Raw genomic sequence first — 57,671 nt, 5'->3', positions numbered from 1 at the left:
GCGGTCGAGGACCTCCACGGAGGCGTACTCGCTGAACAGCCGGGGCCAGTTCTCGATGTCGTTGGTCATCTTCCAGACCAGCTCCATCGGGGCGGCGATGGTGATCTCGTTGTCGGTGTGCCCTGCCATGTCACACTCCCGTCTTGAGGGCGCCGTTGACCAGCGTGAGGAAATCGGCGGGCGTCTTGCAGCGCTCGGCCTGCTCGGGCAGGCCCAGGCCGTACCGCTTCTCCAGCTCGGCCACGATGCCCAGCAGGCCGAGGGAGTCCAGGCCGAAGGTGTCGAAACCGTCGTCGGCCTGCTGCTGGAGGGTGACCGGGTCGACGTGCACGCCGGCGGTCCGCTTCATCAGCGCCGACAGCTCCTCGACGGTCACCTGGTAGTCCAGCTGGTCGGTCATGGTGTCCTCCTTGACTCGGGTTGGCCGGTCACGGTGTGCTCCGTGACCGTCGGTGGTCGGTGGTCGGTGGTCGGTGGTCGGTGGTGGGGTGCCGGTGCGGGCCGCCGGTGGTCCGGGGCGGCCCGTCGGCCGGTGCGTCGGTCAGCCGCCGGTGGGCGGCACGGCGCCCAGGCGCAGGACGAGCGCCGAGTTGGACCCCATGAGCCCGCGCGCCAGCACCAGGGCCGTGCGCGGCTCGGCGGGGCGGGCCCGGCCGGTCACCACGTCCAGGTCGTGACACACGTCGGCCACGTGCGGGGTCGGCGGGATCAGCCCGTGCTCCATCGCGAGCACCGCCGTCGCCACGTCCAGCACCGGCGCGGCGCAGTACGCCCGCCCGGTCCCGGTCTTGGGCGCCGTGACCGGCACCCGCGCCAGGTGCGGGCCCAGCGCGTCGGCCAGGGCCAGCGCCTCGGCCCGGTCGGCCTCCGGGACCCCGAGGGCGTCCGCGAAGACCACGTCCACGTCCTCGGGCCGGCAGCCCGCCTCGGCCAGGGCACCCTCGATCGCGCGGGCCAGCCCCTCCCGGGACCGCTCCCAGCGGCCGGGGCCGGTGAAGGTCGCCGCGTGCCCGGCCACCGTCGCCCGCACGTCCGCGCCCCGCTCCCGGGCCGCGCCCTCCTCCTCCACGAGGAGTACGGCCCCGCCCTCGGCCGGTGCGAACCCGCAGGCCGCGTCGGTGAACGGACGGTAGGCACGGTCGGGTTCGGCGGCCGCGCTCAGCTCGGGGTACCCCAGCTGGCAGACGATCGAGTACGGGGCCAACGGCGCCTCCGTCGCGCCGCACACCACCGTGTCGGTGCCGCCCCGCACCGCCAGCGCCGCGTGCGCCAGGGCGTCCAGGCCGCCCGCCTCGTCGGCGGCCACGACCCCGCAGGGACCCTTGAAGTCGTTGCGGATGGAGACCTGGCCGGTGCTGGCCGCGTAGAACCAGGCGATCGACTGGTACGGGCCGACGTGGCGCGAGCCCTGGCCCCACAGGTTCTGCAGCTCCCGCTGCCCGAACTCGCCGCCGCCCGAACCGGCCGCGGTGACCACGCCGACCGAGAACGGCGAGTCGACGTCGGCCCGGCCGAACCGGGCGTCGGCCAGTGCGTGCTGGGTGGCGGCCAGCGCGAAGTGCGTGAACCGGTCGGTCTGGACGAGGAAGCGGTCCTCGACCGTGTCGGCCGCGTCGAAGCCGTGCACCTCGCCCGCGACCCGCAGCGGAAGGTGGTCGCAGCCCTCCCGGGTGACGGGCCCGAGGCTGCTCGTGCCGTCGGCGACCGCCTTCCAGTGCGCCTCGACACCGGTGCCGTGCGGCGACACCACGCCGAGACCGGTGACCACCGCGCGCCGGGGTCCGCCCTTGGTCCGTCCTGGTCCGCTCATCGCTGCCCTCCTTCACTGCCGCTCAGTACGACCGCGGACTGGAAGCCGCCGAAGCCGCTGCCCACCGACAGCACGTGCCGCAGCGTCCGCTCCCGTGCCTCGCGCGGCACGTAGTCCAGGTCGCACTCGGGGTCGGGGGTCGTGTAGTTGGCCGTGGGCGGCACCACCTGGTGGGCCATCGCCAGGACGCACGCGGCCAGTTCGATGGAGCCGATCGCGCCGAGCGAGTGGCCCACCATCGACTTGATCGAGCTCATGGGCGTCTTGTAGGCGTGCGCGCCCAGCGAGCGCTTGACGGCCGCGGTCTCGTGCCGGTCGTTCTGCTGGGTGCCGGAACCGTGCGCGTTGACGTAGTCGATCGCCGAGCCGTCGAGCCCGGCCATGTCCAGCGCCGTGTCGATGGCCCGCGCCATCTCCAGGCCCTCCTTGGTGAGCCCGGTCATGTGGTAGGCGTTGCCGAACGTGGCGTAGCCGGATATCTCGCAGTACACGTCCGCGCCCCGCGCCCGGGCGTGCTCCAGGTCCTCCAGGACCAGCACCGCCGCGCCCTCGCCCATCACGAAGCCGTTGCGGTCGGCGTCGAAGGGCCGGGAGGCGTGCTCCGGGTCGTCGTTGTTCGGCGAGGTCGCCTTGATGGCGTCGAAGCAGGCCATGGTGATCGGCGATATCGGCGAGTCCGCCGCGCCCGCCAGGCACACGTCGACCCGTCCCTCGGCGACCGCGTGATAGGCGTACCCGACCGCGTCGAGACCGGACGTGCACCCGGTGGAGACGGTCTGCACCGGCCCGCGCACCCCGAACTCCTCCGCGACCGCGGAGGAGAGGGTGGCGGGCGTGAACGCGCGTTCCAGGTGCGGCTCGGCCCGCCGGTCGTCGACGTCCCAGCGCGAGCCGCGCTCGCTGACCAGGACGTAGTCGTGTTCGAGCCGGGTGGTGCCGCCGACCGCCGTGCCGAGGGTGGCACCGGCCCGCCAGGGGTCCTCGCGGTCCATGTCCAGGTTCGCGTCCCGGACCGCCTCGGAGGCGGCGACGAGCGCGAACTGCACGTACCGGTCGCACCGTTGGACGGTGGCGAGGCCGAGCCCGTGGTCGGACGGCTCGAAGTCGCACTCGGCGGCGATCTGCGAGCGCAGGCCGGCCGGGTCGAAGAGGGAGATGCGGCGCGTCGCCGTACGGCCTTCGGACAGCAGCCCCCAGAACCGGGGCACGCCGATCCCGCCCGGGGCGACGACGCCTATGCCCGTGACGGCGACCCGTCGCCGGGTCATGACACCACCTCGGCCGCCGGGGCGGGCCGCTCGTGCCCGGCGCCGCCCGCGTGCGCGTGCGCCCCGTCGCACGGGAGCGCGTTGCCCTCCGCGTCCTCCGTGTCGACGTGGCCCAGCTCCGGCCGCGGGGCCAGCGGGCCCAGGTGGAACACGAGCCGCGCCTCGACGTCCCCCGCGTTGCGGAAGCGGTGGCGCATGTCCTGCGGGATCAGCAGCCCCTGCCCGGTGGCCAGCGAGTGCGGCACCCCGTTCAGGTCCACTTCGAGGGCGCCCTCCGTGACGTACACGAACTCCTCGGAGTACGGGTGGTAGTGCTCGGCGATGCGGTCGCCGGGCTGCACGATGGCCACGCCCATGAAGCCGCTGGTCGACCCGGCGGTGGTGGGCGTGAGAAGGGCGCGGAGGTCTCCGCCGCGGCGGCGGTTCGGCGCGATGTCGCCGAGGGAGACGATGCGTACCTGCTGGTCTGTCATGTCGTTCACTCCGGGGTGACGGGAGGAAGTGGGGGAGGAGAAGCCGGGCGAGGCCGGAAGGAGCCGGATCGGGGGGATCCGCGCGCACCGGGCGGGCACGCCGTCGGGCCCGCCGGCCGCGCGGTCGGGGGAGTGGTTCAGGAACCGGCGGAACGCCGGTCGGTCAGCGGCGTCATACGGACTCGCCCCAGCAACCGGGAGAGCGTGGCCGCCTCGCCCGGCGACCCGTCGACACCGACCGCGGCGGTGTCCAGCAGCCGCTCGGCGGCCGCGGCCCCCTCGGGCCCGTGCAGGCCCAGGACGGCGGCGGGCTCGGCCTGCGGGTCGCCGGCCACGTCGACGAGCCGTACGACGAGGTCGTCGCGGTGGAAGACGGTGGCCGCCAGCACGGGGCCGTCCGGGTCCTGTGCGGCGGACGCGTCCTGGCGGGCCAGCAGCCGGGCCAGCTCCCCGCCGGCACCGGCGCGCACCGGGTAGAGCAGCGCGAGCCGCTCGGTGCGCGCGCCGCTACGGTCGCCCGCAGCCGCGTGGTGGGCGGACGTCGCGTGGTGGACGGCCGGCATGGCGGCCCGGGTGAAGAACCGCCGGGCGGACTGCGGGTCGGCGAGGTCCCGGTCCTGCTCCAGATACGGGTTGAGGGCCTCCTCGACCGCCCGCACCCCGGGCTGCCGGGCGACATGGCGCAGCGCGGTCTGCAGGTCGCCCCGCACCTCCACCGCGCGCACGATCCGGTTGCCCTGCATGAAGAGCGAAGTGCGCAGCAGCCGCGTGGAACCGTCCACGTGGGCGTCGGGCGACACGTACTCGGACAGCAGCCGGGCGGTCTCCGCCTCGCTGCCGGGCCGTACGGTGAAGGTCAGCGCGTGCCGTACGACGTTGCCGCCGATCCGGGGCGCCGAGCGCGGCTCACCGGGCGCCGGCTGCCCGCCCTCGGTCTCCCGCAGGACGCTGTAGCGCAGCGAGTGGGTGTCCCGGACGCAGGTCGCCAGCGGCTCGACGGTGTCCAGGTGCTCGTCGCTGTTGACCCAGGCCAGGAAGGGCGCGGCGCTCTCCCACTCGCTGGTCAGCAGCCACTGCGTCGGGTTCTCCAGGGACTGGCAGAGCTGGTCGCTGACGTGTCCCGGAACGGCGGCGACCCGGTCGCGGATGCGCTCGTAGGCGTCCAGGAACTCCTGCTGCATGCCGTCGTGGACGTCCAGCATCAGGACGACCCGTACGCGGGAACCGTCGAACGCGGATATCGACACGCCGCCCGCGTCCGCCGCCACGGCCCTGGTGCCTATGGCGTGCGTCGTGTCCGTGGCATTCGTGGCATCCGCGGTCGGGGCATCCGTCGCAACGACGGGAGAGACCGTCATCCGGCCCACCTCTTCTCGGGGTCTTCCTCCTGGACTGGGGCGAACGTCGGCGGCGCCCACCGGGCGGGCGGGGCGCGACGGCCGCGTAAGCACGATCGTGAGCCGTGCCCGCGGGGTCCGCGAACCAGGAGGGTTAAGCGGGTGAAGCCTGCGCCGCGGCGGGCCCCGACGCGCCGTACGGGGCATGCATGAAGGCCCCGGCGCACACCTGTCGCGGGCCGCGCCCGTCACTCGCACGGGACTGTCGCGGGGCGCGCGTGTCACGGGATGCGTCCGTCACCCACGTCCCTCATCCACGTATGTCACTCACGTCTGTCGCAACGGAGGACGAGCAACCATGAACGAAAGAGCCGACCGGTCCGGCGGAGCCGCCCCTGGGGCCGGCCGGACCCACCGCGTCCCGGTCCTCGTCGTCGGCGGGTCCCTGGTGGGCCTGTCGATGTCGGTGTTCCTGGGACGGCTGGGCGTCCGGCACACCCTGGTCGAACGCCACGCCGGCACCTCCATCCACCCCCGGGGGCGCGGCAACAACGTCCGCACGATGGAGATCTTCCGGGTGGCCGGCACCGAGCCCGACATCCGCCGGGCCGCCGCCACCCTCGCCGACAACCACGGCATCCTCCAGACGCCCACCCTGGTCGGCGACGCGGGGGAGTGGCTGTTCAAGCAGATCGACCCCGGCAACGGACTGGCCCGCTTCAGCCCCAGCTCCTGGTGCCTGTGCAGCCAGAACGACCTGGAACCCGAACTCCTCACCCACGCCGTCAACCTGGGCGGCGACCTCCGCTTCGGCACGGAGCTGCTCTCCTTCGAGACGGACGCCGACGGCGTGACGGCGATCGTGAAGAGCCGGGAGACCGGCGAACACACCACCATCCGCGCCGACTACCTGGTCGCCGCCGACGGCCCCCGCAGCCCCGTCCGCGAACAGCTCGGCATCGGCCAGAGCGGCCCCGGCGACCTCTTCCACAACGTCAGCATCACCTTCCGCTCCCGCCGCCTCGCCGACGTCGTGGGCGACCGCCGCTTCATCGTCTGCTACCTGACCGACGAGAACGCCGACGGCGCCCTCCTGCCCGTCGACAACCGCGAGAACTGGGTCTTCCACGCCCCCTGGCACCCCGAACAGGGCGAAACGGTGGAGGACTTCACCGACGAGCGCTGCGCCGCCCACATCCGCCGCGCCATCGGCGACCCCGACCTCGACGTCGAGATCACCGGCAAGGCCCCCTGGCACGCCGCCCAGCGCGTCGCCCGCAGCTACCGCTCCGGCCGCGTCCTGCTCGCCGGCGACTCGGCCCACGAGATGTCCCCCACCGGCGCCTTCGGCTCCAACACCGGCATCCAGGACGCCCACAACCTCGCCTGGAAGCTGGCGGCGGTACTGGAGGGCTGGGCGGGCGAGCCCCTCCTGGACACCTACGACGCGGAACGCCGCCCGGTCGCGGAGGCCACCAGCGCCCGCGCCGCCCACCGCTCGGTCGAGCACAGCCACCCGGGCTTCGCACCGCCGCCGGGGATGGGGGGTGGCGGCCCGGGGGGCGGGGTGCCTGGCGGTGCGCCCCGTGGCGGTCCGGGGGGCGGGCCCGGGGGCGAGGGTCCCGGCGGTGCCCCTCGGGGTGGTCCGGGCGGTGCACCCGGGGGTGGCGGGCCCGCTGGTATGCCTGGCGGTGCTCCCGGGGGTGGTGGTCCCGTCGGTGCTCCTGGCGGTGTTCCGGGGGGTGGCGGTCCCGCCGGCACGCGTGGCGGTGCTCCCGGGGGTGGTGGTCCCGCCGGTGCTCCTGGCGGCGCCCCGGCCGGTCCTCCCGGCGGCCCGCAGCGCGGCATCCTCAACGTCGCCCTCGGCTACCGCTACCCCCAGGGCGCGGTGGTCGGCGCCGACCCGGCGACCCCGGTGGTCCCCGAGGGCCTCGACCTCACCGGCGCCCCCGGCAGCAGGGCACCCCACCTCTGGCTCCGCCGGGGCGAGGAGCGCCTGTCCACCCTGGACCTGTACGAGGACTCCCTCGTCCTGCTAAGCGACGCGGCCCAGCCCACCGGCTGGCACGAGGCGGCGACCGAGGTGGCCGCGGCGCTGCACGTCCCGCTGAAGCCGTACCGCGTGGGCGGCACCCCCGGCGCCGACCTGGTCCCGGACGACGAGGAGACCGACTGGGCCCGGGCCCACGGAGTGACCCGGGGCGGCGCGGTCCTGATCCGCCCCGACGGCTTCGTGGCCTGGCGCTCCCCGGGCCCCGCCCCCGACCCGGAGGCGATGCTGCGCCAGGTGGTGGGGACGGTACTGGCGCGCGCCTGAGGCCCGCACCGCTCGGACCCGCGACGGCCCGGCCGGCCGACGACTCGGCCGACCGGCGTCTCCACGGCATTCCCCACCGTCACCCCCGCGTCCGGTGGAAGGCGAGGTACGCGAACCCCTCGCCCTCCCGGGGCGCCCGCGTCCAGGACCGGGTGGTGAAGGTGGGGAGCCTGCCACGGGTGAGCGCGAAGCGGGGCAGGGAGAGCCCGAGTTCGCCGTGCAGGGCCTTCAGCGCCCGCAGATGCCCTTCCTGCCCGGAGTCCCCCGGGCGGAACAGCCGGTCCGGATCCAGGGCCTCGGGTATCGCACCGGACCGCTCGACCTCCGCGCCCCACAGGGTGAACGCGTACAGCTCCTCGCCCCCGTCGGCCACCGACAGATGGAACGCGTCCGGCCGGCCCCCGGCGGACGCCTGCCCCGGCTCGCACCACACCACCACGGCGCGCCCGCCGGCGGAGGCGTCCGCGACCGGCGACCGGAACAGCTGACTCATGTGGTGCAGGCCGTACCCGTCGAAGGCGAAGGACCACGCCCCGTCGGCCCGCCCGACGGCGACCACGGCCCGGTCCTCCCACAGTTCCACGCCCTCGTCCTCCCGCTCGTGCGGCCTGCGCGCCGACCGGGCCACGTCGGACGGCCGTACGGGACCGCTCACCGCCGCACCCTCCTCCCCGATCAGCTCGGGCAGCCGCTCGGGCCCGATGCCCTCGACCCAGACACAGCGGTAGGCACCACCGAACGACCTACGGAACCCCTCGGGCTCCGCCAGCCACGCGAGCCCCGGCGGATCGAGATCCGGCACCGGCTCCGGGGCCGGCCCCGGCTGCCCGCCCCGAGGCGTCGCCAGCACCTCCCGCCCCCGCTCCGGGGTGACCAGCGGCCCCAGCACCGGATCGGCGAGCAGCCCGAGCGGAACGACCAGCAGCGGCCCGGGCTGCTCCCACGCCGGAAGCGCGTCCCGCAGTACCCGCCACGCCGCGTCGCACGCGCCCCACCGGGCCGCCTCCCGAGCCTCGCCGACGGCCCGCCCCCAGGCACCGGCGGGCGCATAGCGGTAGGTCCCGTCCCGCACCGCGCCCAGCACCGCCTCGGCCGCCTCCCGCCCGGCGCCACGGGCGGCCATCATCCCCAGCCAGTGCTCGTCACCGCCCAGCCGCCACTGCTCCCGAGCCGGCCCCAGGGCCTCCACGGGCAGCACCTCCGGCAGGTAGCGCCGGTCGGCCACCAGACCGCCGTAGCTCCGGGAGTGGCCCGGAGCCAGGAAGTGCCGTATCTGGCCCAGCAGATCGGCACTGTGCGGCCGCCCGAACTCGGCCGCCTCCTCCAGCAGCGGTACGGCCTCCTCGTACCGACCGCGCAGGACCAGCACCCGCGCCCGCTCCACCCGGGCGTCCTGCTCACGCGTGGTCGCGTTCACGAAGTCGGACCGCTCGGCGCGGGTGGCGTGGAAGTGGCGGTACATGGCCTCCATGTACGCCCGGAACGACGGGTACCGGTCCGGGAACTCACCGCCCCAGCCCTGGTACACGTAGAGCGCCCACTCACCGTCCTCGTCCCGGTCCCCCGGATCGAGCAGCGCGTACGACGCGTCGGAGTCCGTCTCCAATTGCAGCGCCCGCCGCCACATCCCGGCCAGCAGGACCGCCTCGCGCGGCGGGTCGTCGTCCAGGAACCCCTCGTACACGGACGTCATGTCGTACGGATCCCCGAACCAGTCGATGTCCGCGACACCGCCGAGCCGGTACACGCCGGCCATCTGATCCACGTACCACCCGTCGCTCACGGCCAGGAACTCCCGGTACGACGGCGGCAACCGCCGTCCCAGCCGCTTCTCCGCCGCGACGATCGCCGCCTCACCGGCCGGGTCCCGCCCCAGGACGACGGACCCGGGCCCGCCGTCCTCCTCCTGGTCGGGCCGGGGCATCCACTCCTCCTGCCAACGCTGGAGGAATTGACGCCAGTTGAAAGACCCGTTGGTAGAAATACCGCTCATGCCCGCATGCTGCCACCGGCCACCGACAGCGGAGCCGTGAGTCACCCCTGGGACTCCGACAGACCGGACACCTCGTCGACGAGAGGCTGGACCCGGTACGGAACGACCGGACTCAGCGCAACGACCGTCGTACTGCGCCGCACACCTGGCACCGCGAGCACATGGTCGATCACTTGCTGGACGTGCTGGTTGCTGGTCCCGGCGATACGGCACCAGATGTCACCGGGCCCCGTCACGATATGGGCCTCGAGAATCTGCGGAACGGCCCGCAGCCGCGCCGCGATGGCCGCACGGGCCGGCTGGTCCACCTCGAACGTCGTGAACGCCTGCACCCCGTACCCGAGCGCGGCGACGTCCACGTCCGGCCCGTACCCGGTCACCACACCGACGCCGGCCAGCCGATCGAGCCGCGCCTGCAACGTACCGCGGGCGACCCCGAGTTGCCGCGCGATCTCCAGCAGCCCGTCCCGCGGACGCTCCCGCAGCAGCCGCAACATCCGCCCGTCGAGCAGATCGAGCCCGCGCCGTGCCACCACCGTAGAACCTGCCGATCTGCCACCGAAGAGGCACTCGAAAGCGTCTTCTCCTGCCAAATAAGCACCCGACCGAGGCCTCTGTTGCCTATCCGACACGCGCTGCCTCACCCTAAGTGCTCCCGTCCACGAGGAGACCCGTGAGCCCCATGAAACCGGTGAGACCCGTGAGGCAGCACACGCACCCGTTCATCCCGTACCGGCCGACGCGCTACGACGAAGCCGAAATGCTCCGCCGGGGCAGGGACTTCGTCTCCTTCGTCGACCGCCGACGCAGTGCGCGCTTCTTCAGCGACGAACCGGTCCCGCGCGAGTGCGTCGACCTGGCGATCGCCGCGGCCAACACCGCACCCTCCGGCGCCCACTTCCAGCCCTGGAAGTTCGCCGTGATCGGCGACGCCGAGACCAAACACCGCATCCGGATCGCCGCGGAGGCGGAGGAGCGGGTCAACTACGAGGGCGGCCGCATCCCGCCCGAGTGGCGTGCCGCACTCGCCCGCCTCGAAACGGACTCCGACAAGAGCTTCCTCGACGTCGTGCCGTGGATCGTGGTCTGCTTCGCCGAGAAGAGCACCGCGATGCCGGACGGCTCGCTGCGCAAGAACTACTACGTGAACGAGAGCGTCGGCATCGCCTGCGGCCTCTTCATCACGGCCCTGCACACGATGGGCCTGAGCACCCTCACCCACACCCCGAACCCGATGGCCTTCCTCACCAGAATCTGCGAACGCCCCACCAACGAACGCCCGTACATCCTCTTCCCCGTCGGCTACGCATCCCCCGACTGCGAGGTCCCGGACCTGACCCGAAAGCCCTTGACGGAGGCGATCGCCGAGGTCCCGCACCCCGGAGCGTGAGTTGCCTCGCAAGATGCCTGTCAGCGCGCCGCACCGGAGCCTTCCAGCTCGCGCAGGCAGGCCACTGCCTCGGCAATCCGATCCTCGCCGAAGACCCGTATCCCCGCTCGTCTCAGCAACGCCGTGGTGACACCCTGCCCCGGCACCCACGCCCCCACGAAGCGCCCGTCATAAACACGAAGCGACCCGCAGGACGGACTGGACTCCTTCAACAACGCCACACGAACCCCGGCTCCCCGGGCGGCCTCCAGCGCAAGACGAGCCCCCCGAACAAAGTGCCGGCTGACATCCTCCCCACCCTCGGTGAGCACCCGGGCAACACCGTCCAGCACGTCGGCCCCGTCCCCACCCACGATCTCCGCCGCCGGCCGAGGCACGGGCAACCCACCGGACACCTCGGGACAGAAGACAACGACCCGCCCCTCACTCCGCCACCGCCCGACGACCTCATCCCCGACCGGTTTGGCACCCCCGTCATAACGCACGGGCCTACCCAGCAAACAGGCACTCACCAAGATCCGCTCCACCACGCCAGGCTACGAGCCCGGCGCCCGTCCTCGCCCTGAGCGCAGTCAGAAGCCTTCGACAGCCACCGCACCCGACTGCTGTGCGCGGGTTCCGAAGGGATTGTCGATGACGTACCGCCACCGGCCGTCCGAACCGCGCCGCGCAACATCGGTGGCAGTGCCCTCGACGTGCACGGCCTGCCCCTCCCGGCCGATCCCGTCAATGACCCAGTCGACGATCAGAAGCGCCACGTCACCGCTGCGATACACGTGCCGCGGATGGACCGAGATGGGAACTCCGAGCCTCTGCAGGCGGCCGTTCGCGGCGTGCGACTCCGGCCCGGTCACCGGCGTTCCCGGCTGCGGAACCAGCACCGCCGCGTCCTCGTACACCTGCGCCAACGCAGTGGCGTCACCGCTGTTGAACCGCTCGGCGAACACGGCGGGCACCTCTTCAGGGCGATCGGCCAAAGCGCGCATGATCGACACACATCCTTCCAAGCCGGGAGAATCGAAGTGCCCCACACGCTAGGAGGCGATCTCGTGACTCACCCAACGGTTGGTCACCCCGCAGGACTCCCCGACGACCCACGTGCCGACGTCACCGCCCCCACGCCCGAGTGCCCGGTGGAGATCACGCTGGCGGCCCTGCACGGCCGTTGGACGACGCTGGTGATCCGCGAGTTGCTGCGCGGCGACCACTCCTACAGCGAACTCCGCGCGGCTCTGCCCGTCATGTCGGACAAGGTGCTGTCCGACCGGCTGGCCCACCTCACCCGGGCGGGAGTCGTCGACCGCGACCGCCGCCCGGGCTGGCCCCCACGCGTCCGCTACACCCTCACCCCGAACGGCCACCGCCTGGGCCCGGTCCTCCAGGCCCTGTGGGACTGGGGCGCGCACCCCCCGACCCCGGCCGGCGAAGCAGATCCGAGCCGCACGACCGGTTTTCCGAGCACCCGGCTGCGGACGTGCGAAGACGACCCCAGCCCCAGAGCTTCCGTTGGGGACGAGGTCTTCGGACAGTGACATATGAGGTTGCAGCGATGGCCTGAGCACGTTGCTCGACGGCGGATGGCGCGAGCGCAGGAGGGCAGCATGGCTCTTCGCCGGGACAGGCAGCCGTGAGGCCCTCGTGCCGCAGGGCCTCCGCCGGCGCACAGCACGAGGCCTCTCAGCCTGGGAAGCGGAACGCTCCATGAGCGGTGGGCGATCGGACCTCGGCCGCAACGGCCGCTGGATCAAGAAGACCTGCACTGTCAGTGCTGTCTCTTACGCTCCGTTCCTGAAATGCGGCGAATGGAGAGGAGACGCGGATGGGCGGCAACGCATGGACCCACACGGGCCCATATCAGCGTGATCTGGAGGTTGCCTTCCGGCAGGCCCAGGAAGACGAGCTGGCGCGGGACAACTACGGCTTCGAGGGGCGATCAGTCGAGGAACTGTGGCAGGACCGGGAATGGCAGGAGTACATCTTCACCGGCGGCACGGGCACCGTACTGGACTTCCCGGCCATGATCGAAGCTGCGGAACCCCACGATGGCCCGTTCCTGCGCCCGCTGACCGACGACGAGGTCCGAGCGTGGGCCCCTGACGGCAGGCCGACATACGAGCAGTGGGACGCCGCGCTCGACTCCGAGCACCTGGACTTCCCGGGCCGGGCCCAGGGCAACTGCACGGTGCTCTACCGCAACGGCAGGCCGGCTCAGATCGGCTACTGGGGAGTCACCGCCGACTGATGCCCCAAAACCTCCTGTGACGTGGGACCGTTCCGTATGGATGGAGTATCAGCGACACCGCGGCGTCAGGCGCCCGTGCGAGCCGCGAGTGCCGGGATCGCGGCGATCTTCTCTGCCGTGAGGGCAGACCAGTCGACTCCGGACGGTCGATGAGGGTTCGGGCAGATGATGGTTTCTTCGGGCGTCACGATCAGGTCGACGCCGACGTCGTGCTCAGTGGTGGGGATCAGGGTGCCAGTCACCTGGAGCCGGTGGACGGTGGTGACGACGACGGTCTCCGGTGTCACCAGGCCGGCCTCGGTGAGCAGGGCGAACTCGATGTCGGAGTAGCCGGCACCCTTGCCGATGCGGGCGCCGTCGCGATTGACGGCCACGCTGCCCAGGATGATCAGGTCCAGTGGACGGAGGGCGTCGACCTCGACTGTGGGGGCCACGGCGGCAGCGGTGCGGCTGGCCGCGGCGTCGACGGGTGGGACGGTGAGGGCTGCCGGGTCAAGGAGGTAGAAGGGCTTGAGGGTGGCCAATTTCGGGACCGCCATGTAGACGGTCTTGCCTTCCTCCAGGGCCCTTGCTCTAACCGGGAGTTGCGCCTTGTCCGGTACGGCTTTGACGATGGTCGCACGCTGCCAGGCGGGGAGTGCCGCGAGTCGGGCCGCAGCTTGCCCGGCGCCCTTGAAGTTGGGGATGCGGCCGTGAACGGACGCGTCGTGCACGGCGTCCGCGGTGGTCAGGGCATCCCAGACCTGTGCGCGTACCGCCTGCTTGGCGTGGTCCAGGGAGTTGGCTGCCACCGGCGTCTCCTTCTCTTCTCCGACCTACGCTGCCGTCATCAGGCCGAGCAGTCTGTCGTGGACCTCCGCGACGAGGGGCTCCTGTCGCCAGGGGCGCAGTTCGCGGGCGGCTGCGAAGACGATGTTCATGCCTCCACCACCCCGCGTGGTCTCCAGCTCGGCGATGGCTTCGGTGAGGCTGGCCACCCCCGCCTCGACGTCGCGTTGCCGGATACGGGCGAGCGTAAGGTTTCCCAGCACGATCGCGCGTGACTTTCGCCGGTCCCGAAGCTTATCCGCGGTGCTGGCCAACAGGCTCTCGGCCCGCCGGTGGTCACCGAGGGAGAGGTAGCAAGAACCCGCGAGGCGACCGAACTGCGTGGGCGACACGAGGTCGGCGGCGGCGTCGCCGGTGCCCACGCGACCGAGTCGGCGTTCAGCGGTGGAGAGCGCATGCTCACAGGCCGGGTTCGACCCCAGCATGGCGTGTGCCTCGGCGACGTGCAGGAGCGCCAGCCCAGAGAGGGCGGGACTCGTGCGGGCGGCGATTTCGGCAGCTTGCTCCGCGAGCGCGAGACCGGCACGGGCATTGTGTGCGCCGTACAGCGCGACGTAGCAGGTGCGCAGTAAGGCGTGGGCTTCCAGAGTGGAATCCCGCAGGTGGCGGGCGAGTCCGGCGCTCTGCTCGTAGTAGGTCGTCGCGGTGGCGTGATCGCGGCGCTGAGAGGCGTCCCAAATCAACTGCCCCATGAGAGTGCACGCGTCGGCGTGCAGAGCGTGCAGCTCCCTTTGAACGCGTCCGCGATAGGAAGCGGAGGCGAGTTGGTCGATGCGATTGAGCTGTGCTGCCGCCCCCGCAATGAGGCCGGCTGAAGGCACGCGGTCATAACGAGCCGCGTAGTCGTCGAAGCGCGTGCGAAGCGTCGCTACGGCGAGCAGATCAACGCGTTCGGGGTGAAGGGTCGCGTAAGCCAGGGCATCTTGTCCCTCCGCGCCATGCGACGTCCGGGGCGACAGCAGGTTGTTCAGGCCCTCGGCGTCGACGCGCAGAAGGCGGGCCAGCCGTGGACGCATCCAGGGCTGCGGGGCCGTGCGGCCCGATTCCCAGCGGGTGATGGTGGAGCGGTCCACCCGCATGTGTTCGGCGAGGGCTTCCTGGGTGAGGCCCACGGTTCGGCGACGCTCTGCCAGGCCGTTGCGGTGGTGCGCCAAGAGACTGCCTCCCGTTTCGCCTGCCCTGCCGAGGACTTACGGCTGCGCGAGACTCCCCAGGTGAGGCACAGGAGTGACGCACGGATGCCGCATCGATGCGTCCATTCTGCTCTGGGCGTTGTCCGTTGTGGGCGGTTGTGTGGAACTCCGACGCACACCGCCAGGAAGGTCCGTACTCCATGCCGTTCCGAACACCCGACTCGAAGTCCTTGTCGTTCCATGTTCCGTCCGACATCGGCGCCGTGCCGTCCACTCGTCACAGGGTTGTCGCGATCGTCAGTGACTGGGACTTGCCGCTCGCGGAGGAGACGGTTCACACGTTGGAGTTGCTGACCGGTGAGGTGGTCGCGAACGCCGTCGTGCACACGGGTGAGTGCTGCCAGGTCACGGTGAGCTGGGACGGGCTCCGTGTACGGCTGGAGGCCGAGGACACGAAGGGCGGTCAGCTTCTGAAGCGGATGCCGGCCGACCTGAATGGGGAGAGCGGGCGCGGACTGCAGTTGATCGAAGGCCTTGCCCAGGCGTGGGGCTGTCGGCCGACCAAGGACGGAAAGGCGGTCTGGTTCGAGATCGGCGGCTGTACACCCTTGACCTCCGGTCCACCGCCCGCCGCATCCGAAGGTGATTCCGAATTCCGCGGCGGAGCCGCACAGCGGCTGGTTGCCATGGCCGAACCAGGGAGCCGCACGCCCAGTGGCCCCCGCACCACCGTCGCCGTTATCACCTGACCACTCGACCACCTGGCTCGGGAGGCGCAAGTCCCGAGCCAGGTCCTGGTGCCCCTGACCTGCCTTACACCTGGTGCGGCAACTAGGGGCGCCGCAGCAAGGGAGCGGGCAACCGGCTCGCTTCCGGCCAACCCAAAGGAGATACATCCATGCCCGAGCAGAACACGACCACGATCGATGGTCAGGAGGGCCACGGCCTGCTCGTCGCCCGTCGCCGGATCGCCGCCGCCCGTTCGCGGGCCGAGCAGCCCTCGGACGGCGGTTCCACCGGTCGTTCCGACGGCAACGACTGAGCAGGGCCGTAACCGATGACCACCGATGTATCCGCGGTGGTCGCGCGCCTGGGCGAGGACTTCCTCGCCCAGGTGTACGGCCGCACCTACCGCCACTTTTCCGGCGAGCCAAGCCTCCTCGGCGGCCTGCTGGGGTGGGGCGACTTGAACGCCCTGCTCACCCACCACCGGCTCGAGCCGCCCCGGCTGCGTCTCTCCGCAGGCGGTGAGGCGCTACCCCAACACGCCTACACGGTGCCGATCACCACCCGACGCAGTACCGTGTGGCACCGCCTCAAGCCCGCCGAGCTGCACCGCCACCTCGCCGGAGGCGCCACCCTCGTGCTGGACGCGATCGACGAATTGCACCCGATTGTCGGCGACCTCGCCCAGGCACTGGAACGACACCTGCACACCGGCATCCAGGTCAACGCCTACGCCTCATGGACCCCCGAGGAAGGCTTCGGCGTGCACTGGGACGACCACGATGTGCTGGTCCTCCAGCTCGACGGCGCCAAGCGGTGGCGCATCTACGGCCCGACGAGAGAAGCTCCGCTGCACCGTGACACGGACATCCCCGAACCGCCCCCGAACGAGCCGCTGGCCGAACTGGTCCTCAACGCGGGCGACATGCTCTATCTCCCACGCGGCTGGTGGCACGCGGTGGCCGCGACCGAAGGCGTGCACTCCTTGCACCTCACCTGCGGCATGCAGACGGCGACCGGAGCCGACCTCCTCCAGTGGCTCTCCGAGGACCTGCGCCGCGAGACGATCGTGCGCAGCGACCTGCCACGCTTCGGAACCGGGGAAGAGCAAGCGGACTTCGTGCGGTCGCTCGGCGACCTCATCATGAAGGAGTTCGAGAACGTCGAACTGCTCGACCGCTACCTCTCCATGCGGGACGCCACCGAAAGGGCCCGCCTCGTGCCCTCACTGCCCTACGTTGACGGCGTACCGCCCGACCCGGCTCTCTCCGTACACCTGGTGACCGTTCGCGCTCGCCTGCACAACGACGAGGAGGGCAACGCGGTGCTGACGGCAGGAGGAGAGGAATGGACCTTCTCCCCGCAGGCAGCGGCCCTGCTGTCCGTCCTCGTGGACGGAGGCCGTCACCGTCTGGACACCCTCGCCCGGACGACCGGGTTACGCATCGGGCAGGTGGCGCTGCTGGTGAGCGACCTGGTGGACGGCGAAGTCGCGGCCGTGGAGCGGATCGGATGAGCGCCCAGCTCGCGGCGGGGACGTATCGGTGCCGTGACCTGTCCAGGTCGGTGTCCGCTGCCGTGGACGCTGGGGTGACGTGGATCGACACGGCACCGAACTACGCGTCCGGTTCGGCCGAGGCGTCGCTGCGACCGATTCTGGACGCGTGCCCGCAGGTACATGTCTCGACCAAGGTCGGCTTCGTGCCTGACACCGACCGGCAGGCCGCCCGGGCCGGCGGCGTACTGCCGGGCGACCACGATCGCGGCCATTGCCTGGCGCGTCCCTACATCGCTTGGCAGCTCGCCCGCAGCCGCAGCCGCCTCGGTCGTGTCCCGAACCTGGTCTTCGTCCACAACCCGGAACACGGCTGTACGGACCGGACCGACCTGTCGCAGACGCTGACCGAGGTATTCGAGGAACTGGAGAGCGCGGCGGACGCGGGCGGGATCGACGGCTACGGCGTTGCCACCTGGAAGGGCCTCTCGACCGGCATGTTCACGGCCTTTGACCTCCTGGAACTTGCCGAAACTGTTGGCGGCCCACGCCACCACCTCCGAGCTGTGCAGCTCCCGGTCTCGCTCGTCCACCTCGCTGTGGTGGCGGACGGGCTCGATGGGCGCGGGGCATTGGCAGAAGCACGGGAAGCGGGGCTCGACGTCTTCGCATCGGCTCCGCTCGGAGGCGGGGAACTGCTCGGCGCGATGACGGAAGACCTGGTGCGCGTCATCGATTCCGAGACGTCCCCGGCACAGGCCGCGCTCTTGGTCGCTCTGTCGGCTCCGGGGGTGTCATATGTCCTCCTCTCGGCAAGCACACCGGCACACTGGGCCGATGCCCGTGGCGCTGCGACCCGCGAGCCCTTGTCACCCGACCGCCTGAGAAAGGTCGTCGATGTCCTCGGAACCTGACGACCCCGAGGTCGCCACACGCATGCGGAGTGCCCATTCCATTGCGTGTGGCTTCCTCGGGGCGGTCCCCGACGCTGGGCCGTCCAACGGAGAAACACGGGAGGCGTGGGGATGGAGAGGGCGTACCCTCGGCCGACAGGTCACCGGCCCGTACGGGCCAGCCTGGCTGCGCGTCGCCCACAGCCCGCTGAGCAAGGCGACCGGCAAACTATGGACGGGCCCGGAAGACGCCGAACGGATGGTGCCCCGGCAGGTGCCGCGCCCTCGCCTACGCCTCGTACGACACTGGGTGGAGGGAGACGACGCGTACAAGGCGGAGCTGTACGATCACGCCGCCGGCGAAACCGTGTCGCCCACCCCCGCGCTTGTCAGCCCTACGCCTCCCTTGCCCGCAGCCTGGTGGAGCGACCTGCGCACGGCCCTGCTGTGTCTGTCGGCAGCCCACACCGACCGCACGGCCGTACACCAGGCGTACCTGGACCGCGCCATGCCGAAGTACCTCGCCTTCCTCGGCGAACCCGTCCCCACAGTTCCGCACTCGTGGTCCACCGCACACGGCGACCTGCACTGGGCCAACCTGACCGGCCCTGAACTCGGTGTCTTGGACTGGGAGGGCTGGGGCACTGCCCCGACCGGCTACGACGCCGCCCTCCTGCACGCCTACAGCCTCGGCATGCCCGAGACCGCCGAGCGCGTCCGCCAGGAACTCTCCACGTTTCTCGACAGTGAGGATGGGCGCTTTGCCGAGCTGGTGGTCATCAGCGAGCTCTTGCAGACCGCCGAACGCGGAGACAACGCAGAGCTCGTTCCCGCTCTACGGCAGCGCGCCAAAGAGGTCTGGCACCGGATGATGGCCGACGGCGCGTCTGGTCACTGACGAGACCGCTGAGAGACAAAAAGAGAGGGTGGGAGCCATCCAAAGCTGGCTCCCGCCCTCTCTGTCCGCATCCGCCTCGGCACCCCTTGAGTTTGCGAGTGATCAGGCGAGTGCCAGGGGTCGAACCGGCGCACACAGCTTCGGAGGCCGCTTGGGGCCCGGGTAACGCGGCAGGTCACGGCTCTCCCCATGGCAGTGCAGGTGGGACCCGTCCACGGGTAGGTCACGGCGGACCGGCACCGGCCTTTGTGTCCTCGACCAAGACCATCTTGGATGTTTGGCTCATTGCGACTCGGCTCAGGCCTGCCCTCAGGTAACGTCGTTGACTAGGAGGCGCGCGCCCCAACCGACATCAGTCAGCCAGTGCCGCTGGGATGTCGACCTGTCAGGGGCCACCAGCTCTGGCTGCTTTGGGGCTCTAAACCCGCTCGTCCAGTTCTATGTCTCGCCGTCAACGGGCCTATAGGGCGATCGGAGATCACAGTATGATCACGCATCGTCACGGAATGAACACATCCTAAGTTGATCGGTTAACTTGATGGGGCTTACATCGGCAAGGGAGATGAAGTACTGACGGGTGGGGACCTGTGTGTCCTGCGGGCAGATCTGTCTATCTGTCCGTATGCTGCGCGGCCGCGCAGTCATCAACTGTCGCAACGTGACGTTGCCTGCACGGCTTCGTGGTTACGCTTCATTCCGTAGGACCACGGGGAAGATCATTGGAGCTGAACACCGTGACCGACTCATACACGAGCTCCAGCGATCCTGCAGTCGCGAGAGCCGGGGGGCGGGCTAGTGCGGAGATGCTCCGCACCATGTGCGGCCAGCGGCTCGACCGCATCGACAAGGCGCAGGGGGCTGTTAACAACAGGCTGGCGCAGTTGCTGACTTGCTCACATCAGGCGCGGCCGGTTGGTGAAGATCCGAGGGCCGGGGGACTGCGCGTTGCTGGCCTCCTCGGCGACGTCACGTGAAGCGTGTCGCCAAGCGCTTGCAGTCCGGAAGGCGATCAGGAGACCAACAGGTTCTGGCGAGGTCGTCGTACCGTGCGGCACCATGATATTCAGACAAGGGCGATGGTTGGAAAGAAGTGCATGTCTGAAACTGCGGTCGTTCCCGGGAGAGTTGTCCCTCGCCACCCCTCCCTCCTATTAATGAGGAACACGCCCGCCCGGCTCGCGAGCGTGGAGTTGTTCGCTGGCGCGGGCGGGCTCGCGCTGGGCTGTCAGGAGGCTGGCTTCGACGCGCTAGCAACTCTGGAGTTGGACAAGTGGGCCTGTGACACGGTGCGACAAAACCAGGTTCGAGGTCACGAGCTCGTGGCGAACTGGCACGTCGAGGAAGGCGATGTGCGGGACTTCAACTGGTCCCGCATCACCGGCGAGGTGGACCTCCTCGCCGGTGGGCCGCCGTGCCAGCCGTTCTCCATCGGCGGCCATGGCAAGGCAGACGACGACGAGCGTGACATGTTTCCGGCCACGGCTGAGGCGGTCGCCCATCTGAGGCCCCGCGCGTTCATCATCGAGAACGTCAGGGGCCTGGCACGCCCGAGGTTCGCTGATTATTTCCAGTACATCCAGGCCAGGCTTTCGATGCCCCTCCTCACCGCGAACCCCGGCGAACTGTGGGCGGATCACCTGCGGCGACTGCAGGACGCGCGCAAGGACATCGGCAACCAAGAGTTGGCCTACCGGGTCACGCCAGCCTTCGCCAATGCGGCGGACTACGGAGTACCACAACAGCGACAGCGCGTCTTCCTGGTCGGCTTCCGAAACGATCTGGACGTGACCTGGGAATTTCCGCATGTCACGCACTCGAAGAGAGCGCTACTGCATTCCCAGTGGATCACTGGTGAGTACTGGCAGGAACACGAAGTGCCCAAGGCGAGACGTCCAGAACGGCCTAACGTTCCCATACCCGCGGAACTGCGGCCGGACGAGGTCAAAGCACGCTGGCGCACCATACGCGATGCGTTGGTCGGTCTCCCCGAGCCGACGCTCACGGGTGCTACGGGCGTCCTCAATCACGTCCTTCAGCCCGGAGCTCGCTCCTACCCGGGTCACACTGGTAGCCCGATGGATTGGCCAGCCAAGACGTTGAAAGCCGGGCGTCACGGGGTCCCTGGCGGTGAGAACATGCTGCGTGATACGGACGGCTCCATACGCTATTTCACGGTCAGGGAAAGCGCACGTCTGCAGACCTTCCCGGACGACTACGAGTTGCATGGTCCTTGGGGCAAGGCGATGCGTCAGCTCGGCAATGCGGTGCCCGTCGAGCTAGCGCGGGTCGTGGCTGCCAGCGTCCATGCCGCCCTGCGCGCGGAGGGACCCGAGTCATGACGGAGACGGAGACGAGACCTAACACCCTCAACCTGATGCCGTCCCCCCGGATCTTGGAGATGATCGCGGAGGTCGACCTTCAACTTCATCAGTGTCTGTGCGAGTTGATTGACAACTGCCTCGACGAGCTCATTGAGGCCACGCGTGTCGATGAGACGTTGGAACCTCGAATAGACATCGCCCTGCCGACGGCGGCCAAGGCGAACAGGGGCGCCAAGGTCGTCGTGAGTGACAACGGCCGGGGGATGTCTCAGGAGGAATTGGGTCACGCTCTGAGCGCCGGCACGTCGGGTAAACAGCGGTTCGGCAGCCTCGGCCTGTTCGGCATGGGCTTCAACATCGCCACTGCTCGCCTCGGCACGGTGACGGAGGTCCGTACGGGACGACGTGGCGACGACCACTGGATCACCGCCACTATCGACCTTCGAGCGATGCAACAGCGGTCGTCGTACGAGGTTCCCCTTCGCTACGATCCGAAGGATCTCGACGAGCACGGCACTCTCGTCTCGGTCACGAACCTCCGCGAAGACATGGTCGACAAGTTGAGGTCGGCGAGTTCGATCCGGGAAGTCAGCAAGAACCTGGGGCGAATTTACACCTACATGCTGCGTGATCCCGACGGGCCTCATTCAGGCGCGGAGTTGATGGGCGGCTTGAACCAGCGCCTGTACGTCAACGGCCGCCATGTACTCCCTCTCATACCATGCATCTGGGACCCGGCCCGGTCGGTCACGTACAAGGCCGGGAAGGTGCCTGCTGCGGCACCGATCGACGTGCCACTCACCAACGCGTTCGCATGCATGAGCTGCGGTCGCTGGTACACCTCAAGGCACGATAAGTGCGTTGATTGCGAGAGCACTGACATCCAGGAGCGAGAGCGCCGGATCAAGGGATGGCTCGGCGTGCAAAGGTTCGCCGACAAGTCCGATTTTGGCTTGACATTCCTCCGGTACGGACGCGCGATCACGACTAGGGACCGGTCACTGTTCGACTGGGAGGGGCCGGACGGGGACATCGAGCTGGAGTATCCGATCGAACTCGGTATGGGCCGCATCGTCGGCGAGATCCATCTCGATCACGCGCCGGTCAACGTCCGCAAGACCAACTTCGATACGTCGTCGCCGGAGTGGCGGTACATGGTCGCGAAAGTGCGAGGCGACCTGCCTTTGCGTCCCCAGCTCTCGAAGCGCCTGTTCAATCGGGAGAACGACTCCCCGATGAGCCGGTTCTTCAACGCCTTCCGGGAGAACAAGCCGGGTCTCCGGTACCTCATGCCCGGTAACGGCAGCACCGCCATCCACACTGAGGTGAAGAGATGGGCACAGAAGTTCCGCAGCGGGGATCCGGAGTATCAGACCGACGAGAAGTGGTACGACGCCGCAGTCGATCATGACCGGGTCAAGAACGGACCACCCCCGGAGCCGGCCTCGCCCTCTGACGAGGATGACTGGCTAAAGGAGGAGGGGCTTGGACATCTGGGAGCGGGGGCGGCCGACGGCTCCGCACCGTCCAAGGATCAGAAGCAGCCGGATGTAGCTGCGGAGACGCTGCCGGAGACCGAAGAGCAACGCTTCGCGAGGTACAAGGAGCACGCGATGCTGCTTCCCGACACCGACCGCGAAGTTCGCCTCGGTACCGCGCAGGCGTTTCTTCGTGTCTATGTCACCACCGGAGTCGAACTGGTCAAGGACGGTCAACGGCAGCCGACTGTCGTTCGGATCGTAGCTGGCGAGGTGGAGATCTATGTGGATTCCGATACCGCGCTGATCGCGCGGTACGGATGGTCCCCGCTGAATGTCGCGCTCTTCTGCGCGGCACCACAGTTGAAAAACGTGTACTCCGTGTCGGGCTCCATTGATGGACTGGTGACCTCGATCCTGGAGCAGTTCCCTGACCGGCGAGTGCACTCGAGTGCGGTGCGTGCCCGCGCGGAAATGCTGCTGGAGGGCCTGCGCGAACGGCTCGCCGACCTCACTTCGAAGGACGCGTCCACGTTCTGGTCGGCCCTGTCCGGCGAGTCGAAGCGGGCTGCCGAGTCGTACGCCATCGCGGTGGCACCGGACGTCAATTGGAAGGCTGCGGTAGAAAACGGCGAGTTCGCACGCTACCTGGGCGCTGAGGGCATCCTCGACCTCGTTACGAACGCTCCCGAACTGGTGCTGGACGGCGGCTTGTTCCGTAGCACTTATGCGGCGCTGGGTGAGGAGACGCAGGCGGACCAAGTGGCCCGCGTCAGCGCCTTCCTCACTGACCTCAAGCGGATGGTTGTGGGTCCACCCCTGCAGAACACCCTGGAACTGTCCCGCTTGCTCCTTACTGCGGACCTGCTGGACTCGGAGATCGTCCAGGCATGAACCGATCATTCCTAGAGCCGGCCTTCCTCGTCGAGGAGGGCCCGAAGGGCTTCACGCGCCAGCTGGAGCGGTTGCTCGGTCTGATCTCGTTCACGGACGTGGTCAACATCGATGGTCCCGGGGACAAGGGCGCTGATCTCCTCGGCCGGCTCAACAATGAGGACTGGATCTTCCAGTCAAAATGGAAGAAGTCGGGCAATGTGGATCGCGAGGCCGTGGACGAGGCCCACGCGGCGATGCGGCACTACGCCATCCACCGCGCGGTCGTAGTCACCAACCGACTGTTCACCCAGAAGGCCAAGGAGCGAGCGGACGCGCTGAGGGAGGTTGGAGTAAATGTGACCCTCTGGGACGGCCGACGACTAGCGACGATCTACGATCGCGCTCCGCAGCGAGTCACACCGTTCGACCTCCACCCCTATCAGGACCGCGCTGTGGAAGCGGCCTGGGCCGCCCTACAGGACACTGGCGAAGCACTCATCTACCTCGCCACGGGCCTTGGCAAGACGGTTGTCGCCGGCAGGGTGCTGCGACGATTCCTCCTCGCCAACCCGGGCTCCGAGGTGCTGGTCACCGCGCACATGATCGACCTCGTGGAGCAACTCGAACGGGCGATGTGGCGGGACGTCCCCAAGGACGTACCGACCCGTCTGCTGCACGGCGACTCGAAACCGGACTCTCTGCCAGGCGTCACCTTTGGTGTATCGAACACGGCACGTGACTACGTCCAATCGGGATACGACCCTCAGCTGGTGATAGTGGACGAGGCGCACCACGTGGGAGAGGCCGGGAACTACGCCACCCTGATGGGTCTGCTGCCCAAGGCCAAACGAATGGGTGTGACTGCCACGCCGTGGAGGGGTGACAAGTACGACATCGAGCGGACCTTCGGTGAAGCAGTCGAGCGGGTGTCCATCTCGGAGGGCATGAGACTGGGGTACCTCGCCGAGGTGAAGTACCGTGTGTTCGCCGACAATATCGACTGGGACTTCGTCCGCCACGCCTCCGAGCACGGCTACTCCATCAAAGACCTAAACAAGCGTCTCTTCATCCCCGAGCGGGACGAGTCGGTCCGGGAGCATCTTGAGAAGGTCTGGGACCGGACCACAAACCCCCGCGCCATCGTCTTCTGTCAGACGATTGAGCACGCGGAGCGGATGCGTGGCCTGCTCGCCCGACGTCCCGGCTGGGAAAGATCCGAGACTCTGCACGCCAAACTGAAGATGCGGGAGCGCCGGACACGACTCCTCAGGTTCCGCTCGGGAGAGGTGCCTATCCTCGTCGCCGTAGACATCCTCAACGAAGGCGTCGACGTGCCCGACGTCAATATCCTCTGTTTCGCCAGGGTGACCCACAGCCGGCGCATCTTCGTACAGCAGCTTGGCCGCGGACTGCGTCTTCGTAAGGGGAAGACCCACGTGGAGGTGCTGGACTTCGTTAGCGACATCCGGCGGCTGGCTGAGGTGTACGACATGCGCGGACAGGTGTCCGAAGGTGAAATCGAGCAGGTGTCGGTTGGGCGGAACCAATTCGAGTTCGAGGACCTGAGGGTGAAGGGGCTCCTGGATCAGTGGATGGCTGACGTGGGTGACCTCGGGGGAGCCGACGACAGCGTCCGTTTGGAGTTCCCGCCCATCGAGGGGGTGTGATGGCGGTCCTTCCGGAACCGATCCGCCTGGAGATTTTCGCGGAGTTGGCCCGCCACTTCGACTCCGCACGGTGGGAGGAAGTCACCCCACCTGCTGCAACGGAGATGTACGACCGCTTCGCCAAAGATCCCAAGATCGGGGGGCGACTCGCTCAGTTCATGCCCACGGAGAAGATACGCCCGTGGATCAAGGACGGACCGGCGAAGCAGTACCGTAGGGCGCTCGAAGGCCTCGGGCCCATGGCCCAGATGACGTCACGAGAGTACCCCGGTCCGCGGTCGGTGGTCCGGCTTGCCCTCGGCGCGGGTTGGACCCCTCGTGCTGAGACGTTGGACGTGAAGCCAATGCGGTGCTTCGCTGACGGTCCCGACGGTGAGGCGGCCTTCGTCACCTGGGGCCCGATGAACAGCCTTCAGGGAATGGTCTGGCACGCCTGCCTACTCCGAGCAGAGTCCGATTCGCAACTGATCACCATTGCCGTCACCAAGCCCAACGCCGCACCCCTGCCCGACGACGACTGGCAGCTCGCGGTCTCGCTGGCCAGCATCTTGAGAGCACGATGCGAGCAGGTCACCTACGCGGTTTCTCGGAAGGCGACCACTGGTTCGCGGACCGTTTGATCACTTCGGCCTCGATCTTGTCGGCTACCTTGACAGGGTCGTCGTGCTCCCAGAAACGGAGTACGGTCCATCCCGCCAAGGTGAAAGCCCTGGTGGAGTCCTGATCACGGCCTTGATTCTCAGCGATCTTGGCCGCCCAAAAATCCTTCCGATCCCCCTTTGCCGGCCGAAAGTGCTCCGGACAGCCATGCCAGAAGCACCCGTCGATCAGGACGGCGACTCGCTGCCTTGTGAAGGCAACGTCGACTGTCCGCTTCAAATTGGAAACGGGCTTGAAGTTCACCCGGTACCGGAGGCCGCGCCGATGCAACTCCCGGCGTACAGCCATCTCGGGCGCGGTGTCGCGCCCTCGGATTCGGGACATACGCGCACTGACGATCGGGTCGACACCCCCAGACATCAGGCCCTCCACTCACACTCTTAGACTTCAGCGGCGACCTCGACAGGCCACACGTCCGTGATCGGCGTACTTCTTCTTCCCGTAGGCCTTGCCGGGAATCTCGGTGAGCTGGGTTTTCGCCGGTCAGGCGGCGGAGCCATGCGCTTGCTGGTCGTCGCTGGCCGTCCTTGGTTGCTATCGAGCGACCTTGGACGCCGAGAGACGCAAGGAGGTGCCGAAAGCAGTGAGCGGTCACCCGCGGGTGTTCGCCACCCTCACCGCTCCCGGCTTCGGTCTGGTCCACACGCGCCGTGTGCGTGACGGGCTCGTGCTGGCTTGTCGGCCTCGGCGGGTCGGAGACTGCTGCCCACACGTGGCTCCGGCCGGCTGCCGCGAGCGTCACTCTGCGGATGATCCCCGTCTCGGTGAGCCGCTCGGCATGCGCTGCTACGACTGCGCGGCGGCCGTCCTCTGGCACGCGTTCGCGGGTCGGCTCTGGCACCGGTTCGGCCTGGAGCTGCGGCGGGAGGTCACTCGGCGGGCCGGTCTGTCGCGTACGGAGTTCGGTGAAGTCGCCCGACTCTCGTACGCGAAGGTCGCCGAGTACAAGCGGCGGGGTCCACCACTTTCATGGCGTGATCCGTCGGTGGACGTCCTCTTGAAGATATGCCAAGTGCATCGACGGCCAGGAGCAGGAGATGAACGACCGGATCATGCAGGGGCTCGGGGAGGAGGACGACACCCCCACTGACAGAACGACATGACCGACGAACGGGAGCCCGGACCGCAGAGGTTCGGGCTCCCGTTCGTCGGTCCTCGTTTAGTCCACACGGCTACGCTCAGGGTTCCCGGGAACGGCTGCTTCCGGCGGCACACGCCTGCACATACGCGAAGACCCCGGCCTCAGCGTTTCCGCTGGTGACGGGGTCTTTGGGCACCTCATACAGGGTGCCCCCGGCAGGATTCGAACCTGCGCACACGGCTCCGGAGGCCGTTGCTCTATCCCCTGAGCTACGGGGGCGTGTCCGTCGCGGTCGGTGTTGCTCGCGGCGACGGGTAGAACACTACCAGCTCGCCCGGGGTGGTCATGAACGGGTTTTGGCGGGTCGTGGGGGAGGGTGGCGCCCGGCGTTGTCCCTCGGGCGGGGTGGAAGTGGGGAAAACCCGGACGCGGTGGCCGGAGGCGACCTACTCTCGAGTTGTGCCTAGGGCGTCCGGCCGGATTCTTGTTGTGGATGACAACAAGGTCATCCGGCAGCTGATCAGGGTCAACCTCGAGCTGGAGGGCTTCGAGGTCGTGACCGCGGGCGATGGTGCCGAGTGTCTGGAAGTCGTCCATCAGGTGCGGCCCGACGTCGTCACGCTGGACGTGGTCATGCCTCGGTTGGACGGGCTGAGGACCGCTGCTCGGCTGCGTGCCGATCCGCGTACCCGGGATCTTCCGATCGCGATCGTCAGCGCCTCTACGCAGTACGAGGTCGAGGCCGGGTTCGCCGCGGGGGCCGACGCGTTTCTGTCCAAGCCCTTCGAGCCGGCCGAGCTCATCGGTCTCGTACGGCAGTTGGTCGAGCGGGAGGACCGCCGTGCGTCCGGGGCGGGGGCCGTCGGCGACTCCCTGCCGCGGGTGCGTGGGCTTGCCGGGGAGAGTGAGACGCCCGCTCAGGCGTGAATCCGCAGCCACCCCCCGGTTGCGTCCATATCCCGGGACTCCCGGGAAACGGTTCGCCTGGCCACCCCCCTCCTCCCATACGCTTGTCCCGTGACCCCCGTCGAGCTCTCCCGTACCGTGCTGCACGCCGTGCGTCGTGCCGTAGACGCGGGGGAGCTGAGCGTGGCCGTGCCGACGCGGGCCGTGGTCGCGCCGCCGGGGCCCGGAGGGTGCGGGGACTACGCCACCAGCATCGCCCTCCAGCTGGCCCGGCCGGCCGGGCAGACGCCGTTCCGGGTCGCCGAGGTGCTGCGGCCCTACCTGGTCGGCACGGACGGGATCACCGACGTCGTCCTCACCGGGCCGGGGTTCCTCAACATCAGCCTCGACCGGGCGGCCGCGGGCGTCGGGCTCGTCGGCGAGATCCTGCGCCGTGGGGCCCGGTACGGGTACGCCGAGCAGCCGGACGGGCGTGTTGTGCAACTTCATTGCCCTCACGACCTGCGCGCCGTCGTCGTCGCCGAGGCCTCCGCGCGGCTGCTCCGCTCCCAGGGCGCCCTCGTCCGCGTGACCGCCGAGGGGTTCGAGGACGTCTGGACCTCCGTCCTCGGGGTGACGGTTGACGCCGTCGGGCACGCCCCCGCCGAGCTGCCCGTCAACGTCCGGCCCGTGCCCGTCCCCGCTTCCGAGACCGCCGACCTGATGTCCCTCGGCCGCGACGCCGGACGCTGGGCCCTCCTCCACCCCGCGCCCCACGACCGCCCCCGTACCGGCGACGAGCACCTCGTCCAGCGGGAGAGCAACTCCCTCTTCCGGGTGCGGTACGCCCACGCCCGCGCCCGTGCCGCCACGCGCAACGCCGCCGACCTCGGGTTCACCGCCGAACCTGGCCCCGGCCCCGTCACCGGTAGCGACACCGGCACCCCGACCGGCACCGGCACCCCGACCGGCACCGGCACCCCGACCGGCACGACCCCCCTCGCAGACGCAGCGCCGGCCCTCCTCGCCGCCCTAGCCGACCACCCCCGCGTCCTCGCCGCCGCCGCGGAGCACCGTGCCCCGGACCGGCTCGCCCGGCATCTCGTGGCCGTCGCCGATGCCGCGCTGCCCTTCCTGGTCACCGTGCTGCCGCGCGGCGGGGAGAAACCCTCGGCCGCCCACCGTGCCCGGCTGGCGCTTGCCGAAGCCGTCGGGGCGGTGCTGGCCGGCGGCCTGGTCCTCCTCGGCATCGACGCACCCGACCACCTCTGAGAGAGCGCAGAAGACGCCATGAGCCGTTCCGCACACCCCGCCGGGCCCCGTCACGCCGATGTCCTGCCCGAGGGGCACTACACCGCCCCGGCGGAGGACCTGAACGCCCTCGACCCCAAGGTCTGGGCCCACACCGTCGGACGGGACGCGGACGGTGTCGTCACCGTCGGCGGGATCGCCGTCACACAGCTCGCCGAGGAGTACGGCACCCCCGCCTACGTCCTCGACGAGGCCGACTTCCGGGACCGGGCGCGCGCCTGGCGCACCGCCTTCGGCAACGACGCCGACGTGTTCTATGCCGGGAAGGCCTTCCTGTCGCGCGCCGTCGTGCGGTGGCTGCATGAGGAAGGGCTCAACCTCGACGTCTGTTCCGGCGGCGAGCTGGCCACCGCGCTCTCCGCCGGGATGCCCGCCGAGCGGATCGCCTTCCACGGGAACAACAAGTCGCCGGAGGAGATCGAGCGCGCCGTCCGGGCCGGGGTGGGGCGGATCGTGCTCGACTCCTTCCAGGAGATCGTGCGGGTCGCCCACATCGCCCAGACCCTCGGCAAGCGGCAGCGGGTGCAGATCCGGATCACCGTCGGGGTCGAGGCGCACACGCACGAGTTCATCGCCACCGCGCACGAGGACCAGAAGTTCGGCATTCCGCTGGCCGGCGGGCAGGCCGCCGAGGCCGTGCGGCGGGCGCTGCAACTCGACGGGCTCGAGGTCATCGGGATCCACTCCCACATCGGGTCCCAGATCTTCGACATGTCGGGCTTCGAGGTCGCCGCGCACCGCGTGGTGGGGCTGCTCAAGGACATCCGGGACGAGCACGGGGTCGAGCTGCCCGAGATCGACCTCGGCGGCGGGCTCGGGATCGCGTACACCAGTGACGACGACCCCCGCGAGCCGCACGAGATCGCCAAGGCGCTGACCGAGATCGTGACGCGGGAGTGCGAGGCCGCCCGGCTCGCCACCCCGCGCATCTCCGTCGAGCCCGGGCGGGCCATCGTGGGGCCCACCGCTTTCACGCTCTACGAGGTCGGCACCGTCAAGCCGCTCGACGGGCTGCGGACCTACGTCTCCGTCGACGGCGGGATGTCGGACAACATCCGGACCGCGCTGTACGACGCCGAGTACAGCGTCGCCCTCGCCTCCCGCACCTCCGACGCCGAGCCGATGCTCGTGCGCGTCGTCGGCAAGCACTGCGAGAGCGGGGACATCGTGGTCAAGGACGCCTTCCTGCCGGGGGACCTGGCACCTGGTGACCTCATCGCCGTACCGGCGACGGGGGCGTACTGCCGCTCCATGGCCAGCAACTACAACCACGTGCTGCGTCCACCGGTCGTCGCCGTGCGGGACGGCGCGGCGCGGGTGATCGTGCGGCGGGAGACCGAGGAGGATCTGCTCCGCCTCGACGTGGGGTGACACTCCGGGGGGAGCAAGGGAGGGGCGGCTGAAGATCCTTCGGCCCGCACCCCGTCCGAAAATGAAATAAACGTCTCACGATCCGGACGAAAGGCAGAAAATCCCGTCCGGTGCGTGAGACTGGTCCAACCGTAGACGGTAAGAGGAAACGAGGTCGGATGATGCGTACGCGTCCGCTGAAGGTGGCGCTGCTGGGCTGTGGAGTGGTCGGCTCAGAGGTGGCGCGCATCATGACGACGCACGCCGCCGACCTCGCCGCCCGGATCGGGGCCCCCGTGGAGCTCGCGGGCGTGGCCGTACGGCGGCCCGACAAGGTGCGCGAGGGCATCGACCCGGCCCTCGTCACCACCGACGCCACCGCGCTCGTCAAGCGCGGGGACATCGACGTCGTCGTCGAGGTGATCGGCGGGATCGAGCCCGCCCGTACGCTCATCACCACCGCCTTCGCGCACGGCGCCTCCGTCGTCTCCGCCAACAAGGCGCTCATCGCCCAGGACGGCGCCGCCCTGCACGCCGCCGCCGACGAGCACGGCAAGGACCTCTACTACGAGGCCGCCGTCGCCGGTGCCATCCCGCTGATCCGGCCGCTGCGCGAGTCCCTCGCCGGCGACAAGGTCAACCGGGTGCTCGGCATCGTCAACGGGACGACCAACTTCATCCTCGACGCCATGGACACCACGGGGGCGGGCTATCAGGAGGCGCTCGACGAGGCCACCGCCCTCGGGTACGCCGAGGCCGACCCGACCGCCGACGTCGAGGCCTTCGACGCCGCCGCCAAGGCCGCCATCCTCGCCGGGATCGCCTTCCACACGCGCGTGCGCCTCGACGACGTCTACCGCGAGGGCATGACCGAGGTCACCGCCGCCGACTTCGCCTCCGCCAAGGAGATGGGCTGCACCATCAAGCTGCTCGCCATCTGCGAGCGGGCGGCGGACGGGGGATCGGTCACCGCGCGCGTGCACCCCGCGATGATTCCGCTCAGCCATCCGCTGGCCAACGTGCGCGAGGCGTACAACGCCGTGTTCGTGGAGTCAGAGGCCGCCGGGCAGCTCATGTTCTACGGGCCCGGTGCGGGCGGCTCCCCGACCGCCTCCGCCGTGCTCGGCGACCTCGTCGCCGTCTGCCGCAACCGGATCGGCGGAGCGACCGGACCCGGTGAGTCCGCGTATGCCGCGCTGCCCGTCTCCCCGATGGGCGACGTCGTCACGCGCTACCACATCAGCCTCGACGTGGCCGACAAACCGGGCGTGCTCGCCCAGGTGGCGACCGTGTTCGCGGAGCACGGTGTCTCCATCGACACCGTGCGGCAGTCCGGCAAGGACGGCGAGGCCTCCCTCGTCGTCGTCACCCACCGCGCGTCCGACGCCGCCCTCGGCGGTACCGTCGAGGCGCTGCGCAAGCTCGACACCGTGCGGGGTGTCGCCAGCATCATGCGGGTTGAAGGAGAGTAACCAGCAATGACCCACCAGTGGCGCGGAATCATCGAGGAGTACCGGGACCGGCTGCCCGTCTCCGACAGCACGCCCGTCGTGACGCTCCGCGAGGGCGGCACCCCGCTCGTGCCCGCGCAGGTGCTCTCCGAGCGCACGGGCTGCGAGGTCCACCTCAAGGTCGAGGGGGCGAACCCGACCGGGTCCTTCAAGGACCGCGGCATGACCATGGCCATCAGCAAGGCGAAGGAGGAGGGCGCGCAGGCCGTCATCTGCGCGTCCACCGGGAACACCTCCGCCTCCGCCGCCGCCTACGGTGTGCGCGCCGGCATGGTCTCCGCCGTGCTAGTGCCGCAGGGCAAGATCGCGCTGGGCAAGATGGGCCAGGCCCTCGTGCACGGCGCCAAGATCCTCCAGGTCGACGGCAACTTCGACGACTGCCTCACCCTGGCCCGCGCGCTCAGTGACAACTACCCCGTGGCCCTGGTCAATTCGGTCAACCCGGTGCGTATCGAGGGCCAGAAGACGGCCGCCTTCGAGATCGTCGACATGCTCGGCGACGCGCCCGACATACACGTCCTCCCGGTCGGCAACGCGGGCAACATCACCGCGTACTGGAAGGGGTACCGGGAGTACGCCGCCGACGGGGTCAGCACGAAGCGGCCCCGCATGTGGGGGTTCCAGGCCTCCGGCTCCGCCCCGATCGTGCGCGGCGAGGTCGTCAAGGACCCCTCGACCATCGCCACCGCCATCCGGATCGGCAACCCCGCCTCCTGGGACTTCGCGCTCGCCGCGCGGGACGAGTCGGGCGGCGCCATCGACGAGGTGACGGACCGTGAGATCCTGCGCGCCTACCGCCTGTTGGCCTCCCAGGAGGGCGTCTTCGTGGAGCCCGCGTCCGCTGCGTCGGTGGCCGGTCTGCTGAAGGCCGCCGAGCAGGGCAAGGTCGACCCGGGGCAGCGCATCGTGTGCACCGTCACCGGCAACGGGCTCAAGGACCCGGACTGGGCCGTCGCGGGTGCCCCGCAGCCGGTCACCGTCCCGGTCGACGCGGCGACGGCGGCCGAGCGGCTCGGCCTCGTGTGACACGCGACCGGCGTATGAGGGCGTAAGCGACGCTCAGCCGGGAAAGCCACATACGGGGGGTGCACAGGGGGCTTACGACACGCATCGTGCGCCTCCTGTGCGCCCTATGTCGCCACAGAACCTTCCTTCGATAGGCTGTACCTAACCCGCCTGCCGCATATGCCGCGGTGCCGCGCTGTCTCCGCGGTCGGTACGGGCCGGCCGTTCGACAGGGAGCGGCGAGCCCAGGGTCCCGTACGTCATCGAATGTCATTCGACATCCCGACCGTCACGACAGTTTCGACAGTCCCGCAGCTCAAGGAGAGTCATCTAGCGATGGCCGGTCCAGCGTTCCGCGCCGCCGCCGTCAGGGTGCGCGTCCCCGCCACCAGCGCCAATCTCGGTCCGGGCTTCGACGCCCTGGGCCTCGCGCTGGGTCTCTACGACGACGTGGTCGTCCGGGTGGCCGACTCCGGGCTGCACATCGACATCGCGGGTGAGGGCAGCGAGACCCTCCCGCGCGACGAGAAGCACCTCCTCGTCCGCTCCCTGCGCACCGCCTTCGACCTGCTCGGCGGACAGCCGCGCGGCCTGGAGATCGTCTGCGCCAACCGCATCCCGCACGGCCGCGGCCTCGGCTCCTCCTCCGCCGCCATCTGCGCCGGCATCGTCGCCGCGCGCGCGGTGACCATAGGCGGCGAGGCCCGCCTCGACGACGCCGCGCTGCTCGACCTCGCCACCGAGATCGAGGGCCACCCGGACAACGTGGCGGCCTGTCTGCTCGGCGGTTTCACCCTGTCCTGGATGGAGTCCGGCGCCGCCCGGGCGATCAGGATGGAGCCCGCCGATTCCATCGTTCCGGTGGTTTTCGTGCCCGGAAAGCCGGTACTGACCCAGACGGCGCGCGGACTGCTCCCGCGCAGCGTCCCGCACGTCGACGCCGCCGCCAACGCCGGCCGCGCCGCGCTGCTCGTCGAGGCCCTCACCAGGCGCCCCGAGCTGCTGCTGCCGGCCACCGAGGACCGCCTGCACCAGGAGTACCGCGCACCGGCCATGCCGGAGAGCGCGGCGCTGGTGGAGCGGCTGCGCGGCGACGGCATCCCCGCGGTGATCTCGGGCGCGGGACCCACGGTGATGGCCCTGGCCGACGCCGACACGGCCGACAAGGTCGAGGCGCTGGCCGGAACGGACTGGGCGGCCAACCGGCTCAGCCTGGACGGGCAGGGCGCGAGTGTCCTGCCGCTGGCGACATCCGGCGACATTTAGACGCGCAAGCGGTTGCCGGATTTCGAGAGGGGGAATGTTTGTTGGATCCGGTAGTGTTAACCTCAAGTCTGCACCCGACCCCACCATGGCGAGGTGCCTCGTGTCCCCGTCCGGGACAGACATTCTTCCGGGAGCCCCCCAAGCCGCATCGTGCAGTGGATGTCGTACGTGATCAGTACGGCCGACACGGGCATTGAGCGGCCCACCGGTGGGGGTCACCCCCTCTGGGGGAGTTTCGGAACCGGTGCGACCACGCCGCATGACACAGACACCGGGTGCCACGGCTAGGGGAAGCGCCATCACCAGATATCTCTTCCGCCGTTCAGGCGGACCACCGCCCCGGCACGGTTCGCACAGCAAGGACCGAAGCCGGACAGCACAACCGGTCGCCGAGCCAGACAGGCCGACGTCCGCTCCAGGGAAGGACCCTTCGTGAGCGACACCACCGATCTGATGGGCGCACGTGTCGAGGAGACCGCTGCCGCGCCCGCCACGGACGCCTCCGCGCCTGCCACCGGTGCCGGCTCCCGGCGGCGCCGCGGTACCGGCCTCGAGGGCATGGTGCTGGCCGAGCTGCAGCAGGTCGCATCCGGCCTCGGCATCAGGGGCACCGCGCGGATGCGCAAGAGCCAGCTGATCGAGGTCATCAAGGAGGCGCAGGCCGCGGGTGGAGCGCCCGCCAAGGCCGCGCCCGCCGCCGCGGACACCGCCGGCGAGACCAAGCCGAAGCGCCGCAGCACCTCCCGGGCCCGTACGGGCGACGAGGCCCCCGCCGAGAAGGCGGAGCGGGCGGAGAAGGCCGGCAAGGCCGACAAGAAGGCTGACAAGGCGGACGCCGACAAGGCCGCCGCCCAGCAGCAGATCGAGATCCCCGGTCAGCCGTCCCCCAAGGTCAACGCCGCGGCCGAGCAGGCCGCCCCCGCCGACGACGCCCCCTCCGAGCGCCGTCGTCGCCGGGCCACCGCCGACGCGGGCAGCCCGTCCGGCGGCACCGACACGGTGGCCGTCGAGACCCGCACCGAGCAGAAGACCGACGCCTCGGGCCAGCAGCAGTCGCAGCAGCAGGGCCAGGGCCAGCAGCAGGGCCAGGGCGACGCCCGTTCCGACGGCGAGGGCGGCGAGGGCCGCCGTCGCGACCGCCGTGACCGGGGCGACCGCGGTGACCGCGGCGGCCGCGACCGGCGCAACAAGGGCGACGACCAGAACCAGGGCGGCGGCCGTCAGGACCGCCAGCAGCAGGGCGGCGGACGCCAGGACCGTCAGCAGCACGACGACGGCTACGACGACGACGGCGGCGGCCGCCGCGGCCGCCGGGGCCGCTACCGGGACCGCCGGGGCCGTCGCGGACGCGACGAGATCCAGGAGCCGCAGATCAACGAGGACGACGTCCTCATCCCGGTCGCCGGCATCCTCGACATCCTCGACAACTACGCGTTCATCCGGACCTCCGGCTACCTGCCCGGCCCCAACGACGTGTACGTCTCCCTCGCCCAGGTCCGCAAGAACGGCCTGCGCAAGGGCGACCACCTCACCGGTGCCGTGCGCCAGCCCAAGGAGGGCGAGCGCCGCGAGAAGTTCAACGCGCTGGTGCGCCTGGACTCGGTCAACGGCATGGCGCCCGAACACGGCCGCGGCCGCCCGGAGTTCAACAAGCTCACCCCGCTGTACCCGCAGGACCGCCTCCGCCTGGAGACGGACCCCGGCGTCCTCACCACCCGCATCATCGACCTCGTCGCGCCGATCGGTAAGGGCCAGCGCGGTCTGATCGTGGCCCCGCCGAAGACCGGCAAGACCATGATCATGCAGGCGATCGCCAACGCGATCACGCACAACAACCCCGAGTGCCACCTGATGGTCGTCCTGGTCGACGAGCGTCCGGAAGAGGTCACCGACATGCAGCGGTCGGTGAAGGGCGAGGTCATCTCCTCGACCTTCGACCGCCCGGCCGAGGACCACACCACGGTCGCCGAGCTGGCCATCGAGCGCGCCAAGCGCCTGGTGGAGCTGGGTCACGACGTCGTCGTACTGCTCGACTCGATCACGCGTCTGGGCCGTGCGTACAACCTCGCCGCCCCGGCCTCCGGCCGCATCCTGTCCGGTGGTGTCGACTCGACCGCCCTGTACCCGCCGAAGCGCTTCTTCGGTGCGGCCCGCAACATCGAGGACGGCGGTTCGCTGACCATCCTCGCCACCGCCCTGGTGGACACCGGGTCCCGCATGGACGAGGTCATCTTCGAGGAGTTCAAGGGCACCGGCAACGCCGAGCTCAAGCTCGACCGGAAGCTCGCCGACAAGCGCATCTTCCCGGCGGTGGACGTCGACGCGTCCGGCACCCGCAAGGAGGAGATCCTGCTCGGCAACGAGGAGCTCGCCGTCACCTGGAAGCTGCGCCGGGTGCTGCACGCCCTCGACCAGCAGCAGGCGATCGAGCTGCTCCTCGACAAGATGAAGCAGACCAAGTCGAACGTCGAGTTCCTGATGCAGATCCAGAAGACGACCCCGACGCCCGGCAACGGCGACTGAGTCACCGCCGGTCCTCCGGATCGCGGCCCGAGGTCCCGCTTCGTCACACCGGTGACGGGGCGGGACCTCTGGCTTGTAGGATCAGCGCACCGCAGTGGGGGGGAACGTATTTTCGGATACGCCCACGGGGCAACCGGCGGTCCGTGCTGCCTTCACGGACCCTGCCGCCCGCCGGGCGCTTCTCTCCTGCCTGCGTCCACAGCGACAGGAGACCTGAGTGACATCTACCCCTCGAAGAGCCCGGCTGGCCCTTCCCGCGGCCACCGCCGCACTCGCCCTGTCGGGCGCGGTCCTCGCGGCCGCCCCCGCCCAGGCGTCCGGCGGGACCCCCGCCCCGCCCCGGCCGGCCGTCACCGAACGGCCCGCCACCGCGTCCCCGGCCGAGCTGGCGCAGCGGGTCGAGGACTCCGGGGCCGCCCTCAAGGACGGCGACACCGCTGCCAGCGCGCAGCCGGAGGCCACCGAGAGCGCCGAGGCCCCCTCCGGCAGGATCGACCCGAAGATCATCGGCGGCAAGGACGCGTCGATCTCCGAGGCGCCGTGGATGGTGCAGCTGCACTACTACGACGACAAGGGCAACGACGACCCCGCCGACGACGAGGGCTACTTCTGCGGCGGCACCCTGGTCGCCCCGGCGAAGGTCCTCACCGCCGCCCACTGCGTGTACGGCCTGGACTGGTCGGCGAACGGAGCCGTCCTCGCCGGCACCGCCCAACTGCCCGACGGCAACGACCTGCACGGCGGCCGGGTGGCCGGCGTATGGCGCCAGTGGGTCAACCCCACCTACCGGCCGAGCACCACCTCGGGCGGTGACCTGGCGGTGCTCACGCTGACCGAGGCGCTGCCGTACAAGACGCTGCGGCCGACGACGAGCGGCGACACCGCCTCCTACGCCAACGGCACCCCGGCGACGGTCTACGGCTGGGGGCGCACCAGCTCCACCAGCCAGGACATCTCGCCGACGCTGAAGAAGGCGACCGTGCCGATGCGCTCGGACGCCTCCTGCACCTCGTACTGGGGCTCCGACTTCGTGCCCGGTCAGATGGCCTGCGCCGGTGACGCGGCCTCCGGCCAGGACGCCGGTACGGTCTCCCCGTGCAACGGCGACTCCGGCGGCCCGCTCGTGGTCAACGGCCGGATCGCCGGCGTCGTGTCCTGGGGCGTCGAGGACTGCGTCGCCTCGGGCGCCTACGCCGTCTACGCCAAGGTCGGCTCCTACGTCGGCGAGGTCAACTCCCGCGTCGACGACGCCGACCTGAACTTCGACGGCCTCGCGGACCTCTTCGCCCGCACCCCCGGCGGCGAGGCGTACGAGTACTACTCCCTCGGCGACAGCTGGCCCTACCTCGACAACCGCGCCTCGCTCGGCGACTGGGGCGGGGTGAGCCTGGTGCGCCAGGGCGACCTGGACCGCGACTTCTACCAGGACTACGTGTACCGCGCCCCGGACGGCGTGCTGTACACCCTCGCCTTCAACGGCGTCGACGCCTACGACTCGATCCGCGTCGGCGGCGGCTGGAACGTGATGAAGGACCTCCGCGTCCCGGGCGACCTCTCCGGCGACGCCCTGCCCGACCTGGTCGCCAAGGACAAGTACGGCGTCCTGTGGCTCTACCCCGGCAAGGGCGACGGCACCTTCGGCAGCCGGGTCCGCATCGGCGGCGGCTGGGCCAAGTACACGATCACCGGCAAGGGCGACTACAACCGCGACGGCAGGCCCGACCTGCTGGCGCGCGACGGCTCCGGCGTCCTGTGGCTCTACCCGGGCACCGGGAAGGCCGCGCCGGCGCTCGGCAGCCGGGTCAGGGTCGGTGGCGGCTGGTCCGTCTACAGCGCCTTCGCCACCGCCGGTGACATCACCGGCGACGGCCGGCCCGACCTGCTCGCCCGCGACACCTCCGGGGTGATGTGGCTGTACAAGGGCACCGGGAAGTCCGGCACGGCCACGTTCAAGACCCGCACCCGGGTCGGGGGCGGCTGGAACGCGTTCAACCTCTTCGGCTGAGCGAAGCCTCCCCGCCGGGGCCGCCTCCACCTCGGGGGCGGCCCCTTCGCCGTCCACCGGGACCGCGGCTGCGACCTTCGCCACACGGGGCGCCCCGGTCGGCGCTCCGACGGGATGGCGCCGGTGCTCGCGGATCCCCAGGTCAGGGCCGCGGACCCGCGCGCCGCGAACACGCTCCGTCACCGTTTTTGCACCGGTTCGCCACAGTCCGTTGTGCAACCCTGTCCCGAGTTCCGCCGTCTGAGCTACGGAGGGACCATGGTGAGGACCGGCGCCGAACCCGCCGCCGGAACCGACCGCCCCGACCCTGAGCGCAGGGGGTAACCGACCGGACGAACACCGAGGAGCCCATGTCCGCCGAGAGCACGCCGGATCCCGCGATACCCGGCCCCGGCCAGTCCCGCCCCACCGGACCCGGCCACCGGGGCAAGGGCCGCCGCCGCAGGCCCAGAACGGGCCGCCGCAAGGCCCTGCTCGTCGCGGCCTGGAGCGCCGCCGGCATCGTGGTCCTGGGCGGCACCGGAGCCGGCTTCCTGTACTTCAAGCTCAACGGCAACCTCACGAGCGTCGACATCGACGCGGCACTCGGCGCCGACCGGCCCGAGAAGGCCGACAACGGATCCGAGAACATCCTGGTCCTCGGCTCCGACACCCGCTCCGGCGGCAACAAGAAGCTGGGCGGCGGCACCGACGACGGCACCGCCCGCTCGGACACGGCGATGATCGTGCACGTCTACAAGGGCCACAAGAAGGCCAGCGTGGTCTCCATCCCGCGCGACACCCTCATCGACCGCCCCGACTGCACCGACACCGACGGCACCGACCACCCCGCCGCCGACGGCGTGATGTTCAACTCCGCCTACTCCACCGGCGCCGCCTGCGCCGTGAAGACCGTCGAGTCGATCAGCGGCCTGCGCATGGACCACTACCTGGAGGTCGACTTCAGCGGCTTCCAGAACCTCATCGACGACCTCGGCGGCGTCGAGGTCACCACCACCGAGGACATCAAGGACCCCGACAGCCACCTCGACCTCCGGGCCGGCACCCACCGGCTCGACGGCGAGCAGGCCCTCGGCCTGGTCCGCACCCGGCACGGCGTCGGCGACGGCTCCGACCTCGGCCGCATCCAGCTCCAGCAGGCCTTCGTCAAGGCCCTGGTCGACCAGGTCAAGGACATCGGCCTGCTCGGCAACCCCAAGAAGCTGTACGACATCGCCGACACCGCCACCAAGACCGTGACCACCGACTCCGACCTGGGCTCGGTGAACTCCCTGATGTCCTTCGCGACCGGGCTGAAGGGCATCGGCCCGGACAAGATGCACATGGTCACCATGCCGGTGGTCTACGACCCCGCGGACCCGAACCGGGTGCTGCTGGAGAAGACCAAGGCCGACCAGGTCTGGACGGCCCTGAAGAACGACCGTCCGATCCCGAAGTCGGCGACGGAGGGAACGGCCACCGGTGAGGCCAAGGGCGTCGTGAACACCGGGGAATAGTTCCCGGCGCCCCCCGGTTTTGGGGGATGGCGCCAGTCCTGGCAGACTGGTACGTCGGCTCCGGTTCACGCTCCCGCATCCCGCGGCTGCGACCCGGCGCCCTCCCGGAACAGTAGGAGACACCTTGAAGCGCGACATCCACCCCGAGTACGTCGAGACGCAGGTCAGCTGCACCTGTGGCGCGTCGTTCACCACCCGCAGCACGATCGAGAGCGGCACCATCCGCGCCGAGGTCTGCTCCGAGTGCCACCCGTTCTACACGGGCAAGCAGAAGATCCTCGACACCGGTGGCCGCGTGGCCCGCTTCGAGGCCCGCTTCGGCAAGGCCGCCGGCTCCAAGAAGTAGCGAGCCTCCAACCGCCGGTCCACGGCCGCATCCCCTGCCCGGGGAGCGCCGGGACCGGCGTTTTTGGTCGCCCGTCTTCCCTTCCCACGCAGTAGCAGGAGCCCAAGATGTTCGAGGCCGTCGAGGAACTCGTCGCCGAGCACGCCGACCTGGAGAAGAAGCTCGCCGACCCGTCGGTCCACTCCGACCAGGCGAACGCGCGCAAGCTGAACAAGCGGTACGCCGAGCTGACCCCGATCGTCGCCACGTTCCGCTCCTGGAAGCAGACCGGCGACGACATCGAGACCGCGCGCGAGTTCGCGGCCGACGACCCCGACTTCGCCGCCGAGGTCAAGGAGCTGGACAAGCAGCGCGACGAGCTCACCGAGAAGCTGCGCCTGCTGCTCGTCCCGCGCGACCCCAGCGACGACAAGGACGTCATCCTCGAGATCAAGGCCGGCGCCGGCGGCGACGAGTCGGCGCTCTTCGCCGGCGACCTGCTGCGCATGTACCTGCGCTACGCCGAGCGGGTCGGCTGGAAGACCGAGATCATCGACTCCACCGAGTCCGAGCTGGGCGGCTACAAGGACGTCCAGGTCGCCGTGAAGACCAAGGGCGGCCAGGGCGCCACCGAGCCCGGCCAGGGCGTCTGGGCGCGCCTGAAGTACGAGGGCGGCGTGCACCGCGTGCAGCGCGTGCCCGCGACCGAGTCCCAGGGCCGGATCCACACCTCCGCGGCCGGCGTCCTCGTGACCCCCGAGGCCGAGGAGATCGACGTCGAGATCAACCCCAACGACCTCCGCATCGACGTCTACCGCTCCTCCGGACCCGGCGGCCAGTCCGTCAACACCACCGACTCCGCCGTGCGCATCACGCACATCCCGACCGGAGTCGTCGCCTCGTGCCAGAACGAGAAGAGCCAGCTCCAGAACAAGGAGCAGGCCATGCGTATCCTGCGCTCCAGGCTGCTCGCGGCGGCGCAGGAGGAGGCGGAGAAGGAGGCCGCGGACGCCCGGCGCAGCCAGGTCCGCACCGTCGACCGCTCCGAGAAGATCCGCACGTACAACTTCCCGGAGAACCGCATCTCGGACCACCGCGTCGGCTTCAAGGCGTACAACCTGGACCAGGTCCTGGACGGCGACCTCGACTCGGTGATCCAGGCCTGCGTCGACGCGGACTCGGCGGCCAAGCTCGCCGCAGCCTGAGCCCCGCCCCGCCCCGCAACCCCGTACCGGACGACCAGCTCAGCCCCGGAGGACCAGCGTGAACCTGCTGCTCGCGGAGGTGGCCCAGGCCACCCAGCGGCTGGCCGACGCCGGCGTGCCCTCGCCGCGCACCGACGCGGAGGAGCTCGCCGCGCATCTCCACGGCGTCAAGCGGAGCGAGCTGCACACCGTGCCGGACGCGGACTTCGACGCCCGGTACTGGGAGGTCGTCGCCCGCCGGGAGGCGCGCGAGCCGTTGCAGCACATCACCGGCCGCGCCTACTTCCGCTACCTGGAGCTTCAGGTCGGCCCCGGCGTCTTCGTGCCCCGCCCCGAGACCGAGTCGGTCGTCGGCTGGGCCATAGACGCGGTGCGTGCCATGGACGTCGTCGAGCCCTGCATCGTCGACCTGTGCACCGGCTCGGGCGCCATCGCGCTCGCGCTCGCCCAAGAGGTGCCGCGCTCGCGCGTGTACGCCGTGGAGCTGTCCGAGGACGCCCTGAAGTGGACGCGCAAGAACATGGAGGGGTCCAGGGTCGAACTGCGCCAGGGCGACGCCCTGACCGCCTTCCCGGACCTCGACGGCCAGGTCGACCTGGTGGTGTCCAACCCGCCGTACATCCCGCTCACCGAGTGGGAGTACGTCGCCCCCGAGGCCCGCGACCACGACCCCGAACTGGCCCTGTTCTCCGGCGAGGACGGCCTCGACCTCATCCGCGGCCTGGAACGCACCGCGCACCGCCTGCTGCGCCCCGGCGGCGTGGTCGTCGTCGAGCACGCCGACACCCAGGGCGGCCAGGTGCCCTGGATCTTCACCGAGGAGCGGGGCTGGGCCGACGCGGCCGACCACCCGGACCTCAACAACCGGCCCAGGTTCGCGACGGCCCGCAAGGCGCTGCCGTGAACACCCCGACGACCCCCGACCCGCAGTACGTGTACGAGGAGGCCCGCTAAATGGCACGGCGTTACGACACCAACGACGCGACCGACCGAGTGACCGGTCTGCGCGAGGCCGCGTCCGCCGTCCGCCGTGGCGAGCTCGTGGTGCTGCCGACGGACACCGTGTACGGCATCGGCGCCGACGCCTTCACCGCGGAGGCCGTCGGCGACCTGCTGGAGGCCAAGGGGCGTGGCCGCAACATGCCCTCCCCGGTCCTCATCGGCTCGCCCAACACCCTGCACGGCCTGGTCACGGACTTCTCCGAGATGGCCTGGGAACTCGTCGACGCCTTCTGGCCCGGCGCGCTGACCCTGGTCGCCAAGCACCAGCCGTCCCTGCAGTGGGACCTCGGCGAGACCCGCGGCACGGTCGCCGTGCGGATGCCGTTGCACCCCGTCGCCATCGAGCTGCTCACCGAGGTCGGCCCCATGGCCGTCTCCTCCGCCAACCTGACCGGCCACCCGGCCCCCGAGGACTGCGACGCCGCCCAGCAGATGCTCGGCGACTCCGTCTCCGTCTACCTCGACGGCGGCCCCACCCCCGGCAACGTCCCGTCGTCCATCGTCGACGTCACCCGCGAGGTGCCGGTCCTGCTGCGTGCGGGCGCGCTGTCGGCGGAGGAGCTGCGGAAGGTAGTACCCGACCTCGAGGTGGCGAATTGACGGCCCCTGAGACGGGGCGTGGCATAGGCAACGGGGAACGCGCCGCGGAGATCACGACCACGTTCGTCGGACTTCCGCGCGACAGCTTCCGCATCCTCCACGTCAGCACCGGAAACGTCTGCCGCTCGCCCATCACCGAGCGGCTGACCCGGCACGCGGTGCAGGAGCGGCTCGGCGTCCTCGGCGGCGGCCTGATCGTGGAGAGCGCCGGGACCTGGGGCCACGAGGGCGCCCCCATGGAAGCGAACGCCGAGACCGTCCTCACGGACTTCGGCGCCGACCCGGCCGGGTTCACCGGCCGCGAGCTGCTCGACGAGCACGTGATCCGCGCGGACCTCGTCCTCACCGCGACCCGGGACCACCGGGCCCAGGTCATCTCCATGGGCCACTCGGCGGGCCTGCGCACCTTCACGCTGAAGGAGTTCACCCGCCTGGTGAACGCCATCGACCCGGCGACGCTGCCGCCCCTGGAGGACGGCGTGGTCACCCGCGCACGCGCCCTGGTCCGCGCCGCCGCCGCTCTACGCGGGTGGCTGCTGGCCCCGACGGCGGAGGCGGACGAGGTGTACGACCCCTACGGCGCCCCGCTGACCTTCTTCCGCTCCATCGGCGACGAGATACACCAGGCGCTGGACCCGGTGGTGACGGCACTGACGGGCGTTCCGGCGCGAGCGTAGGGCGTGAGGCGATTCGACCCGTGCGGGACGGGCCCCGGTGGCACGGCGCCGCCGAGAGCGCCCCGCGCCGTCCTGGGGCCGCGCGGAGCCCCGTGCGCACGCCGGGCGGCTTCGCCGTGCCGGGCCTACATTGGTCGTACGTCACCGTCGACGCACGCCCGGAGCGCACCATGTCGGTCACCCACGACATCATCGAGGCCGATGACAGCTCGCTCGGAGTCCTGTCGCGCCAGGATCCCGAGCTGGCCGAGATCCTGTACGCCGAAGACCGCCGGCAGTCGACGACCCTGCAGCTGATCGCCGCCGAGAACTTCACGTCCCCCGCCGTGCTGGCCGCCCTCGGCTCCCCGCTGGCCAACAAGTACGCCGAGGGCTACCCGGGCGCCCGCCACCACGGCGGCTGCGAGATCGTCGACGTCGCCGAGCGGCTGGCCGCCGACCGCGCCCGGGCCCTCTTCGGCGCCGAGCACGCCAACGTGCAGCCCCACTCCGGCTCCTCCGCCGTGCTGGCCGCCTACGCCGCCCTGCTGCGCCCCGGCGACACCGTCCTCGCCCTCGGCCTGCCGTACGGCGGCCACCTCACCCACGGCTCACCGGCGAACTTCTCCGGCCGCTGGTTCGACTTCGTCGGCTACGGCGTGGACGCGGAGACCGGGCTGATCGACTACGACCAGGTCCGCACCCTGGCCCGCGCCCGCCGGCCCAAGGCGATCGTCTGCGGCTCCATCGCCTACCCCCGCCACCTCGACTACGCCGCCTTCCGCGACATCGCCGACGAGGTGGGCGCCCACCTCATCGCGGACGCCGCGCACCCGATCGGGCTGGTCGCCGGGGGAGCGGCGCCCAGCCCCGTGCCGTACGCCGACATCGTCTGCGCCACCACGCACAAGGTGCTGCGCGGACCCCGCGGCGGCATGATCCTGTGCGGAAGCGAACTGGCCGAGCGGGTGGACCGGGCCGTCTTCCCGTTCACACAGGGCGGCGCCCAGATGCACACCATCGCCGCCAAGGCCGTCGCCTTCGGCGAGGCGGCCACCCCCGCGTACGCCGCCTACGCCCACCAGGTGGTCGCCAACGCCCGCGCCCTCGCCGCCCACCTCGCGGCCGAGGGCCTGGTCGTCACCACCGGCGGCACCGACACCCACCTGCTCACCGCCGACCCCGCCCCGCTCGGCGTCGACGGCAAGACCGCCCGGGGGCGGCTCGCGGCGGCCGGGATCGTCCTGGACTGCTGCGCACTCCCGCACGACGACGCCCGCGGCCTGCGCCTGGGCACGGCGGCGGTGACCACGCAGGGCATGGGGGAGCGGGAGATGCGGGCGGTGGCCACGCTGCTCGCCGGGGTGCTGCGCGGCACCACGGACCCGGCCGGGGCCCGGGCCGACGTACGGGACCTGACCGCGCAATTCCCCCCGTATCCGGACTGAGGACGGGTAGACGTACAGGCGTACACAGCCCCCTGCTCAGCCACACGTGCAACCATCGTCGCTACCCGTAAGTCCTCAACCGTATGCGTTGCATCGCCGTGCGCATCGCTAGGGTGTGAGGTTGAGGATGGCCAGCGAGACCTGTGGGGAAGCCCGTGCGTGAATACCTGCTGACGCTCTGCATCACGGCCGCGGTGACGTATCTGCTGACAGGGCCGGTACGGAAGTTCGCGATCGTGGCGGGAGCGATGCCGGAGATCCGGGCACGTGACGTGCACCGGGAACCCACTCCGCGGCTCGGCGGGATCGCGATGTTCTTCGGGCTGTGCGCCGGCCTGCTGGTCGCCGACCACCTCACCAACCTCAGCGAGGTCTTCGAGAAGTCCAACGAGCCGCGCGCCCTGCTCTCCGGAGCCGCCCTGATCTGGCTGATCGGCGTCCTGGACGACAAGTTCGAGATCGACGCCCTGATCAAGCTCGGCGGCCAGATGATCGCCGCCGGCGTCATGGTGGTCCAGGGCCTGACCATCCTGTGGATCCCGCTGCCGGGCGTCGGCACGGTCGCGCTCACCCAGTGGCAGGGCACGCTGCTGACGGTGGCCCTCGTCGTCATCACCATCAACGCGGTCAACTTCGTGGACGGTCTGGACGGTCTCGCGGCGGGCATGGTGTGCATCGCTGCGGCGGCGTTCTTCATGTACGCCTACCGGATCTGGTACTCGTACGGCATCGAGGCCGCGGCACCCGCCTCGCTCTTCGCGGCCATCCTCATGGGCATGTGCCTCGGCTTCCTCCCGCACAACATGCATCCCGCCCGGATCTTCATGGGCGACTCCGGCTCGATGCTGATCGGGCTGGTGCTGGCGGCCGGCGCGATCTCGGTCACCGGGCAGGTCGACCCGGACGTGATGAAGCTGTTCTCCGGTTCCGAACGCAACGCCGTGCACCAGATGGTGCCCGTGTACATCCCGCTGCTGATGCCGCTGACCATCATCGCCATCCCGGCCGCCGACCTGATCCTCGCGATCGTGCGCCGCACCTGGCGGGGCCAGTCGCCGTTCGCCGCGGACCGGGGGCACCTGCACCACCGGCTGCTGGAGATCGGCCACTCGCACAGCCGCGCGGTGCTGATCATGTACTTCTTCTCGGCGCTGATCGCCTTCGGCGCCCTCGCCTACTCCGTGAACGCCGCTTCGATGTGGATCGTGCTGAGCGTCGTCTTCCTCAGTGCGATCGGCCTGGTGCTGCTCCTGCTGCCGCGGTTCACCCCGCGCGCTCCCCGCTGGGCCGAGGGCTTCGTGCCGCCGCGCTACCGGCGCCGCAAAGCGGCCACCGTCACCGCGAGCGGGAGCGAGGCGGTCGCGAACGAACTCGCGGACGAGGAGCGGGTTCCGGTCACCGCGGGCGCCTCGGGCGTCAACGGAGCGACCGCCCTCGGCTCCCGTTCGCGGACGAGGTGAGAGCGGCTAAATGCCGCATTACCAGACAAGTTGGCGTAGTAATTGCACAAACGCGCACGGTCACTCTCACGTGTGACAGCAAGCACACCCAGAGGTAAAGACCTCATCAAATAGTTTGTGATACGGTTCACGAGTATCCCCCGGGTAGAGCCCAAGGACCGTAGTGCGACGGTCTCTTGTAAGTGAGGACCTCGTCCGGCTCGGGGCTACGCTCGTCCATGACGACACCTGCCCCCTGTGTGTTGAAAGCGGAGTTGCCGCCATGCCGTCCAATGACGTCCGGACCTTGCTTCAGGCTGCCGTGCCCACGGCTGCCGTCGGCGCAGTAGCCGCCGTCGTCAGCGGCGTGGTCGCCGGCGGCAAGGGCGCGATCGGAGCCGTCGTCGCGACCGTGGTGGCGATGCTCTTCATGGGAATCGGGCTCTACGTCCTGCAGCGCACCGCCAAATCGCTTCCGCACCTTTTCCAGGCGATGGGCCTGATGCTCTACGCGGCACAGATCCTGCTGCTGTTCGTCTTCCTCGCCGCGTTCAAGAACACGACGCTGTTCAACCCCCGGTCCTTCGCGATCACTCTGGTCGCCGTCACGCTCGCGTGGATCGCCGCGCAGACGCGGGCGCACATGAAGGCCAAGATCCTCTACGTCGAACCCGAGTCGTCGAGCGAGAAGCCCGAGAAGACGGGCCACTCGTCGTGAGGGGTAGGGCCGGGATAAAGAGGCATGTGAAGTCCTGCTATCGTCCGGTGCCAACTGCGGCATCGCGGGCGCGGGCATCCGAGCTGACGCCTGCTGAATCGCGAGGCGAGATGCCCCACAGCCGCCCCCACACCCGAAACACCAGTCCCGTGCCGAACAGCGGCCCCGCGCCGCGCCGACACAACGAGGTTGCCGTATCCATGCGCCACGCTGAAGGAGCCCGCGGTGAGTGCTGACCCGACGCAGGTGCTCGCCTTCGAGACCGACTGCCACATCTTCGACGGCTGTGGCTTCCCGGCTCCCGGCCTGCACTCGTTCCTGTTCGAGCCCCTTTGGGGCGATGCGGACAGCAACCTGTACTTCAACAAGCCGATGCTGCTGGCCCTGCTCGGTTCCGTTGTCATCATCGGCTTCTTCTGGGCGGCCTTCAGTAAGCCGAAGGTCGTGCCGGGCAAGCTGCAGATGGTCGCCGAGACCGGTTACGACTTCATCCGTCGCGGCGTTGTCTACGAGACCATCGGCAAGAAGGAAGGCGAGAAGTACGTCCCGCTGGTCGTCTCGCTCTTCTTCTTCATCTGGATGATGAACCTCTGGTCGATCATCCCGGTCGCCCAGTTCCCGGTGACGTCGATCATCGCCTACCCGGCTGTGATGGCGGCCATCGTCTACATCCTCTGGGTCTCGCTGACGTTCAAGCGCCACGGCTTCGTTGGCTTCTTCAAGAACGTCACCGGCTACGACAAGTCCTTGGGCGCTGTTCTGCCGCTGGCCATGCTCATCGAGTTCTTCTCGAACCTGCTGGTCCGGCCCTTCACGCACGCGGTGCGGCTCTTCGCCAACATGTTCGCGGGTCACACCCTGCTGCTGCTCTTCACGATCGCCAGCTGGTACCTGCTGAACGGCATCGGCATCGCCTACGCCGGGGTCTCGTTCGTGATGACGATCATCATGACCGCCTTCGAACTTTTCATCCAGGCACTTCAGGCGTACGTCTTCGTGCTCCTCACGTGCACGTACATCCAGGGCGCGCTCGCCGAACACCACTGAGCGCCCCCGCCCCACACCCCCTGATCGTCCGGTGGCCAACCCCCACCGGTCCGTAAAGAAAAGGAAGAACTGGCATGTCCCAGACCCTTGCCGCTGTTTCCGGCTCGCTCGGCTCCATCGGTTACGGCCTCGCTGCCATCGGCCCCGGCGTCGGCGTCGGCATCATCTTCGGTAACGGCACCCAGGCCCTGGCCCGTCAGCCCGAGGCGGCCGGCCTGATCCGCGCCAACCAGATCCTCGGCTTCGCCTTCTGTGAGGCGCTCGCCCTGATCGGTCTGGTCATGCCGTTCGTCTACGGCAAGTAATCGCGGATCAACTTCCCGCCGACTAGACGAAAGGCAAACCCATGAGCCCGATGCTTCAGATCGCGGCCGAGGAGATGGAGAATCCCCTCGTCCCGCCGATCCCCGAGCTCGTCATCGGCCTGATCGCCTTCGTCATCGTCTTCGGCTTCCTCGCCTGGAAGCTCCTCCCGAACATCAACAAGGTTCTGGAAGAGCGTCGCGAGGCCATCGAGGGCGGTATCGAGAAGGCCGAGGCCGCGCAGACCGAGGCCCAGAGCGTCCTCGAGCAGTACAAGGCCCAGCTCGCCGAGGCCCGGCACGAGGCCGCGCGACTGCGTCAGGAGGCGCAGGAGCAGGGCGCCACGCTCATCGCCGAGATGCGCGCGGAAGGCCAGCGGCAGCGTGAGGAGATCATCGCCGCCGGTCACGCCCAGATCCAGGCCGACCGCAAGGCCGCCGCGTCCGCGCTGCGCCAGGACGTCGGACAGCTGGCGACCCAGCTGGCCGGCAAGCTGGTCGGCGAGTCCCTCGAGGACCACGCCCGCCAGAGCCGTGTGATCGACCGCTTCCTGGACGAGCTGGACGACAAGGCGACGAAGGCAGAGGCGACCCGATGAACGGAGCGAGCCGCGAGGCCCTTGCCGCCGCACGTGAGCGTCTCGACGCGCTGACGGACTCCACGTCCGTGGACGCCGGCTCGCTCGCCGACGAGCTGGCCGCCGTCACCGCGCTCCTCCACCGCGAGGTGTCGCTGCGTCGGGTCCTCACCGACCCGGCGCAGTCGGGCGAGGCCAAGGCGGAACTCGCCCAGCGTCTCCTCGGCACCCAGGTCAGCGGCCAGGCCGTCGACCTGGTGGCCGGCATGGTGCGCTCCCGCTGGTCGCAGTCCCGCGACCTGGTGGACGCGCTGGAGGAGCTGGCGAACACCGCCGACCTCACCGCCGCCCAGAAGCGGGGCCGGCTCGACAACGTGGAGGACGAGCTGTTCCGGTTCGGCCGGATCGTCTCCTCCAACACCGAGCTGCGCGCCGCGCTCACCAACCGGTCGGCCACCACCGCGGCCAAGAGCGAGCTGCTGCGCGGCCTGCTCGGCGGCCGGGCGGAGCGGACCACCGAGCGTCTGGTGACGCGCCTTGTCACCGCGCCCCGGGGACGTAGCCTGGAGTCGGGACTCGAGTCCCTGTCCAAGCTCGCCGCCGACCGGCGCGACCGGATGGTCGCCGTGGTCACCTCGGCGGTGCCGCTGAGCGACACGCAGAAGCAGCGCCTCGGCGCGGCCCTCGCGAAGGTCTACGGCCGTCCGATGCACCTCAACCTCGACGTGGACCCCGAGGTTCTCGGCGGAATCCGGGTGCAGGTCGGTGACGAGGTCATCAACGGCTCCATCGCGGACCGCCTGGAGGACGCCGGCCGCCGTCTGGCGAGCTGACGCTTCCCGCGACGGCAGTCGCGACAACAGCACAGCAAGTAACAGCAGTAGCAGTACGTACTTACGACGGCCCTGGTTGGGCCGTGCAGAGGATTCACCTCTCATTGGGGGGAGTCCCGACTCGTGGAATACCCCCCAAGTGAAACTTCGGGCCCAACAAGGAGAGCAGGGAACTCAGATGGCGGAGCTCACGATCCGGCCGGAGGAGATCCGGGACGCACTGGAGAACTTCGTCCAGTCGTACAAGCCGGACGCGGCCTCGCGCGAGGAGGTCGGTACGGTCACCCTTGCCGGCGACGGCATCGCGAAGGTCGAGGGCCTGCCCTCGGCCATGGCCAACGAACTGCTGAAGTTCGAGGACGGCACCCTCGGCCTCGCCCTCAACCTCGAGGAGCGCGAGATCGGTGCCATCGTCCTCGGTGAGTTCAGCGGCATCGAGGAGGGGCAGCCGGTCTCGCGTACCGGTGAGGTCCTCTCCGTGGCCGTCGGCGAGGGCTACCTCGGCCGCGTCGTCGACCCCCTCGGCAACGCGATCGACGGCCTCGGCGAGATCGAGACCTCGGGTCGCCGCGCCCTCGAGCTGCAGGCCCCCACGGTCATGCAGCGCAAGTCGGTGCACGAGCCGATGGAGACCGGCTACAAGGCCGTCGACGCCATGACGCCGATCGGCCGCGGTCAGCGTCAGCTGATCATCGGCGACCGTCAGACCGGCAAGACCGCCCTGGCCGTCGACACGATCATCAACCAGCGCGACAACTGGCGCACCGGCGACCCGAACAAGCAGGTCCGCTGCATCTACGTCGCCATCGGTCAGAAGGGCTCCACCATCGCGTCGGTCCGCCGCGCGCTGGAGGAGAACGGCGCGCTGGAGTACACGACCATCGTCGCCGCCCCGGCATCCGACCCGGCCGGCTTCAAGTACCTGGCGCCGTACACCGGCTCGGCCATCGGCCAGCAGTGGATGTACGAGGGCAAGCACGTCCTGATCATCTTCGACGACCTGTCGAAGCAGGCCGACGCCTACCGCGCCGTGTCGCTGCTGCTGCGCCGCCCGCCGGGCCGCGAGGCCTACCCCGGTGACGTCTTCTACCTGCACTCCCGTCTGCTGGAGCGCTGCGCGAAGCTCTCCGACGACATGGGTGCCGGCTCGATGACCGGTCTGCCGATCGTCGAGACCAAGGCCAACGACGTCTCGGCGTTCATCCCGACCAACGTCATCTCCATCACCGACGGCCAGTGCTTCCTGGAGTCCGACCTGTTCAACGCCGGTCAGCGTCCGGCCCTGAACGTCGGTATCTCGGTCTCCCGCGTCGGTGGCTCCGCCCAGCACAAGGCCATGAAGCAGGTCTCCGGCCGGCTCCGCGTGGACCTCGCCCAGTTCCGTGAGCTGGAGGCGTTCGCCGCCTTCGGTTCCGACCTGGACGCCGCGTCGAAGTCGCAGCTGGAGCGCGGTCAGCGCATGGTCGAGCTGCTGAAGCAGGACCAGTACCAGCCGATGGCCACCGAGGACCAGGTCGTCTCCGTCTGGGCCGGCACCACCGGCAAGATGGACGAGGTGCCGGTCGCCGACATCCGCCGCTTCGAGAAGGAGCTGCTCGAGTACCTGCACCGCCAGGAGCAGGGCCTCATGACCTCCATCCGCGAGGGCGGCAAGATGTCCGACGACACCCTGCAGGCCGTCGGTGACGCCATCGCCGCGTTCAAGAAGCAGTTCGAGACCTCGGACGGCAAGCTGCTCGGCGAGGACGCCCCGTCCGCCGCCAAGTGACGTAAGGAAGGGACCTGACTCATGGGAGCCCAGCTCCGGGTCTACAAGCGTCGCATCCGATCCGTCACCGCGACCAAGAAGATCACCAAGGCGATGGAGATGATCGCCGCCTCGCGCGTCGTCAAGGCGCAGCGCAAGGTGGCGGCCTCCACGCCGTACGCGCGGGAACTCACCCGCGCGGTCACGGCGGTCGGTACCGGGTCGAACACGAAGCACCCGCTCACCACGGAGGCGGACAACCCGACCCGTGCCGCGGTCCTGCTCCTCACGAGCGACCGCGGTCTGGCCGGCGCCTTCAACTCCAACGCCATCAAGGCCGCGGAGCAGCTGACCGAGCGCCTCGAGCGCGAGGGCCGGCAGGTCGACACGTACATCGTCGGCCGGCGCGGTCTGGCCCACTACAACTTCCGCGAGCGCAAGGTCGCGGAGTCGTTCGCGGGCTTCACCGACGAGCCCTCGTACGCGGACGCCAAGAAGGTCGCGGCGCCGCTGATCGAGGCCATCGAGAAGGACACGGCCGAGGGCGGTGTGGACGAGCTCCACATCGTCTACACCGAGTTCGTCTCGATGATGACGCAGACGGCGGTCGACTCCCGGCTGCTGCCGCTGAGCCTCGACGAGGTGGCCGAGGAGTCGGGCACGAAGGACGAGATCCTTCCGCTCTACGACTTCGAGCCGTCGGCGGAGGACGTCCTCGACGCCCTGCTGCCGCGCTACGTCGAAAGCCGCATCTACAACGCGCTGCTGCAGTCGGCTGCCTCCAAGCACGCCGCCACCCGGCGCGCGATGAAGTCGGCCACCGACAACGCGGGCGAGCTGATCAACACGCTCTCCCGTCTTGCCAACGCGGCCCGCCAGGCCGAAATCACCCAGGAAATCAGCGAGATCGTCGGTGGCGCCAGTGCCCTGGCCGACGCGAACGCGGGGAGTGACAACTAATGACCACCACTGTTGAGACCGCGACGGCCACGGGCCGCGTCGCCCGGGTCATCGGCCCGGTCGTCGACGTGGAGTTCCCCGTCGACGCGATGCCGGACATCTACAACGCGCTGCACGTCGAGGTGGCCGACCCGGCCAAGGAGGGTGAGCTCAAGACGCTGACCCTCGAGGTCGCCCAGCACCTCGGTGACGGCCTGGTCCGCACCATCTCCATGCAGCCCACCGACGGTCTGGTCCGCCAGGCCCCGGTGACCGACACGGGCTCGGCCATCTCCGTCCCCGTCGGCGACTTCACCAAGGGCAAGGTGTTCAACACCCTCGGCGAGGTGCTGAACGTCGACGAGAGCTACGACGGTGAGCGCTGGCCGATCCACCGCAAGGCCCCGAACTTCGACGAGCTCGAGTCGAAGACCGAGATGTTCGAGACCGGTGTCAAGGTCATCGACCTGCTGACCCCGTACGTCAAGGGCGGCAAGATCGGTCTGTTCGGCGGCGCCGGCGTCGGCAAGACGGTGCTCATCCAGGAGATGATCTACCGCGTCGCCAACAACCACGACGGTGTCTCCGTGTTCGCCGGTGTCGGTGAGCGCACCCGTGAGGGCAACGACCTCATCGACGAGATGAGCGAGTCGGGCGTCATCGACAAGACCGCGCTGGTCTTCGGTCAGATGGACGAGCCGCCGGGCACCCGTCTGCGCGTCGCGCTGGCCGGCCTGACCATGGCCGAGTACTTCCGCGACGTCCAGAAGCAGGACGTGCTGTTCTTCATCGACAACATCTTCCGCTTCACCCAGGCGGGTTCCGAGGTGTCGACCCTGCTCGGCCGCATGCCCTCCGCGGTGGGCTACCAGCCGAACCTGGCCGACGAGATGGGTCTCCTCCAGGAGCGCATCACCTCGACCCGTGGTCACTCGATCACCTCGATGCAGGCGATCTACGTCCCCGCGGACGACCTGACCGACCCTGCCCCGGCCACCACCTTCGCCCACCTCGACGCGACGACGGTTCTGTCCCGTCCGATCTCCGAGAAGGGCATCTACCCGGCCGTGGACCCGCTGGACTCGACGTCCCGCATCCTCGACCCGCGGTACATCGCGGCGGACCACTACCAGGCCGCGATGCGCGTGAAGAACATCCTGCAGAAGTACAAGGACCTGCAGGACATCATCGCGATCCTCGGTATCGACGAGCTGGGCGAAGAGGACAAGCTCGTCGTCCACCGCGCCCGTCGCGTGGAGCGCTTCCTGTCCCAGAACACCCACGTCGCCAAGCAGTTCACCGGCGTCGACGGGTCGGACGTCCCGCTGGACGAGTCGATCGCGGCCTTCAACGCGATCTGCGACGGCGAGTACGACCACTTCCCGGAGCAGGCGTTCTTCATGTGCGGTGGCATCGAGGACCTGAAGAACAACGCCAAGGAGCTGGGCGTCTCCTGAGCCTCGGCTCGCGGTGAGCCGTACGGCACACCACCCGGAGGGGGCGGGCGCGTCCCGTCCCCTCCGGCACGCCCCTTAGACTTGTAACCAACACCCGGCTGACCGGCCGGGTGGTGACCCGAGGAGCCACCTTGGCTGCTGATCTGCACGTCGCGCTGGTCGCGGCCGACCGAGAGGTCTGGTCCGGCGAGGCCACCCTGGTCGTCGCGCGCACCACGTCCGGCGACATCGGCGTCATGCCCGGTCACCAGCCGCTGCTCGGTGTGCTGGAGTCGGGCCCGGTGACCATCCGTACGAGTGACGGCGGGACGGTCGTCGCCGCGGTGCACGGCGGTTTCATCTCGTTCGCCGACAACAAGCTGTCGCTGCTGGCCGAGACCGCCGAACTGGCGGACGAGATCGACGTCCACCGCGTGGAGCGCGAGCTCGAGCGCGCGAAGGCGGAGGGCGACGCCCACGCCGAGCGCCGCGCGGACGTCCGACTGCGCGCTGCGGCGGGACGCTGATCCACAGCACAGTGCGATAGCGTCGTGCCATGACGTCACTCAGCCGCGGCTGGGACCGGAGCCATCCGGACCCGGCCGCGGCTGAGGCAGATCCGGGTGTTTTTTCCGTTCCGTTACCTAGGAGACGAGGAGGTCGGTGTCGATGGCCCTCGCTCTGACTGTGTGCGGAATCGTTGTGGCCCTGGTGGTGATCGGGCTCTTCGTCTTCGGTCTGCGCCGCCGGCTGATCCAGCGCTCGGGCGGCACCTTCGACTGCTCGCTGCGCTGGGACGCCCCCCAGCAGGACGACACCGGTGGCAAGGGCTGGGCCTACGGCGTGGCCCGCTACAACGGCGACCGGGTCGAGTGGTACCGGGTGTTCTCGTACTCCCCGCGCCCGCGTCGCGTGCTGGAACGCTCCGCGATCGAGGTGGCCGGCCGCCGGCTGCCGGACGGCGAGGAGGAACTGGCGTTGCTCTCCGACGCCGTGGTCCTGGCCTGTCTGCACCGGGGCACACGGCTCGAACTGGCGATGAGCGAAGACGCGCTGACCGGATTTCTCGCGTGGCTGGAAGCAGCCCCGCCCGGTCAGCGCGTCAACGTCGCTTAGAGAGTTTTTCTACGCGGTCTACTTCAGCCCGCTGTCGATGGCGCTCACCAGTTCGCCGTTGGCGGTGTCGCCGCTGAACTCCCAGAAGAAGGCGCCGCCGAGGCCCTGCTGCTCCGCCCAGTCCATCTTGGACTTGATGGTGGCCGGGGTGTCGTAGGACCACCAGTTGGTGCCGCAGTGGGCGTAGGCGGTGCCGGCGATGGTGCCGGTGGCCGGGCAGCTGTTCTTGAGGACCTTGTAGTCCTCGATGCCCGCCTCGTAGGTGCCGGCCGCCGGGCCGGTGGCGGTGCCGCCGGGCGCGGACTGGGTGACGCCGGTCCAGCCGCGGCCGTAGAAGCCGATGCCGATCAGGAGCTTGTCGGCCGGCACGCCCTTGGCCTTGAACTTCGCCATCGCGTCGGCGGTGTTGAAGCCCTGCTGCGGGATGCCGTCGTACGCGGTCAGCGGCGAGTGCGGAGCGGTCGGGCCGTTCTTCGCCCAGGCGCCGAAGAAGTCGTACGTCATCACGTTGTACCAGTCGATGTACTTCGAGGCCTCGCCGTAGTCGGCCGCGTCGATCTTGCCGCCGTCCGAACCGTCGGCGGTGACGGCCGCGGTGATCAGGTAGTCCTGGCCGAACTCGGCGCGCATGGCCTTCATCATGCTGCTGAAGGCGTTCGGGGCGCTGGTCTCGTCACAGCTGAGACCGCAGGCGTTCGGGTACTCCCAGTCCAGGTCGATGCCGTCGAAGACGTCGGCCCAGCGCGGGTCCTCGACCAGGTCGTGGCAGGACTTGGCGAACGCGGCCGGGTTCTTCACGGCGTCGGGGAAGCCGCCGGACCAGGTCCAGCCGCCGAAGGAGTAGAGGATCTTGATGTTCGGGTACTTGGCCTTCAGCTTGCGCAGCTGGTTGAAGTTGCCCCGCAGCGGCTGGTCCCAGGTGTCGGCGACGCCGTCGACGGACTGGTCGGCGGTGTAGGCCTTGTCGTAGTCGGCGTACGCGTCGCCGATGGTGCACTTGCCGCCCTGGACGTTGCCGAAGGCGTAGTTGATGTGCGTGATCTTGTCGGCGGAGCCGGAGGTGACCAGGTTCTTCACGTGGTAGTTGCGGCCGTAGACGCCCCAGTTGGTGAAGTAGCCCATCTTGACCTCGCCACCGGGGTTCGGGTTGCCGCCGTCCCCGCCGCCGGTGGTCGTGACCTTCACGGAGCCGCTGGCCGGGCCGGTCTGGTCGGCGGTGTCCCGGGCCTTGACGCTGTACGAGTACGCGGTGCCCTTGGTGAGGCCCGTGTCCGTGTAGCTGGTGCCGGTGACGGTGGCGACCTTCGCGCCGTCCCGCAGGACGTCGTAGTTCTTGACGCCCTTGTCGTCGGTGGCCGCCGACCAGGACAGCTTCACCGAGGTGTCGGTGATGTTCGAGGCGGTGGGCGTGCCGGGCGCGGAGGGGGCCTCGTCGCCGGGGACCGAGGTACCGTCGCAGCTGCCGCCGTTGAGCTTGCAGTTGGACGGGGAGCCGGGGCCGCTGCCGTTGAAGCCGAAGGAGACCGAGGCGCCGGGGGCGAGCGTCCCGTTCCAGCCGACGTTCTTGGCGGTCCAGTGGTCGCCGGAGTTGGTGACGGTGGCGTCCCACGCGGCGGTGACCTTGGTGCCGGAGGGGAAGTCCCACTCGACGGTCCAGGAGCTGAGGGAGGTGGTGCCGGTGTTCTTCACCGTCCACTTGCCGCCGAAGCCCGTGCCCCAGTCCGAGGTCTTCTGGAAGGTGGCCGTGGCGCTGGTGGCCGCCTGGGCCGGGCTCGCGAGGCCGACCAGACCGGCGAGGGGAAGCGCCAGGGTCGCAGCGAGTGCCGCGGCTTTGTGTCTGAAGCGCATGTGAGCCTCCTTATATGGGGATGTTGTCGAGGGCATGACTGAGCCTCATGCCCGCAGTGCGGCGAGAATAGAAAGGTCTGGACCACAGGTCAATAGGTCTGGACCAATGTGGCGGCCAGTGGTTGAACCCGTGCCGGACCGGGAAAACTAGATCCCCAACTCCTGTGCCAGCACCGCCGCTTGCACCCGGCTGC

At 69.8% G+C, this 57,671-nt stretch carries 54 protein-coding genes, 1 tRNA gene and 1 pseudogene (2 of these 56 running past the window's edge); 40 read left to right on the top strand and 16 right to left on the bottom strand.

Annotation, left to right across the window (positions count from 1 at the left end):
- From D1J63_RS11820 to D1J63_RS11795, 6 genes are all read right to left on the bottom strand, one after another.
- On the bottom strand, positions 1–129 hold the 5' end (the start) of the coding sequence (locus tag D1J63_RS11820) for an SRPBCC family protein (RefSeq protein ID WP_102932868.1). It extends 351 nt beyond the left edge of the window; the window shows 129 of its 480 coding nt (coding positions 1–129); its start codon is at positions 127–129; its stop codon lies off the left edge, out of view.
- Position 130: 1 nt separating this feature from the next.
- Entirely contained in the window at positions 131–400 is a 270-nt protein-coding gene (locus D1J63_RS11815; protein WP_125628860.1) for an acyl carrier protein, read from the bottom strand.
- Positions 401–541: 141 nt separating this feature from the next.
- Positions 542–1,810: a ketosynthase chain-length factor gene (locus D1J63_RS11810; protein ID WP_125628859.1), complete on the bottom strand. Its 1,269-nt coding sequence runs from the start codon at positions 1,808–1,810 to the stop codon at positions 542–544.
- Positions 1,807–3,078, bottom strand: a complete 1,272-nt coding sequence (locus D1J63_RS11805) for a beta-ketoacyl-[acyl-carrier-protein] synthase family protein (RefSeq protein WP_125628858.1) — start codon at positions 3,076–3,078, stop codon at positions 1,807–1,809. Before D1J63_RS11805 ends, D1J63_RS11810 begins: the two co-directional genes overlap by 4 nt.
- Positions 3,075–3,551, bottom strand: a complete 477-nt coding sequence (locus D1J63_RS11800; RefSeq protein WP_102932865.1) for a cupin domain-containing protein — start codon at positions 3,549–3,551, stop codon at positions 3,075–3,077. The genes D1J63_RS11805 and D1J63_RS11800 overlap by 4 nt, the downstream gene beginning before the upstream one ends.
- A 137-nt stretch (positions 3,552–3,688) precedes the next feature.
- Positions 3,689–4,909 carry a SchA/CurD-like domain-containing protein gene (locus D1J63_RS11795; RefSeq protein ID WP_125628857.1) on the bottom strand — a complete coding sequence of 407 codons (1,221 nt, stop codon included), beginning with the start codon at positions 4,907–4,909 and terminating at the stop codon, positions 3,689–3,691.
- Between the two features lie 337 nt (positions 4,910–5,246).
- On the opposite strand from D1J63_RS11795, the gene D1J63_RS11790 reads away from it, so the two are divergent.
- Positions 5,247–7,205 carry an FAD-dependent monooxygenase gene (locus D1J63_RS11790; RefSeq protein WP_125628856.1) on the top strand — a complete coding sequence of 653 codons (1,959 nt, stop codon included), beginning with the start codon at positions 5,247–5,249 and terminating at the stop codon, positions 7,203–7,205.
- Positions 7,206–7,284: 79 nt separating this feature from the next.
- On the opposite strand, the gene D1J63_RS11785 is transcribed toward D1J63_RS11790, so the two are convergent.
- A complete protein-coding gene (locus D1J63_RS11785) occupies positions 7,285–9,129 on the bottom strand; it encodes an SMI1/KNR4 family protein (RefSeq protein WP_241235550.1) in 1,845 nt (614 codons plus the stop codon).
- 110 nt (positions 9,130–9,239) lie between these two features.
- On the bottom strand, positions 9,240–9,731 hold the full coding sequence (locus D1J63_RS11780; protein WP_125635402.1) for an Lrp/AsnC family transcriptional regulator: 492 nt from the start codon (positions 9,729–9,731) through the stop codon (positions 9,240–9,242).
- A gap of 167 nt (positions 9,732–9,898) precedes the next feature.
- Between D1J63_RS11780 and D1J63_RS11775 the strand changes: the two genes are divergently transcribed.
- Complete coding sequence (locus D1J63_RS11775) at positions 9,899–10,588, top strand: nitroreductase family protein (RefSeq protein ID WP_125628854.1); 690 nt, start codon at positions 9,899–9,901, stop codon at positions 10,586–10,588.
- 20 nt (positions 10,589–10,608) lie between these two features.
- On the opposite strand, the gene D1J63_RS11770 is transcribed toward D1J63_RS11775, so the two are convergent.
- Positions 10,609–11,100: a DUF523 domain-containing protein gene (locus D1J63_RS11770; RefSeq protein ID WP_347141340.1), complete on the bottom strand. Its 492-nt coding sequence runs from the start codon at positions 11,098–11,100 to the stop codon at positions 10,609–10,611.
- 60 nt (positions 11,101–11,160) lie between these two features.
- The gene (locus D1J63_RS11765; protein ID WP_125635400.1) at positions 11,161–11,574 is read right to left on the bottom strand and encodes a DUF4440 domain-containing protein; all 414 of its coding nucleotides are present in this window, start codon (positions 11,572–11,574) and stop codon (positions 11,161–11,163) included.
- Positions 11,575–11,637: 63 nt separating this feature from the next.
- On the opposite strand from D1J63_RS11765, the gene D1J63_RS11760 reads away from it, so the two are divergent.
- Positions 11,638–12,120, top strand: coding sequence for a helix-turn-helix domain-containing protein (locus D1J63_RS11760; RefSeq protein WP_125628852.1), 483 nt, complete (start codon positions 11,638–11,640; stop codon positions 12,118–12,120).
- Between the two features lie 287 nt (positions 12,121–12,407).
- Positions 12,408–12,830 (top strand): hypothetical protein, encoded by a 423-nt coding sequence (locus D1J63_RS11755; protein WP_125628851.1) that lies wholly within the window; start codon positions 12,408–12,410, stop codon positions 12,828–12,830.
- Positions 12,831–12,895: 65 nt separating this feature from the next.
- Here D1J63_RS11755 and D1J63_RS11750 read toward each other — a convergent pair whose 3' ends face one another.
- Complete coding sequence (locus D1J63_RS11750; RefSeq protein ID WP_125628850.1) at positions 12,896–13,621, bottom strand: 5-formyltetrahydrofolate cyclo-ligase; 726 nt, start codon at positions 13,619–13,621, stop codon at positions 12,896–12,898.
- A gap of 24 nt (positions 13,622–13,645) precedes the next feature.
- The gene (locus D1J63_RS11745; RefSeq protein WP_125628849.1) at positions 13,646–14,812 is read right to left on the bottom strand and encodes a helix-turn-helix transcriptional regulator; all 1,167 of its coding nucleotides are present in this window, start codon (positions 14,810–14,812) and stop codon (positions 13,646–13,648) included.
- Between the two features lie 179 nt (positions 14,813–14,991).
- Here D1J63_RS11745 and D1J63_RS11740 point away from each other — a divergent pair, with 179 nt between their 5' ends.
- The 9 genes from D1J63_RS11740 (at position 14,992) to D1J63_RS11705 (ending at position 25,765) form a co-directional block, all read left to right on the top strand.
- A complete protein-coding gene (locus D1J63_RS11740; protein ID WP_164712805.1) occupies positions 14,992–15,540 on the top strand; it encodes an ATP-binding protein in 549 nt (182 codons plus the stop codon).
- Positions 15,541–15,689: 149 nt separating this feature from the next.
- Positions 15,690–15,833, top strand: coding sequence for a hypothetical protein (locus tag D1J63_RS36705; protein WP_164712804.1), 144 nt, complete (start codon positions 15,690–15,692; stop codon positions 15,831–15,833).
- A gap of 15 nt (positions 15,834–15,848) precedes the next feature.
- Complete coding sequence (locus D1J63_RS11735) at positions 15,849–17,033, top strand: cupin domain-containing protein (protein WP_125628847.1); 1,185 nt, start codon at positions 15,849–15,851, stop codon at positions 17,031–17,033.
- Positions 17,030–17,926, top strand: coding sequence for an aldo/keto reductase (locus D1J63_RS11730; protein ID WP_125628846.1), 897 nt, complete (start codon positions 17,030–17,032; stop codon positions 17,924–17,926). Before D1J63_RS11735 ends, D1J63_RS11730 begins: the two co-directional genes overlap by 4 nt.
- Before the next feature lie 289 nt (positions 17,927–18,215).
- Positions 18,216–18,803, top strand: a complete 588-nt coding sequence (locus D1J63_RS11725; RefSeq protein ID WP_241235549.1) for a phosphotransferase — start codon at positions 18,216–18,218, stop codon at positions 18,801–18,803.
- Positions 18,804–19,957: 1,154 nt separating this feature from the next.
- Positions 19,958–21,142, top strand: a complete 1,185-nt coding sequence (locus D1J63_RS11720; RefSeq protein WP_241235548.1) for a DNA cytosine methyltransferase — start codon at positions 19,958–19,960, stop codon at positions 21,140–21,142.
- Positions 21,139–23,496 (top strand): ATP-binding protein, encoded by a 2,358-nt coding sequence (locus D1J63_RS11715; RefSeq protein WP_125628844.1) that lies wholly within the window; start codon positions 21,139–21,141, stop codon positions 23,494–23,496. The genes D1J63_RS11720 and D1J63_RS11715 overlap by 4 nt, the downstream gene beginning before the upstream one ends.
- A complete protein-coding gene (locus D1J63_RS11710) occupies positions 23,493–25,145 on the top strand; it encodes a helicase-related protein (RefSeq protein ID WP_125628843.1) in 1,653 nt (550 codons plus the stop codon). Before D1J63_RS11715 ends, D1J63_RS11710 begins: the two co-directional genes overlap by 4 nt.
- Positions 25,145–25,765: a hypothetical protein gene (locus D1J63_RS11705; protein ID WP_125628842.1), complete on the top strand. Its 621-nt coding sequence runs from the start codon at positions 25,145–25,147 to the stop codon at positions 25,763–25,765. The genes D1J63_RS11710 and D1J63_RS11705 overlap by 1 nt, the downstream gene beginning before the upstream one ends.
- Here D1J63_RS11705 and D1J63_RS11700 read toward each other — a convergent pair.
- Positions 25,716–26,129 (bottom strand): very short patch repair endonuclease, encoded by a 414-nt coding sequence (locus D1J63_RS11700; protein WP_125628841.1) that lies wholly within the window; start codon positions 26,127–26,129, stop codon positions 25,716–25,718. The two genes, D1J63_RS11705 and D1J63_RS11700, sit on opposite strands and share 50 nt — an antisense overlap.
- 241 nt (positions 26,130–26,370) lie before the next feature.
- Between D1J63_RS11700 and D1J63_RS37130 the strand changes: the two are divergent.
- Positions 26,371–26,763, top strand: a pseudogene (locus D1J63_RS37130) (replication initiator); the annotation flags it as partial.
- Positions 26,764–27,093: 330 nt separating this feature from the next.
- Here the strand turns inward: D1J63_RS37130 and D1J63_RS11685 are convergent.
- Positions 27,094–27,165: transfer RNA gene (locus D1J63_RS11685), tRNA-Arg, on the bottom strand.
- A 180-nt stretch (positions 27,166–27,345) separates the two neighbouring features.
- Between D1J63_RS11685 and D1J63_RS11680 the strand changes: the two genes are divergently transcribed.
- From D1J63_RS11680 to D1J63_RS11555, 26 genes are all read left to right on the top strand, one after another.
- Positions 27,346–27,813 (top strand): response regulator, encoded by a 468-nt coding sequence (locus D1J63_RS11680; RefSeq protein ID WP_125628840.1) that lies wholly within the window; start codon positions 27,346–27,348, stop codon positions 27,811–27,813.
- 90 nt (positions 27,814–27,903) lie between these two features.
- Positions 27,904–29,043, top strand: a complete 1,140-nt coding sequence (gene nrtL / locus D1J63_RS11675) for an ArgS-related anticodon-binding protein NrtL (protein WP_125628839.1) — start codon at positions 27,904–27,906, stop codon at positions 29,041–29,043.
- A gap of 18 nt (positions 29,044–29,061) precedes the next feature.
- Positions 29,062–30,453: a diaminopimelate decarboxylase gene (lysA, locus tag D1J63_RS11670; RefSeq protein ID WP_125628838.1), complete on the top strand. Its 1,392-nt coding sequence runs from the start codon at positions 29,062–29,064 to the stop codon at positions 30,451–30,453.
- 158 nt (positions 30,454–30,611) lie between these two features.
- A complete protein-coding gene (locus tag D1J63_RS11665; RefSeq protein WP_164712803.1) occupies positions 30,612–31,904 on the top strand; it encodes a homoserine dehydrogenase in 1,293 nt (430 codons plus the stop codon).
- Between the two features lie 6 nt (positions 31,905–31,910).
- On the top strand, positions 31,911–32,969 hold the full coding sequence (thrC, locus tag D1J63_RS11660) for a threonine synthase (protein WP_102929158.1): 1,059 nt from the start codon (positions 31,911–31,913) through the stop codon (positions 32,967–32,969).
- A 315-nt stretch (positions 32,970–33,284) separates the two neighbouring features.
- Entirely contained in the window at positions 33,285–34,214 is a 930-nt protein-coding gene (gene thrB, locus D1J63_RS11655; RefSeq protein WP_061442531.1) for a homoserine kinase, read from the top strand.
- Between the two features lie 432 nt (positions 34,215–34,646).
- A complete protein-coding gene (gene rho / locus D1J63_RS11650) occupies positions 34,647–36,737 on the top strand; it encodes a transcription termination factor Rho (protein ID WP_125628837.1) in 2,091 nt (696 codons plus the stop codon).
- 217 nt (positions 36,738–36,954) lie between these two features.
- Positions 36,955–38,742, top strand: coding sequence for a trypsin-like serine protease (locus tag D1J63_RS11645; RefSeq protein WP_125628836.1), 1,788 nt, complete (start codon positions 36,955–36,957; stop codon positions 38,740–38,742).
- A 350-nt stretch (positions 38,743–39,092) separates the two neighbouring features.
- The gene (locus tag D1J63_RS11640; protein WP_125628835.1) at positions 39,093–40,238 is read left to right on the top strand and encodes an LCP family protein; all 1,146 of its coding nucleotides are present in this window, start codon (positions 39,093–39,095) and stop codon (positions 40,236–40,238) included.
- Positions 40,239–40,362: 124 nt separating this feature from the next.
- A complete protein-coding gene (rpmE, locus tag D1J63_RS11635) occupies positions 40,363–40,584 on the top strand; it encodes a 50S ribosomal protein L31 (RefSeq protein WP_015657814.1) in 222 nt (73 codons plus the stop codon).
- A gap of 107 nt (positions 40,585–40,691) precedes the next feature.
- Entirely contained in the window at positions 40,692–41,768 is a 1,077-nt protein-coding gene (gene prfA, locus D1J63_RS11630) for a peptide chain release factor 1 (protein ID WP_059301454.1), read from the top strand.
- Positions 41,769–41,826: 58 nt separating this feature from the next.
- On the top strand, positions 41,827–42,672 hold the full coding sequence (gene prmC / locus D1J63_RS11625; RefSeq protein WP_125628834.1) for a peptide chain release factor N(5)-glutamine methyltransferase: 846 nt from the start codon (positions 41,827–41,829) through the stop codon (positions 42,670–42,672).
- Between the two features lie 50 nt (positions 42,673–42,722).
- Positions 42,723–43,370, top strand: coding sequence for an L-threonylcarbamoyladenylate synthase (locus D1J63_RS11620; protein WP_125628833.1), 648 nt, complete (start codon positions 42,723–42,725; stop codon positions 43,368–43,370).
- Positions 43,367–44,047, top strand: a complete 681-nt coding sequence (locus D1J63_RS11615; RefSeq protein WP_030402740.1) for a low molecular weight phosphatase family protein — start codon at positions 43,367–43,369, stop codon at positions 44,045–44,047. The genes D1J63_RS11620 and D1J63_RS11615 overlap by 4 nt, the downstream gene beginning before the upstream one ends.
- Before the next feature lie 170 nt (positions 44,048–44,217).
- The gene (glyA, locus tag D1J63_RS11610) at positions 44,218–45,474 is read left to right on the top strand and encodes a serine hydroxymethyltransferase (RefSeq protein ID WP_125635394.1); all 1,257 of its coding nucleotides are present in this window, start codon (positions 44,218–44,220) and stop codon (positions 45,472–45,474) included.
- 155 nt (positions 45,475–45,629) lie between these two features.
- Positions 45,630–46,934 carry an MraY family glycosyltransferase gene (locus tag D1J63_RS11605; protein ID WP_125628832.1) on the top strand — a complete coding sequence of 435 codons (1,305 nt, stop codon included), beginning with the start codon at positions 45,630–45,632 and terminating at the stop codon, positions 46,932–46,934.
- Positions 46,935–47,196: 262 nt separating this feature from the next.
- Positions 47,197–47,631, top strand: coding sequence for a hypothetical protein (locus D1J63_RS11600; protein ID WP_125628831.1), 435 nt, complete (start codon positions 47,197–47,199; stop codon positions 47,629–47,631).
- A gap of 225 nt (positions 47,632–47,856) precedes the next feature.
- Positions 47,857–48,678: a F0F1 ATP synthase subunit A gene (gene atpB, locus D1J63_RS11595; RefSeq protein WP_125628830.1), complete on the top strand. Its 822-nt coding sequence runs from the start codon at positions 47,857–47,859 to the stop codon at positions 48,676–48,678.
- A 74-nt stretch (positions 48,679–48,752) separates the two neighbouring features.
- The gene (gene atpE / locus D1J63_RS11590; RefSeq protein ID WP_024884520.1) at positions 48,753–48,983 is read left to right on the top strand and encodes an ATP synthase F0 subunit C; all 231 of its coding nucleotides are present in this window, start codon (positions 48,753–48,755) and stop codon (positions 48,981–48,983) included.
- 41 nt (positions 48,984–49,024) lie between these two features.
- Positions 49,025–49,579: a F0F1 ATP synthase subunit B gene (locus D1J63_RS11585; protein ID WP_102929168.1), complete on the top strand. Its 555-nt coding sequence runs from the start codon at positions 49,025–49,027 to the stop codon at positions 49,577–49,579.
- Positions 49,576–50,391 (top strand): F0F1 ATP synthase subunit delta, encoded by an 816-nt coding sequence (locus D1J63_RS11580; protein ID WP_102929169.1) that lies wholly within the window; start codon positions 49,576–49,578, stop codon positions 50,389–50,391. The genes D1J63_RS11585 and D1J63_RS11580 overlap by 4 nt, the downstream gene beginning before the upstream one ends.
- Positions 50,392–50,569: 178 nt before the next feature.
- On the top strand, positions 50,570–52,159 hold the full coding sequence (atpA, locus tag D1J63_RS11575) for a F0F1 ATP synthase subunit alpha (RefSeq protein WP_102929170.1): 1,590 nt from the start codon (positions 50,570–50,572) through the stop codon (positions 52,157–52,159).
- A gap of 21 nt (positions 52,160–52,180) precedes the next feature.
- Positions 52,181–53,098 (top strand): F0F1 ATP synthase subunit gamma, encoded by a 918-nt coding sequence (locus tag D1J63_RS11570; protein WP_102929171.1) that lies wholly within the window; start codon positions 52,181–52,183, stop codon positions 53,096–53,098.
- Positions 53,098–54,534 carry a F0F1 ATP synthase subunit beta gene (atpD, locus tag D1J63_RS11565; protein ID WP_102929172.1) on the top strand — a complete coding sequence of 479 codons (1,437 nt, stop codon included), beginning with the start codon at positions 53,098–53,100 and terminating at the stop codon, positions 54,532–54,534. The genes D1J63_RS11570 and atpD overlap by 1 nt, the downstream gene beginning before the upstream one ends.
- Before the next feature lie 131 nt (positions 54,535–54,665).
- A complete protein-coding gene (locus D1J63_RS11560; protein ID WP_061442519.1) occupies positions 54,666–55,040 on the top strand; it encodes a F0F1 ATP synthase subunit epsilon in 375 nt (124 codons plus the stop codon).
- Between the two features lie 142 nt (positions 55,041–55,182).
- Positions 55,183–55,629, top strand: a complete 447-nt coding sequence (locus tag D1J63_RS11555) for a DUF2550 domain-containing protein (RefSeq protein WP_102929173.1) — start codon at positions 55,183–55,185, stop codon at positions 55,627–55,629.
- An 18-nt stretch (positions 55,630–55,647) separates the two neighbouring features.
- On the opposite strand, the gene D1J63_RS11550 is transcribed toward D1J63_RS11555, so the two are convergent.
- Together D1J63_RS11550 and D1J63_RS11545 are read right to left on the bottom strand one after the other, a co-directional pair.
- Positions 55,648–57,477 carry a glycoside hydrolase family 18 chitinase gene (locus D1J63_RS11550; RefSeq protein ID WP_125628829.1) on the bottom strand — a complete coding sequence of 610 codons (1,830 nt, stop codon included), beginning with the start codon at positions 57,475–57,477 and terminating at the stop codon, positions 55,648–55,650.
- 147 nt (positions 57,478–57,624) lie between these two features.
- On the bottom strand, positions 57,625–57,671 hold the end of the coding sequence (locus D1J63_RS11545; RefSeq protein WP_102929175.1) for a response regulator transcription factor. The gene runs 595 nt beyond the window's last position; the window shows 47 of its 642 coding nt (coding positions 596–642); its start codon lies beyond the right edge, outside the window; its stop codon occupies positions 57,625–57,627.

Origin of the sequence: Streptomyces sp. KPB2 (assembly GCF_003950055.1) — a bacterium.
Classification (GTDB): domain Bacteria; phylum Actinomycetota; class Actinomycetes; order Streptomycetales; family Streptomycetaceae; genus Streptomyces; species Streptomyces salinarius.
Note: the sequence above shows the minus strand (reverse complement) of the source record. Positions and strands in the feature narration are given on the sequence as shown.

Excerpts from the sequence above, each read along its gene's own strand:
- D1J63_RS11700 (WP_125628841.1), bottom strand. The coding sequence starts at position 26,129 with ATGTCCCGAATCCGAGGGCGCGACACCGCGCCCGAGATGGCTGTACGC.
- D1J63_RS11620 (WP_125628833.1), top strand. The coding sequence starts at position 42,723 with ATGGCACGGCGTTACGACACCAACGACGCGACCGACCGAGTGACCGGT.
- lysA (WP_125628838.1), top strand. The coding sequence starts at position 29,062 with ATGAGCCGTTCCGCACACCCCGCCGGGCCCCGTCACGCCGATGTCCTG.
- D1J63_RS11665 (WP_164712803.1), top strand. The coding sequence starts at position 30,612 with ATGATGCGTACGCGTCCGCTGAAGGTGGCGCTGCTGGGCTGTGGAGTG.
- D1J63_RS11800 (WP_102932865.1), bottom strand. The coding sequence starts at position 3,551 with ATGACAGACCAGCAGGTACGCATCGTCTCCCTCGGCGACATCGCGCCG.
- atpD (WP_102929172.1), top strand. The coding sequence starts at position 53,098 with ATGACCACCACTGTTGAGACCGCGACGGCCACGGGCCGCGTCGCCCGG.
- D1J63_RS11810 (WP_125628859.1), bottom strand. The coding sequence starts at position 1,810 with ATGAGCGGACCAGGACGGACCAAGGGCGGACCCCGGCGCGCGGTGGTC.
- D1J63_RS11600 (WP_125628831.1), top strand. The coding sequence starts at position 47,197 with ATGCCGTCCAATGACGTCCGGACCTTGCTTCAGGCTGCCGTGCCCACG.
- D1J63_RS11705 (WP_125628842.1), top strand. The coding sequence starts at position 25,145 with ATGGCGGTCCTTCCGGAACCGATCCGCCTGGAGATTTTCGCGGAGTTG.
- thrC (WP_102929158.1), top strand. The coding sequence starts at position 31,911 with ATGACCCACCAGTGGCGCGGAATCATCGAGGAGTACCGGGACCGGCTG.
- D1J63_RS11640 (WP_125628835.1), top strand. The coding sequence starts at position 39,093 with ATGTCCGCCGAGAGCACGCCGGATCCCGCGATACCCGGCCCCGGCCAG.
- D1J63_RS11585 (WP_102929168.1), top strand. The coding sequence starts at position 49,025 with ATGAGCCCGATGCTTCAGATCGCGGCCGAGGAGATGGAGAATCCCCTC.
- D1J63_RS11755 (WP_125628851.1), top strand. The coding sequence starts at position 12,408 with ATGGGCGGCAACGCATGGACCCACACGGGCCCATATCAGCGTGATCTG.
- D1J63_RS11765 (WP_125635400.1), bottom strand. The coding sequence starts at position 11,574 with ATGCGCGCTTTGGCCGATCGCCCTGAAGAGGTGCCCGCCGTGTTCGCC.
- glyA (WP_125635394.1), top strand. The coding sequence starts at position 44,218 with ATGTCGGTCACCCACGACATCATCGAGGCCGATGACAGCTCGCTCGGA.
- D1J63_RS11710 (WP_125628843.1), top strand. The coding sequence starts at position 23,493 with ATGAACCGATCATTCCTAGAGCCGGCCTTCCTCGTCGAGGAGGGCCCG.
- D1J63_RS11740 (WP_164712805.1), top strand. The coding sequence starts at position 14,992 with ATGCCGTTCCGAACACCCGACTCGAAGTCCTTGTCGTTCCATGTTCCG.
- D1J63_RS11730 (WP_125628846.1), top strand. The coding sequence starts at position 17,030 with ATGAGCGCCCAGCTCGCGGCGGGGACGTATCGGTGCCGTGACCTGTCC.
- D1J63_RS36705 (WP_164712804.1), top strand. The coding sequence starts at position 15,690 with ATGCCCGAGCAGAACACGACCACGATCGATGGTCAGGAGGGCCACGGC.
- D1J63_RS11795 (WP_125628857.1), bottom strand. The coding sequence starts at position 4,909 with ATGACGGTCTCTCCCGTCGTTGCGACGGATGCCCCGACCGCGGATGCC.
- D1J63_RS11735 (WP_125628847.1), top strand. The coding sequence starts at position 15,849 with ATGACCACCGATGTATCCGCGGTGGTCGCGCGCCTGGGCGAGGACTTC.
- D1J63_RS11555 (WP_102929173.1), top strand. The coding sequence starts at position 55,183 with ATGGCCCTCGCTCTGACTGTGTGCGGAATCGTTGTGGCCCTGGTGGTG.
- D1J63_RS11790 (WP_125628856.1), top strand. The coding sequence starts at position 5,247 with ATGAACGAAAGAGCCGACCGGTCCGGCGGAGCCGCCCCTGGGGCCGGC.
- atpA (WP_102929170.1), top strand. The coding sequence starts at position 50,570 with ATGGCGGAGCTCACGATCCGGCCGGAGGAGATCCGGGACGCACTGGAG.
- D1J63_RS11570 (WP_102929171.1), top strand. The coding sequence starts at position 52,181 with ATGGGAGCCCAGCTCCGGGTCTACAAGCGTCGCATCCGATCCGTCACC.
- D1J63_RS11715 (WP_125628844.1), top strand. The coding sequence starts at position 21,139 with ATGACGGAGACGGAGACGAGACCTAACACCCTCAACCTGATGCCGTCC.
- D1J63_RS11550 (WP_125628829.1), bottom strand. The coding sequence starts at position 57,477 with ATGCGCTTCAGACACAAAGCCGCGGCACTCGCTGCGACCCTGGCGCTT.
- atpE (WP_024884520.1), top strand. The coding sequence starts at position 48,753 with ATGTCCCAGACCCTTGCCGCTGTTTCCGGCTCGCTCGGCTCCATCGGT.
- D1J63_RS11580 (WP_102929169.1), top strand. The coding sequence starts at position 49,576 with ATGAACGGAGCGAGCCGCGAGGCCCTTGCCGCCGCACGTGAGCGTCTC.
- D1J63_RS11805 (WP_125628858.1), bottom strand. The coding sequence starts at position 3,078 with ATGACCCGGCGACGGGTCGCCGTCACGGGCATAGGCGTCGTCGCCCCG.
- D1J63_RS11785 (WP_241235550.1), bottom strand. The coding sequence starts at position 9,129 with ATGCCCCGGCCCGACCAGGAGGAGGACGGCGGGCCCGGGTCCGTCGTC.
- D1J63_RS11815 (WP_125628860.1), bottom strand. The coding sequence starts at position 400 with ATGACCGACCAGCTGGACTACCAGGTGACCGTCGAGGAGCTGTCGGCG.
- D1J63_RS11720 (WP_241235548.1), top strand. The coding sequence starts at position 19,958 with ATGAGGAACACGCCCGCCCGGCTCGCGAGCGTGGAGTTGTTCGCTGGC.
- thrB (WP_061442531.1), top strand. The coding sequence starts at position 33,285 with ATGGCCGGTCCAGCGTTCCGCGCCGCCGCCGTCAGGGTGCGCGTCCCC.
- prfA (WP_059301454.1), top strand. The coding sequence starts at position 40,692 with ATGTTCGAGGCCGTCGAGGAACTCGTCGCCGAGCACGCCGACCTGGAG.